Origin of the sequence: Arthrobacter sp. NPDC093125 (assembly GCF_044754225.1) — a bacterium.
Taxonomy (GTDB): Bacteria; Actinomycetota; Actinomycetes; order Actinomycetales; family Micrococcaceae; genus Arthrobacter.
The window spans coordinates 1-55,396 of sequence record NZ_JBIVOQ010000005.1; the positions used below are offsets into that span (position 1 = coordinate 1).

A 55,396-nucleotide genomic window follows, 5' to 3' on the forward strand; every position below is an offset into this window, starting at 1 on the left:
ACTCAACCCACTCGGCAGTCTCTTCCGGATCACGATCAGGCAGCTGGTTAGTCAACCCGCTAAGGATATGGGAGGTATCTTCTCCTGCAGCCACGTCCAACCTCTCTTTGCGCGCATTCATCGGCGCCCTCAGGTCCGGCAGGGTAGCTGCCTGGCATGAACACGACGTGTGCGACATATCGGTTACAACAGCCCGGTCATGTGCGCCGGGCAGGGTTCTATCTCGTCTGTGACTGAACTATGCGTCCAAGGGTCGCCCTGCAGGCATAGCTGTCACCAGCCACTCTAACTGTGACGGCCAGCCGATGCGTAGCCGCGCCTAACGTCCCGGACGTTTTTGCCCGTCATACTGGTTGTGTGACGCACAATATGCCGTGCTGCGGCGGTCGCAGCTTGAAGCCCGCGCCCAAAGGGTGTTGGCTTGGAGTAATCGATATCACTATTCATAGGAGGAACGCGTGAGTGAGGCCGACGCCGCCACTTCGGTAAATGTGGCGGAAAAATTGGGTTTCAAGAGCGGGGATCTGATTCAGGAGTTCGGTTACGACGACGACGTCGACTTCGACTTGCGTGATGACATTGAGGATCTGACCGGTTCAGAACTGCTGGAAGAGGAAGACCATGACGTCGTGGACGCTGTCATCTTCTGGTGGCGGGAAGGCGACGGTGACCTCGTTGACACCCTTGTCGACTCCCTGACGACGCTCACCGAGGGAGGCGTTGTGTGGGTTCTGACTCCCAAATCCGGACGCCCCGGCTACGTTTCCCCCTCCGACATCCAGGACGCCGCACCCACAGCAGGGCTGCACTGCACCACCTCCGCGGGAGTCTCCAAGGACTGGAGCGCCACGCGCCTGGTCACCAGGAAGAACAAGTGACGGCAACGGACACCGTGGACTCCACGGCTGTCTCCGCGGTGCCCCGCGTAGGGCAGCACGCCCCGGACTTCACCTTGGCAAACCAGTACGGCGAACCGGTCCGGCTGTCTGACTTCCGGGGACGCAACGTCGTCGTTGTGTTTTATCCCTTCGCCTTCTCGGGGATCTGCACCGGCGAGCTGTGCGAAATCCGGGACAACCTTTCAGTCTTCGAACACTCAGACGCCGAGGTCCTGGCCATCTCGGTCGACAGCAAGTACGCCCTGCGCGCCTATGCCGAGCAGGAAGGCTACAGCTTCAGCCTCCTGGCGGACTTCTGGCCCCACGGTGCAGTGGCCCGGCAGTACGGGGTTTTTGACAGAAATAGCGGCATGGCCGGCCGTGGGACCTTCATCATCGACGGCGAAGGCACAATACGGTACGTGGTGGTTAATCCCCGCGGCCAGGCGCGAGACCTTGCCGAGTACCGCCGCGTGCTGGCAGGACTGGCACAAGGCTGAACCCGTGGACCAGCGGCGTGCCGGCACCGGCCTGACAGGCTTTGCCAGCCTGCCGCCCGTGCCGGGCACGGCGCCCTCCGAGGCGGAGCTCAGTGTCCTGGCGGACATCCGGGACGTACTGTCCGGGCTGCGACTGGCGCTCCTGACCGGAGCCGGACTCAGCACGGACTCCGGAATACCCGATTATCGCGGGCCTGATTCCCCGCCCCGCTCGCCCATGACCTATCAGGAATTCGTGGGGGACGCACGGAACCGGCAGCGGTATTGGGCGCGGAACCATATCGGCTGGTCACACCTGCGGCGGGCCGACCCGAATGCCGGGCACGCCGCCGTCGTGGTGCTGGAGCGGCGCGGGCTGCTCACCGGACTCATCACCCAGAACGTGGACCGGCTGCACGAGGATGCCGGAAGCGTCAACGTGGTGGACCTGCATGGGCGCTTTGATCAGGTAATTTGCCTCGGCTGTCGCCGCACCTACTCGCGGCAGTTGCTCGCAGGGTTGCTCGAAGAGCTCAACCCAGCGTTCCTTGCTCGCGCAATGGAATCCGGGATGGTGGAGATCGCGCCTGATGCCGATGCCACCGTGGATGATTCCGAGCTCATCGGGAGCTTTGTGGTCGCCCAGTGCCCGGCCTGCGGTGGTGTGCTGAAACCGGACTTTGTCTACTTCGGTGAGAACGTCCCCAAGGAGAGGGTGGAACGCGCCTACTCCATGGTGGACGAGGCGGGCGCTCTGCTCGTCGCAGGCTCCTCGCTCAGTGTCATGAGCGGTCTCCGTTTTGTCCGGCACGCCGCCAAACAGGGCAAGCCGGTGGTGATCATAAACCGGGGCAAAACCCGCGGTGACGATCTAGCCACCATCAAACTGGCGGCCGGCGTAAGTGAAGCGCTGGCATGGCTCGCCGCTGAACTGCCGTCCGTGTCCCCGCCCTGACCAGGATTGGCAATTACCTGCGCTGTTCCGGTAGAGTCTATGTTCGTTGGTTCGCGTGCTTCACAGCGGGAACGAGCGATTGGGTCTTTAGCTCAGCTGGTAGAGCGCCACGTTTACACCGTGGATGTCATCGGTTCGATCCCGGTAGGACCCACAGAGAATGAACCCCGTCGTCCAGGCAACATGCCAGGGCGGCGGGGTTTTTGTTTGGCGCTGCTGACTGTTTGGCGCCGTTGCTTGTTTGGCCCTGAGCGCCGCTGAAGCCGGCTTGACTCCGCGCATAGGTGGGCCTCAAGTGCATTAACGAGGCCGGCGGCAGGGGAGCAACCGCGCCGACGGCAAAAGTGTCAGTGCCCGTTCGTAGTCTTCCCGCATGGAACATGTACTGGTGAAGACTGCAGCAGACGGGCAGCCTGCCGCTGTCATCCGCGGCGGACGCGAATGGATGGTCAGCGCAGAGCCGGTCAGGTGGTTCGAACGCGTCAACTGGTGGGAAGCCGGGCGGCGGATGCCTCTGGGCCGCAGCCGGGTGGATGTGGAGGTCTGGCGCCTTCAGGCGAGGCTGGGCAGGAACGCCGACTCGGCGCTGACCACGATGGAAGTTTTGCGGGACGGGCTGGGTGGCGGCTGGAGGCTGCGGGATGCTGTCCCGGATGCCGCGTAGGTGTAGAGCCCCGGGAGCGGAGCAGCCGCCTGAAAAGTCCGAAGATTGGAAAAGCCCTCCACCGCGACTATTGGGGGATGCCGCGGTGGAAGGCTCGCGTTCGAATATACCGTGAACGCTTGGCAAACATGAAACAAAGAGGCTGTGGAGTGAAGCACATTTCCGCGCCCTGGCCTGATGCGCTTTCCGTTGCCCCTCCGGTACGGCTGTGCGTACCCCGACGCCAGCGGCTTCAGCCATTATGATGGGAAGGGTTCAGCCAAATGAACGCCACCCATTGGATGAAGGGTGAGCATTCTGGTTGCCCATTCAATCCAGCCGCGACGTCTGCGCCCCAATCAAAGGAGAATCATGGCCGATTCCCGCGCCTCCCGCGCTAACGAAGGACTGGGCAGCACGTCGCCGGCCCCCGCCGTCACCAGGGCTGCCGCCGTGATGGAGGCCCTGGCTTCCTCGGCTACAGGACGGCTTACCCTCAGTGACCTCGCCCGGGAGCTGGGCATCCCCAAGTCCTCGACATCCAACCTGCTGCTCGCCCTGGAGGAGGCCCGGCTCATCAGCAGGCAGGGGGCGGAATACACGCTGGGCCGAAAGCTCGTTGAACTTGGTGCTGCCTACCTGAGCAGGCTGGATGAGGTGCAGGAGTTCTACCGCTTCTGCGAACAGGCTCCAACGCTTTCGGGTGAGACGGTCCGGATCGCCATGCTCGATGGCACGAACGTCATCTACCTTGCCCGCTATGAGGGGCACCCGGCCGTCAGGCTCACCTCGAACATCGGTGACAAGATGCCGGTTTCTCTCTGTGCTGTCGGCAAGGTCCTGATCGCCCGGCTGCACGACCATGACATCGACGCCATGTTCCCGGACGACGCCGAACTCCCCGTGCTCACGCCGAAGTCGCTGCGCACCGGCGCTGAACTCAAGGCCGAGCTGAAGGACATCCGCCAACAGGGCTATGCCTTTGAGGACGAGGAGTCCACTACCGGAGTAGTCTGCCTGGCCGTTTCGGTTCCCACCCACGGTGCCCATGGTCCCAGCCTCGGACTGTCTGTCACAGCCCTGAAGGCTACCTACTCCGAGGAGCAGGGCGCTCAGATGGTGAAGGAACTGAAGGAGCTGGCGAGGTCCCTCGGCAATCCCATGGGCTAGGCCGGAGAGCCCTCAATTACCGAGCTCCCTGCACGTAACACTCGGAACCCGTTGGCGAGCCGTTCAACTTACTGTACGCTGTTCAGCATAGTGATCGACGCCATAGGCGTTGCTGCTATCCCACCAAGGCCAACGGGGGCCTGAGTGTTTTTGAGGGAGTGCTTGTGACAACTCGTACTGATACACCGCTGGCTGATGCGGACGGCGCCGTCGTCGAACCGGAACAGCTGCGAAGGGCAACTCTTGCCAGCTCCGTAGGCTCCGCTCTGGAGTACTACGACTTTTACATCTACGGTCTTGCTTCGGCGCTGATCTTTGGACCATTGTTCTTCAAGCCGCTGGGCGAAGAGGGGGCGCTCATCGCCTCGTTCGCCACCTACGGCGTCGGCTTCGCCGCCCGGCCCTTCGGCGGGATCGTCTTTGGCTATATTGGGGACCGTTTCGGCCGGAAGATGGTCCTGATCCTGACTATCGGCCTGATGGGCACTGCCAGCTTCGCCATCGGCCTGCTGCCCACATTCGAACAGGCGGGAATGCTCGGAGCTGTCCTTTTGGTGGTGCTGCGCATCGTCCAGGGCCTGGGTGCGGGAGCTGAGCAGGCCGGCGCAACGACGCTGATCTCCGAAGTCGCTCCGCGCCGCCGTCGTGGTTTCTTTGCTTCCCTTCCCTTCGTGGGGATTCAACTTGGCACCCTCCTCGGGGCGGGCACCTTCGCACTGATTGCCATGGCCGACAAGGCCGTCCTGGAGGGTTGGCTGTGGCGGGTACCGTTCCTCGCGAGCGTCGTCCTGATTGCCGTGGCGGTCTTCATCCGCCTCAAGCTCAAGGAAACTCCGGTGTTCCAGGAGCTCGAGAAGCACAAGAACGTGGTGAAGAACCCGGTGGGCCAGCTCTGGAAGCACTCCAAGAAGAACGTCCTCGTGGGCATCGGCCTGCGCATGGGTGAAAACGGCAACTCCTCCATCTACTCCGCCCTGCTGGTTGCCTTCCTGGCAGCGCCGGCCGGGGTGTTCCCGGGGGACAAGTTCATCGGTCCGGTGGGTCTCCTCATCGCCGCAGGCTTCGCCGCCGTCATGGTTGTCACCTTCGGCGTGCTCTCCGACCGCTTCGGGCGCGTTCCCGTTTACCGGTACGGGGCGCTGTTCCAGGCTGTCATTGCCTTCCCGGCGTTCTACCTCGTCACCCTGGGCAATGTGACCCTGGTGTGGGCGGTCATGGTGGTGGGCATCGCCCTTGGCGTGCAGTCCATGCTGGGCCCGCAGTGCCCCCTGCTGCCTGAACTGTTCGGTTCCCAGTACCGCTTCACGGGCGTCGCCCTGAGCCGCGAGCTTTCGGCGGTGCTTGCCGGCGGTCTGGTGCCGCTGGTCGGTGCTGCGCTGCTGGCGGCGACCGGGTACTCCTGGATCGTACTGGCGGTGTACTCCCTGGTGCTGGCGCTGATATCCTTCGCCGCCACCTTCTTCACCCCTGAAACCAGAGGCCGCGACCTCCTCCTGATCGAGGACGCCGCCTAACCCACAAAGCGCGAACGTACACTTGTGGCCCTAACCGCCCCGGCGGTTGGGGCCAGAAGTGTACGTTCGCGCCAGGGGTGGGGCGCAAAAGGAAAGAGCCGGGCAACCCTGGGGCTGCCCGGCTCTCCGGTGTTCCGCTGCAGGGTGTCCTGCGGCAGGCGGTTTAGTAGAAGTGCACGGTGTCCACGAGGTGGGGGAGTTCGCCGCCGTCGAGGAACGTGCGCAGGTTGCTGCAGAAGCGTTCGGCGATGAGGCGGTTCTCGGCAGCGCTGAGGGCGGAGGTGTGGGGCGAAACCATCACGCGCGGATGGTTCCAGAGCGGGCTGTCCCGGGGGAGCGGCTCAACAGCGAACACGTCCAGGCAGGCGTAGGACACCTGCCCGTTCCCGAGGGCCTCCAGCAGCGCGTCTTCGTCCACCACGGTGCCGCGGCCCACGTTGACGAAGACGGTCCCGGGCTTCATGGCCGAAAAGGTCTCCCGGTTGAAGAGCTTTTCTGTGTACGGCGTGCCGGGCAGCGTGTTCACCACGGCGTCAGCGGAAGCCAGCAGCCCGGCGAGGCCGTCGTTGCCGGCCACCTGCTCGATGCCTTCGATGGGTTCCACATTCCGTTTGGTGCCGCTGACCTTCATGCCCAGCGCCCGTGCGATGCGGGCCGTTTCCAGGCCGATCTCGCCGAGCCCGGTCACCACAAGGGTTGAGCCGTTGACCAGCCGCGTAGGGGTGCGGAGCTCCGGCCACACCTTGGCGGCCTGGTCCTGGGCGAGCTCCGCGGTGCGCTTGAAGCCATTGAGGATTCCCAGGGCCGCGAACTCCGCCAGCGGCAGGGCGTGCACGCCTGCGGAGGTGGTCACCTTGAACTTGCCCAAGGTTTCGGCATCCAGACCGGAGGCCTTGACCGCTCCGCCTGCGCCCGCGGCCATGGCATGAATCCACTGGAGGCGGGGATTGTCACGGGCGATGCGGGCCAGGCCCGCCGGGCTTTCATTGGGAAAGCCGTACAGGACCTCGGCCCTGGCCAACATGTCCCAGTAGCGCTCTTCCTGTTCGGGCGTGCGCTTGAAGTCGGGGTCGCCCGCATGGTCGGCCGGGAAGCGCTCCGGCGGCAACAGCTGCGGGTCGTAGAGGACGGTTATGGATGGGTCAACGGCGCGGATGCGCTCCACCAGCTCTGCTTCGAGCGGGACGGCGATTGCGACGGTAGTAGGAGTCGTCATGTTGTTCATCATACTGAATGATGGCTAGAATACTGAACAGATCGCCGAAATAGAGAACTGTTCGACCACAGTGAAGTGAGGCAGCGCTGCAGATGAATATACAGAACGCAGGCTTTGTGGGCCTGGGCCTGATGGGTGAGCCCATGGCGGCCAACCTCGTCAGGAAGGGCTGGGCCGTCACCGCCTGGAACCGCTCGGCCCCCGCGCTGGACCGCTTTGAGCAGCTCGGCGGAGCACGGGCGAATGATGTTGCAGCCCTCCGCGGGCAACCCGTCATTGTGTTCATGCTGCCCGACCTCGACGCGATCGAAGAAGCGGCGGCCGGGCTCCTGGCCAGCTGGGCCGCTGCTCCTCCCGTTCCCGGCACCGTGCTGGCCGTCATGAGCAGCGTTTCACCCGCCCGCGTCCGGGCGTTCGGGGCCCGGGTCCGGGAAGCCAGTGGCGGGAACGCTGCCGTGGTGGATGCTCCGGTAAGCGGCGGCACCAAGGGCGCCGTCGAAGGGACGCTCGCCATCATGGCCGGGGCAGAGGATGCAGCAGACTTCATCCGTGTGCGCCCGCTGCTGGAGGCGATGGGCACCACGGTCCGGTTGCTTGGCCCGCTGGGCGCTGGATCGCTGGCAAAGGCCTGCAACCAGCTCATTGTGGGAACCACGACGGCGGCGCTCGCCGAGGCGGCCGAACTCGCCGAACGCTCGGGGATGGATGCGGCGGCGCTTTATGAGGTCCTGGCCGGGGGACTGGCCGGCAGCCGGGTGCTGGACATCGTCGGTCCGCGGCTCCTGCAGAAGGACTATGCTCCCACCGGGCCCGCCAAGTTCATGCACAAGGACCTGTGCTTCGTCCTCGAAGCAGCCGAGGCGGCCGGTGCGGCCGTCCCCATGGCGACGGCCGGCGTCGAGCTTTACGCCGAACTGAAGCGGCAGGGGCTCGGCGATCGGGACCTCGCCGTTGTGCGCCAAACAATTTCCAATCTCAGCAGCAGGGCCGCAGCTGATGCGGCCGGAGGGACAACACAGCATGACATCACTCTTTGACCTGACCGGGCGGACCGCCCTCGTCACCGGCTCCAGCAGGGGAATCGGCAACGCCCTGGCCCGGGCTCTGGCGGACGCCGATGCCACCGTGGTGCTCAACGGCCTCAATGCCGAACGGCTCAAGGATGCCGAGGCGGCGATGGCCCCGGACTATGCCCCGGGGCGCGTGCACAGCTGCGCGTTCGATGTCACCAGCGATGCCGAGGCCGCGCGGGGCATTGCATGGGTCGAGGAGAACGTCGGTCCGCTGGAGATCCTGGTGAACAACGCAGGTATCCAGCACCGCGTGCCGATGCTGGAGCTGGACGTGAAGGACTGGGAGCGCGTGCTCTCGACCGATCTGACCAGCGCGTTCCTCGTGGGCCGGGAGGCGGCCCGGTACATGATTCCCCGGGGCAGGGGCAAGATCATCAACATCTGCTCGGTGCAGACGGATCTCGCCCGGCCCACCATCGCCCCGTACATCGCCGCCAAGGGCGGCCTGCGGAACCTGACCCGGGCCATGACGGCGGAGTGGGCCGGTTCGGGCCTGCAGATCAACGGCATCGCGCCGGGTTACATCCATACCGAGATGACGCAGAACCTCGTGGATGACGAGCAGTTCAACTCCTGGATCCTGGGCCGGACGCCGGCTCACCGGTGGGGCACTGTCCAGGACCTGGCCGGCCCTGCAGTCTGGCTGGCATCCAGCGGCTCGGACTTCGTGAACGGCCAGACGATCTTCATCGACGGCGGAATGACGGTGGTGGTCTGATGGTGCCCGTAACAGTCCAGACAGAACTCCCGACTGCCACGTTGGCCGTGGTCGCCCACGCCAAAGGCGACCTGCGGCTGGAGGACGTGCCGCTCGGGTCGCCGGCCCCCGACGAAGCGGTGGTTGAAGTGGCCTATGGCGGCATCTGCGGTTCGGACCTGCACTACTGGCTGCACGGCGCCGCAGGGGAGTCGGTCCTCAAAGCGCCGCTGGTGCTGGGCCACGAGATCGTGGGCTCCGTGGTTCACGCTGCGGCGGACGGCAGCGGACCTCCTCCCGGGACTCCGGTGGCGGTGCACCCGGCCAGCCCGGCGGCCGGCGCCGCACGGTACCCGGAAGCCAGGCCAAACCTGTCGCCTGGCTGCACCTACCTCGGCAGCGCGGCCCGGTTCCCGCACATCGACGGCGCCTTCAGCCGCTATGTGCACCTTCCCGCGCGCATGCTGCGGTCTCTCCCGGTGAACCTCGACCTCCGGACCGGGGCGCTGATCGAACCGGCCAGCGTCGCCTGGCACGCTGTGTCCCGCGCTGGAGACGTCAGGGGCAAAACTGCGCTGGTGATCGGCTGCGGCCCCATCGGAGCCCTCGCGGTTGCGGTCCTGAAACGGGCAGGCGCCGAGCGGATCGTCGCCGTCGACATGCATGCCAAACCGCTGGAAATAGCGGCGGCCTTGGGGGCGGATGAAGTCCTCACCGGCGCTGACGCCGAGGCGATCGCCGCCGTCGAAGCGGATGTTGTCATTGAGTCCTCCGGCAACCACCATGGCCTGGCCTCAGCGATCCAGGGAGCGGTGCGCGGCGGCACGGTCGTCATGGTGGGACTGCTGCCCGCCGGGCCCCAACCGGTGCTGATTTCGCTGGCCATCACCCGCGAACTCGAGCTCCGGGGCTCCTTCCGGTTCAACAACGAGATCGACGAAGTGATCGAGGCCCTGGCCGACGGTTCCCTGCAGATCGCGCCGGTGATCACCCACGAGTTCCCTGTGCAACGTGCACTCGACGCCTTCGGTGTGGCGCGGAATGCCGCAGAATCCGGGAAGGTGCTGCTCGACTTCCGGGCGGGCTAAGTTTCCCCTGGGCTTCCGGCGCGGCGTCGCCGGAAGCATTGTGGGAAGGACTTTCTAGGCCGAGTGCTGGCGCCGCTGCACCGGCACGAAAACCCGCGGCTGTTCCACCCAGACCGGCTCCATTTCGGAGATGGTCCGGCGCATGATCCTGTTCGACGCCTCGCGGGCCTCCGCGGCATTGCCGTCAAAGATGGCTTCGGCCACGTCCAGATGCCACTGCAGTGTGAGGTCCCGGGGCCGGTCGGGCATCAGGCCGTGCACGGTCCGGCCGGTCAGCGTCTCAGCCACCTGCCCCACCAGGTTGGCGAACATCTCGTTGCCGGACCCGCTCAGCAGGAGGGAGTGGAAGTGGATGTCCAGCTCCAGGAAGCGTGGCACGTCACCGGCCTTGCCGGCGTCGCGCATTGCAAGGGCCACGTCGAGCAGCTCCTGCCGGAGCTCGGCGGGGGCATTGACCGCCGCCAGCTCGGCGGCCACGGGTTCGACGGCGGCCCGCAGCTCGGCGAGTGAACGCAGCTGGGCGCCCCGGCCGTCACCGGCAAGCCGCCAGCGGATCACCAGCGGATCGAACGGATTCCAGCGGTGCGGCGGGAGGACCCTGATCCCCACGCGCTTAGTGGTCTCCACGAGTCCCAGCGACTGCAGCACCCGTACCGCTTCCCGGACCACCGACCGGGAGACCTGAAGCTCATCCTCCAGCTGCTCGGCGAGCATGATGTGGCCCGCAGGCAGGTTGCCGCTGACGATCCTGGTGCCCAGGTTCTCGACGGCGCGGTGATGGAGGCTGGTCGACATATGGGTAAGCATAGTGGGGCACGGCGGCTCTCCCGTCAGCAAGCCTGTCCGGCAAGCGTGACCGGCAATCGTGGCTGGCAGGCCCCCACGGGTGGGCGCCCTCGTCTTAGACTCTTTGTGACGGCATTGCCTTCCACGAAGTGGACCCCCGCTTTTCCCGGTGGCCGCGAATATATATGCTTTATTCAGAGTCACCTCCCCAACGCGTGTTCCGCCGGGCGTGCGGGACTCCCACTGCACTTGTTGCACAACAATGAATTGGAGTATTGATGTCTGCTCACATCGGTGTCACCGGCCTTGCGGTCATGGGTGCCAACCTTGCACGCAACCTGGCCCGTAACGGCTTCACCGTTGCACTGCATAACCGCTCGGTCGAAAAGACCGACACGCTGCTGGAGAAGTACGGTTCCGAGGGCGATTTCGTCCGCACCGAATCCCTTGAGGAACTGGTGAACTCCCTCGAGAAGCCGCGCCGCGTCCTCATCATGGTCAAGGCCGGCAAACCGGTTGACTCCGTGATCGAGCAGCTTGAACCCCTGCTGGAGGCAGGGGACATCATTATCGACGCCGGCAACTCCCACTACGAGGACACCCGCCGCCGCGAAGCCGCCCTGGCCAAGAAGGACCTGCACTTCGTGGGCATCGGTGTTTCCGGCGGTGAAGAAGGCGCCCTGAACGGGCCCTCCATCATGCCCGGCGGTTCCAAGGAGTCCTACGACGCCCTCGGCCCGCTGCTGGAAAAGATCGCCGCGAACGTCGACGGCCAGCCCTGCTGCGCCTGGATCGGCACCGACGGCGCCGGCCACTTCGTCAAGATGGTCCACAACGGCATCGAATACGCCGACATGCAGGTTATCGGCGAAGCCTTCGACCTGCTGCGCTCCGGTGCAGGTATCGAACCGGCCGAGCAGTCCAAGATCTTTGCGGAGTGGAACAAGGGCGAGCTTGCCTCCTTCCTGATCGAAATCTCCGCCGAGGTCCTCGGCCACGTGGACAGCCGCACGGGCAAGCCCTTCGTGGACGTCGTCGTTGACGCCGCAGGTCAGAAGGGAACCGGCCGCTGGACGGTCATCTCCGCCCTTGAGCTGGGATCCCCGACGTCGGGCATCGCCGAATCAGTCTTCGCCCGCGCCCTGTCCTCGCAGGCCGACCAGCGCAAGCTGGGCCAGGAGCTCCTCGCCGGTGAAGAAGCCAACGCCGACATCCCCGAGACGTTTGTCGAGGACGTCCGCCAGGCGCTCTACGCGTCCAAGCTCGTCTCCTACGCCCAGGGCCTGGACATGCTGACCTCGGCAGCCACGGAATACGGCTGGGACCTGAAGCTCGACGAGATCGCCTCCCTGTGGCGCGGCGGCTGCATCATCCGCGCAGAGCTGCTGAAGGAAATCACCAAGGCCTACGCTGCCGAGGAAAAGCCGGCCAACCTGCTGTTCGCACCGGCCTTCACCAAGGCCATCGCCGAGGTCCTGCCGGCTTGGCGCCGCGTGGTGTCCACCGCTGTCCAGCTGGGCATCCCGGTGCCGGTGTTCTCCTCCTCGCTCGCCTACTACGACGGCCTGCGCCGCAAGCGGCTGCCGGCTGCCCTCATCCAGGGCCAGCGGGACCTCTTCGGGGCGCACACCTACGGCCGGATCGACGCCGAGGGAACCTTCCACACGCTGTGGGGCGAGGACAAGTCCGAAATCGAAGCTGTGGACACCCACTAGCCACACCCGGGTCTGACGCAGAAACGGCCCGCCTTTCCCGTAAGTTCGGGGAAGGCGGGCCGCTTCGTGTTTGGGTAGATGTTTCGGGCGAGGCCGGTACTCAGCCGTTAAAAGCCGTACGGTGCAGGGTTTCCCTGCGCCGTACGGCAGATGCTCAGATCCGGTATTCGATGTAGTACTCGGCGGGATCCACGGCCGGCGTGGTTTCCCGCTGGGCGTCGCGGTGGCGCCAGGTTGCCGGGACCCCGGTAACGATGGATTCCGGCGGGGCGTCCTTGACGACGACGGCGTTCGCCCCCACTGCGCTGTCCCGTCCGATGGTGATGGGGCCGAGGACCTTGGCGCCGGCACCGATGGTGACGCGGTCGCCGATGGTGGGGTGCCGCTTGACCTTCGCGAGGGACCGGCCGCCGAGCGTGACGCCGTGGTAGATCATCACGTCCTCACCGATTTCGGCCGTCTCTCCGATGACCACGCCCATGCCGTGGTCAATGAAGAAACGCCGGCCGATGGTCGCGCCCGGGTGGATCTCGATGCCGGTCAGGAACCGCGCCAGCTGTGAAATCAGGCGTGCGGGAAAGCGCAGGGACGGGTTTTGCCAGAGCCTGTGCGTCAGCCGGTGTGCCCAGATGGCGTGAAGCCCGGAATAGGCGAAAAAGTTCTCGAAAGAACCTCGAGCCGCCGGGTCATGGGACCGGGCGGCGTCGAGGTCTTCCTTAAGTCTTGCGAAGAAGGCCACAAATCTCTTTCTACAGGAAACGGGGCCGGGCAGGCTAAGGTCTAGCCCCGGATGTCGTCATAGAGGACGGTGGAGATGTAACGCTCACCGAAGTCACAAACGACTGCCACGATCAGTTTCCCGGCGTTCTCCGGGCGCTTTGCCAGTTCCAGCGCACCCCAAACGATGGCTCCGGAGGAGATGCCGCCGAGGATGCCTTCCTTGACGCCCAGCTCGCGGGCCACGGCCACGGAGTCTTCCAGCGTGGCGTCCAGGACCTCGTCGTAGACGTTGGTGTCCAGCAGCTCCGGAATGAAGTTGGCGCCGAGGCCCTGGATCTTGTGTGGGCCGGGGGCGCCGCCGTTGAGGATGGCAGAGTCCTTGGGCTCAACCGCCACGATCTGCACGTCCGGCTTGCGCTCCTTCAGGACCTGGCCGACGCCCGTGATGGTGCCGCCGGTGCCGATGCCGGAGACGAAAATGTCCACCTTGCCCTCGGTGTCCTCCCAGACTTCCTCTGCCGTGGTCTTGCGGTGGATTTCCGGGTTGGCCTCGTTGGCGAACTGCTGGGCCCAGATAGAGTTCTCGGTGCTGGCCACAATTTCCTTGGCCTTCTCCACTGCGCCGCGCATGCCCTCGGAGCCCGGGGTCAGCACGATCTCGGCGCCGAAGGCGCGCAGCATGACGCGGCGTTCGGTGGACATGGTTTCCGGCATGGTCAGGATCACCTTGTAGCCGCGCGCAGCACCCACCATGGCCAGAGCGATACCGGTGTTGCCGGAGGTGCCTTCGACGATGGTTCCGCCGGGCTTGAGGGCGCCGGACTTTTCCGCTGCGTCGATGATGGCGACGCCGATGCGGTCCTTGACGCTGTTGGCCGGGTTGTAGAACTCGAGCTTGACGGCAACCTGGGCCTCCAGGCCCTCGGTCAGGCGGTTGAGCCTGACGAGCGGGGTGCCGCCTACCAGCTGCGTTACATCGTCGTAGATCCGTGCCATGTACTTACGCCTATCTCTCAGGAGGGAATACTTTGGTCAGCCTAACGAGGGCGTCAGCACGTAGCTAAGCATTAAGCCATGCAGAGTAATATTTCCGGGCCTTGGCCAGTTTCGGGTTGATGATCACCTGGCAGTAGCCCTGCTCAGGGAACTTTGCGTAGTAGTTCTGGTGGATCTGTTCGGCGGGATAAAACACGGGAAGCCGGCTGACTTCTGTGACTATCGGATGCGACCAGAGCGCCTGGTTCCGTTCAATCGCTTCCTCGAAGAGAATCTTTTCCTCCGTGGTCTCGTAGAACATGGACGAACGGTACTGCGTTCCGACGTCGTACCCCTGGCGGTTGAGCGTGGTGGGGTCGTGCAGGGCGAAGAACATGTCCAGGATGACGTCAGGCGGAATGACGTCTTCGTCGAAGCTCACCGCGACGACTTCGGCGTGGCCGGTGGTTCCGGAGCAGACGGAGTAGTAGTCCGGGTGGCGTTCGTGGCCGCCGGTGTAACCCGAAACCACAGAGGTTACGCCTCTGGTCTTCTGATAGACGGCGTCCAGGCACCAGAAGCAGCCTCCGCCAAGCACAAAAGTTTTCATGTCCTCTTCAATGGTTGAGGGCCGCGGATGATTCCCCGGCTACGTTACGTCCCGGACACCGAAGGGGGCCAGCGGCGCCTATAGGGTAAAAATATGAGTATGGAACCTGTGAACAGCGGCGTTGCAGAAGAGCCAGCGGAGTCCGCGGACTTTCCCGAGGCCGGAGAGGCGCCGACCCTCGGGCAGCTCATGCTCGCCGTCGAAGAGCTCTGGCCGGAGTCACTGGCGGAGGAGTGGGATGAGGTGGGCCTTGTTGCCGGCCACCCGTCGGCGCCGGTCAGCCGGGTCATGTTTGCCGTTGATCCTACGCTTGAGGTCATCGACGAGGCGATCGAGTGGGGAGCCGGACTGCTCATCACACACCACCCGCTGCTGCTCAGAGGCGTGACCTCTGTCGCCGCCAACACGCCGAAGGGCAAGGCGGTCCACCGTCTCATCGAATCCGGTACCGCACTCCTGACGGTGCACACGAACGGTGATTCCGCCGTCGGAGGCGTTTCCGACGTCCTGGCCGATGCCCTGGGGCTCCAAAACGTCGCTCCTTTGACTCCTGCCGCCAACGGGCTTCCGGAGGAGGGCATCGGCCGGGTCGGTGACCTCGCCGAGGCAATGACCCTGGGCGACTTCGCCGCCCGCGTGTACGGGATCCTGCCCTCCGTCGCCGGCGGAGTGAGGGTTTCGGGCGACAGGGATGGACTGGTCCGCCGGATTGCTGTCTGCGGAGGCGCCGGTGATTCCCTGTTTGATGAAGTGCGGGCCAGCAACGCCGATCTCTATGTCACCGCCGACCTAAGGCACCATCCGGCGTCCGAGGCACGCGAGGCCGCCGTCAACGGCCGTCCCTACCTCATCGATGTCTCTCACTTTGCGAGTGAATGGCTGTGGCTTCCGGCTGCTGCGGACGCGCTGGGCAATGTCCTCACCGACCAGGGGCTGGATGTCGAGATCCGTGTCAGCAGCACCAACAGCGATCCGTGGGACTTCATTCTCACTCCCGGCGGGGACTAGAGTTCATAAAGCCCCTGCAGGGGTGCCCGGCGCAGGCCGGATGGGATCAAGCGGAGGTAATCGTGGCCAAGGCAGCACCGGCGGAACAGTTTAAGTTGCTCGAACTCCAGGGGCTGGACGCCAAGCTCAGGTCCCTCGCCAACCGCCGCCGCAGCCTGGAAGCAGATCCCCGGATCACCGATCTGGAGGCCGCCCTCTCCGTGGCGAACGGTGAGTTGGGGGCCGCCAAGCTCGCCGTCCACGACGCCGAAGCGGAGCTGAAGCGCGCCGAGGCGGACGTCGAGCAGGTGGCGGGGCGCATTGAGCGCGACGAAGCCAGGCTGAACAGCGGAACCGGCCTGTCCAAGGACCTGGTGGCGCTGCAGAAAGACATCGCATCACTCAATAAGCGGCGGTCCGACCTCGAGGACGTGGAGCTCGAAGTGCTGGAGCGGCTGGACTCCCTGCGCGAGCGCCAGGCGGCACAGCAGAAAATCGTCGATGACATCCAGGGTTCATTCGCCGGGATCCGCGCGGAACTGGACGAGCAGCTGGCAGAGATTACCGCTGAGGAGACCGTTGTGCGCGGCCGCAGGGCGGAGTTTGCCGCAGGGCTGGATGACAGTTTGGTGGCGGTCTACGAAAAGACTCTCGCCCGCCGCGGAGTGGGCGCCGCCAGGCTTTTCCACGGGACTTCCGAGGGCTCGGGCATGCAGCTGAGCCCGGGCGACCTGGCAGAGATCAAGGCCGCCGCCGAAGACGACATCGTCTTCTGCCCCGACTCCGGATGCATCCTGGTGCGCTCCGCAGAGTGGGTCTGACCCGCCGGTTTAGCCCGGCAGGATGACGTTCAGGGCGTGCGCCTTGCGCGCCGTGCCGGGGACAAGTTCGGCGTTCCACTTCTCGCGGGCGGCCTTGTGCAGCTGCGCGGGCGTTTCCGGTGCCTTTCCGCGCCGGGTCAGCAGGTGCCGTGCCAGTTCACCGCGGGTGTGCTTCGCGAAGTGGCTGACCACCTTGCGCACGCCGTGCACCTCGGTGAACACGTTCACCGCCACCGTCGACGCCGGCGGGGGAGTCCACGCCGCGGCATAGGTGCTGGAGCGGCAGTCCACCAGCAGCTGCCCGGCCGTGGCGGCGGCGAGGGCGTCCGTCAGCTGCGGCTTCCAGAAGGAGGCAAGGCGTCCGACGTCGGGCAGAGACGCGGACATCGACAGCCGGTATGCGGGCACGGAGTCCCCGAAACGGATGGCGCCCCAGAGGGCGGATATCACCAGGACCGATTCATCCGCCTTGCGCCGCTGCGGCGCCGTCATGGACTTGTAGCCGAGGGCGTCGTACAGCACGCCGGAATACACCTGATGCGCCGGCGCCGCCGGTTCGGCGTGCAGCCGGGTGTTGCGTTCGACGTCGGACTGCAGTGACGCTCCCACGCCCAGCAGTGCGAGGGCGTCCTCGTGCGCGCTCACCGATCCGAGTGCGTCGAGGACCTTGGCGCGGCAGGGGTTCAGGTCCGGAAAGCTCAGGGAGGTCCAGTCCATGGCGTTGCCACGGGTCGCAGGAGTCTTGCCTTCAGACGGGGGAAGCAGGATCAGCACCGTACGATCTTACCGGTGCCCCGCAGGCCGGACCTGTTTCAGGGGTCAGCCCAGGTTGCGGCCCAGGAAGGACAGCACTTCGGGCAGGACGGAGCGCCAGTAGACGGAGTCGTGCCCGCCGGGCTGGAACCCGCCTTCCACCCGGCCGGGGAGTGCGCTGACGTAGTCCCGGACCGTTGCCGCAAGTTCGTCGTCCGTGCCGCAGTCGATGCGTTTGGGAATGGCCGCCAGCCGGGGCCGGAGTGCGAAAACGTCGTTCACGGCGAAATCCGCGGGGCTGTCGAAGGCGCTTTCCATCCGTGCGTCATAGTCGGCCCAGACGGCCGGGCTCATCGCGGCGACGGCCCTAATGCCGGGGAGCCGGGCCTGCGAGGCCAGCAGCAGGGCGCCGAAGCCGCCCATGGACAGACCGAAGAGCCCGATCCGCCCCAGATCGAAGCCCTCGCCGCCGAGGAAAGGAATGAATTCCCGTACCAGCATCGACTGCGTGTCGCTGCCGTCCCTGCGCGCGTGCCACCAGGTGTCGCCCCCGTCCACGGCCGCAATTGCGAAGGGAGTTCCGCCTCCGTCCATGTGTCCCTGCAGCACCTCGTGAGCGGCAAGGCCCTCGAGGAGGAAGCCGTGGCTGCTGCCAAGGCCGTGCAGGAACACTGCCAGGGGCACGAGCGGCAGCTGCGCCCCGTCCCGCTGATGGGGGGCTGCCAGGGACCAGTGGGTGGTGACGCCGGGCCGGTAGGCGGAATCGAACTGTCCGGTACGGACCACGACCCTGGGCGGGCCGCCCGGTCCGGGAGCCGCCGTCGGACGCGTATAACCGGGAAGGGGAACGGGAGCCGGAAACGGAGGGAACGGCGTGCAGGCCGTGGCCGCGGACATGCCGGCGGCGGCCCCCGCCAGCTGAAGCAGACGGCGCCGGGTCAATGCGGACTCGTCCATCCCCTGATGATAGGCCTGTGCCCTGACGATAGGCCCCGGGCCGCCAGCCTCTGCGCTGCCCGTAGAATGGACAGCGGATGGGTTGATCAGGCGGCCGCGCGTCACGCAAGTGGCTCGAGGAACGTCCGGGCTCCGCAGAGCAGGGTGGTGGGTAACGCCCACTCGGGGTAACCCGCAGGCCAGTGCCACAGAAAACAGACCGCCTGCCTCGCGCCGATTTGAAAGCGGCACGATGCAGGTAAGGGTGAAACGGTGGTGTAAGAGACCACCAGCTTCCCGGGTGACCGGGAAGGCTAGGTAAACCCCACCCGGAGCAAGGCCAGACAGGGCACGTTTGAGGGCTGCTCGCCCGAGTGCCCGGGTAGGCCGCTGGAGGGCGCCGGCAACGGCGTTCGTAGATGGATGGCCGCTACTCCCGCCCCGGCAACGGTGCGGGAACACAGAACCCGGCGTATCGGTCAACCCATCCACTCACCCCGCTCCGGACCGGTGTGAGTGATTTCACGGCACCCGTGGCCATCCGGACGCGCTGCGAGCCCTAGAATAGACCCTGAACGTAGAAGTTCTTCCGCCGGGATCTGCGTTCGCAGCCGGCGGTTTTTCTTTGCCGCGTCAATCAGGCACCCGGGGAGGACCGAAACCCTGCCGGTGCCAGTGCCCCTGGAGAACTTCGGGTGGCCGACTTCCGGTTACGAGGACGTAGCCGGTTGAACCAAGGAAGGTAGTTCTGTGAGCCAGACGTCAGATTCTTGTCTTGATACGTGGATGGGCCGGGAGGCACTCGCCGAGGCCATGATCCCCGTGATCGGCCGGCTGTACCGGGAAAACAACGTGGTTACCTCGATCCACGGCCGCAGCCTGATCAACAAGTCCACCATGAACATCCTCAAGGCGCACCGCTTCGCGCGCCGGATGAGCAAGGATGAGCTGCTCCTGGAGGAGACGGCCCCGCTGCTGAACACCCTGGCCACCCTGGACCTGGGTGCCGCTGCGATCGACATCGCGCGCCTGAACCAGAAGTACAAGTCCGACGGCGGCGACCTCACTCTCGAGGAATTCCTCCGCGCCGAACTGGCTGAGATTGTCGGCAAGCGCGGGGCAGACGACCGCACCAGCACCGACGTCGTGCTGTACGGTTTTGGCCGCATCGGCCGCCTGCTCGCTCGCCTCCTCATCGAAAAGGCCGGCGGCGGGCACGGCCTGCGCCTGCGCGCCATCGTAGTGCGCCGCGGCTCTGACAACGACCTGGCCAAGCGTGCCAGCCTCCTGCGCCGCGACTCCGTCCACGGCTCCTTCGAAGGCACCATCAAGGTGGACACCGAGGCCAACACCATCACGGCCAACGGCGTCCGGATCCAGGTAATCTACTCGGACAACCCCGCCACCATCGACTACACCGCCTACGGCATCAACGATGCCCTCGTGGTCGACAACACCGGCCGCTGGCGCGACGCCGAAGGCCTTGGCCAGCACCTGCTGAGCAAGGGCGTGGCCAAGGTCCTCCTGACGGCGCCGGGCAAGGGCGACCTGAAGAACATCGTCCACGGCATCAACCACCGCGACATCACCGACTCGGACAAGATCGTGACGGCGGCCTCCTGCACCACGAACGCGATCACTCCGGTGCTGAAGGCCCTCAACGACAAGTACGGTGTGATCCACGGCCACGTGGAGACCGTCCACTCGTTCACGAACGACCAGAACCTGATCGACAACTTCCACAAGGGCGACCGCCGCGGACGTTCCGCCGCCCTGAACATGGTGATCACCGAAACCGGCGCCGCCAAGGCCGTGGCCAAGGCACTGCCGGAACTCCAGGGCAAGCTCACCGGCAGCTCCATCCGCGTGCCCACCCCGGACGTGTCCCTGGCTGTCCTGAACCTGAACCTGGAACGCGGCACCACCAAGGACGAGGTCAACGACTTCCTGCGCGAGATGTCGCTGCACTCGGACCTGCGCAAGCAGATCGACTACATCGATTCCCCTGAAGTGGTCTCCACCGACTTCGTGGGCTCGCGCCGTGCCGGCATTGTTGACGGCCTGGCCACCATCGCCAACGACAAGAACCTGGTTGTTTACGTCTGGTACGACAACGAGTTCGGCTACAGCTGCCAGGTAGTCCGCGTCATGGAGGAAATGGCTGGGGTCAACCCGCCGACCTTCCCGGCCAAGGACTCCGTGAAGGACGCCGCTCCGGTACTGGCTGCCGCAGCCTCCGTCTAACAGCGGCGTTTCCGCTGGTCCGCCGCGTACCAGCGGAAACATGGCTCCCTAAATTCCCGGCTGGTTCTCTGGAATCAGCCGGGAAAGGGGGCCAAACTTGTCCCATGGAACAAGACCGGACACTCCAGCACGAGACAACACTGGAACACGCCCTCGATGTGGCGCGGGCTAACCAAAAAGAGGCACAGCGCCTGCTCGACGAGGCAAAAACAGCACATGCCGCCGGCGAGATCGGTCAAGAGCGGGTCTCCCAGCTGGAGCGCCTTCTCGAACTGGCCAATGAAGATCTGCGGCGGGTCATGAGAGAGCAGTAACACTGCTCCTGCACAGGGCACCTGTCCTCAACATTGTGGGTATCGTCCCGGATGTCGGAGGCCTGCCCTAGGCTTCGAGGGTGCAACCTCCACATGCCCTTGAGAGCTGGCCCGGATGACCGTCAGCTGGAGCGGTTACCGGCGGGCCCGCAGACGATCGCGTCAGGCGTGGGCCCTGCTGGCCATTACCGGCGTTTTTCTTGTTGCCGGCATCATCTGGTTCTTCACGGCCGGCCAGTTCCTCGCCGTCGAACCGCAGATATCAGGTCCCAGCGCGGCGCCGGTCCTCAACCCCGCCTGGATGAAACCTGTGGAGCCGCCCAGGGCGGTGCCCTCCGGCAGTGCCGCCGCGGCGCTGGAGTCCCTGCCCGTTAAGGGGCGGGCGCCCAAAAACGACTACGACAGGTCAGCCTTCGGCCAGGCCTGGTTCGACGCTGACCGCAACGGGTGCGACACCCGTAACGACATTCTGCGCCGTGACCTCAACGACGTTGTTTTCTCCAAAGGCTCGCGGTGCAAAGTCGCGTCGGGGACGTTCCACGAACCCTACACCGGCGCGCGCCTCACGTTCACGCGCGGCGCCGACTCCAGCAAGGCGGTCCAGATTGACCATGTGGTGGCGCTGGGGGACGCGTGGCAGAAGGGCGCCGGGCAGCTGACACTCCAGGAACGTCAAAGCCTGGCCAACGATCCGATCAACCTCATCGCCGCCGACGGGCCGGCAAACCAGGAAAAGAGCGCTTCGGACGCGGCCAGCTGGCTGCCCGGCAACAAAGCACTCCGCTGCCACTACGTAGCCCGGCAGATCTCCGTCAAAGCCGCGTACAGGCTCTGGGTGACGCAGGCCGAAAAGGATGCCATGGACCGTGTCCTTGACACCTGTCCAAGCCAGCAGACCATCATCGCCCGGTAGGGCATTGATCCAAGTAAGCCGCGGCTCCCGCCCGTGCAGCTTCTTAGAGCCGGGGGAGGGCCACCGGGTATCAGTGACCGAAAGGGTCCGGATCTACGCCCGGCATCCAGGTCAGACCGGGAACACCCCAGCCGCTCTTCTTGGCCTGCTTCATGGCCTTGCGTGCATAGCGGTCGATGAGCCGGTTGACGTACAGTTTCCCGTCGAGGTGGTCGTATTCGTGCTGCATCACCCGCGCGAACCATCCGGTGGCCTCGAACTCCACCGGTTCCCCGTACCCGTCGAACCCCTTGACCCGCGCCCATTCGGCCCGCTTCAGGGGGTACTGGCCGCCGGGGAAGGAGAGGCAGCCCTCAACTTCCTCGTCCGGATCCGGCAGGGCCCCGGAAACCTTGGACAGGGTGAGGACGGGGTTGACCAGCACGCCGCTCGGTGGGGCGCCATCCTCGTTTTCGTATTTGTAGACGAAAATCCGCTTGCCCACTCCGATTTGAGGCGCTGCCAGGCCGACGCCGTTTGCCTTGTCGTTGGTTTCGAACATGTCGGCGATCAGCTGGCGGAGCTCGTCGTCGAAGACTTCGACTTCGGCGGCCCGGCGGTGCAGAACTGGCTCGCCCCAGATGGTGATCGGCAGAACAGTCATGGCGGAGGGTTCCTTTGGTACTTCGCCGGACGCAGACCGGCGTGGTGTGGAAACAAACAAAGGCTGCACCGGATATCCGGTGCAGCCTTTGTGATGGGACGGCATCACATGCCATCCTTCGTGAGGGTGAGCGACGGGGGTTGAACCCGCGACCTCCTGGACCACAACCAGGCGCTCTGCCAACTGAGCTACGCCCACCATGTGCCTGACAGTCCCTGCGGTTTTCACCGCCGGCTGCAAAGGCAACGTCAAATAGTTTACCTGCTGTTTGGGGGTGCTTTTGCCACTTTTGCCTGTTTTGGCAAAAATTCCTCCAAACGTGGTGCAGATTACGTCTCAGGCGCCCTAGGAAGCCGGTTCCGCTTCGGCCGGCAGCGCTCCGCCGGAAGCCTCCTGCTTTCCTGCGGCGCCCTGCGTCAGTTGGTCGATGACTGCGGGCTGGCCGGCGATCCGCCGGGAAATCTCCTGGGCGGTGGCACTGTCAGGGCCCGGAGCGGGAACGAAGACCGCCTCCCGGTAGTAGCGGAGCTCATCGATGGAGTCCTTGATGTCGCCCAATGCGCGGTGCCCGCCGAGTTTGGCCGGTGCCTGGAAGTAGGCGCGGGCGAACCAGCGCCGGGCCAGTTCCTTGATGGTGCTTACGTCGATGACCCTGTAGTGCAGGTGCTCCACGACGGCGGGCATGTCCCGGGCCAGGAAGACCCGGTCCGTGCCGACCGAGTTCCCGGCCAGCGGTGCCTTGCGCACATCCGGAACCCACTTCCGGATGTAAGCCATGACTGCTTCCTCGGCCTCGGCGAGCGTCTTGCCGGCCGGAAGCTCGTTCAGGAGACCGGAGCGGGTGTGCATGTCCCGGACGAAGTCATTCATCTGGGCCAGGGCCGCGTCGTCGGGCTTGATGACAACGTCCACCCCGTCCCCGAGGATGTTCAGTTCGGAATCCGTCACCAGGGCGGCGACTTCGATCAGGGCGTCGTTGACACTGTCGAGACCGGTCATTTCGCAGTCGATCCAGACGATGCGTTCGTTAGATATAGGCACCCGTTCAGCCTACCGTTTCGTGGTCGGGGAGCGGTCCGGTGCTAAGATTTCCGGGTACGTGGCGCCGCCTGGAGCGGCCGCCGCACTCCATTCTGGCCGGGCATATCCGGCAGCAGATAGAGGCTGCACGCCCACAAGAGATTGGACAAGCCTGAGATGACGGCGCCTGTGCCCGAGACGGAGGAGAGGGCCACCGGCACTTCCACGGACCCGGACCTGGCGGAAGTGGACAATCCCTGGTCTCCCCTCCTTTCCGGTTTCGTTGGTTCGCTTTTCCTTGTGATCGGTTCGCTCGGCGTCGGCTGGCTCGCCCCGGCATCCGAGCTGCGGCGGCTGCCGCTGTTCATCTGGATGCGCACCGAGGCCGTTGGGGTTGCCCTTTCCATCGTGCTCATCGCAGTCGGCGGCATGCTGCTGGTGCGGGCGTGGCTGCGGCTCGGGCAGCGCGTCCGCGTCTGGGGCCCGGCTGCCCGCAAGGCCACCCTCCAGGCAGTAGCTGCCTGGGGCCTGCCCATGATGTTCACGGTTCCGCTCTTCAGCCGCGATGTGTATGCCTACATCGGGCAGGGCCGTCTGATGGTGGAGGGATTCAACCCCTACGAGAACGGCATCTCGGCGCTCTCCAACTACTTCCAGCTCGGCGCGGACAAGATGTGGACCGAGGCGCCCGTGCCTTACGGGCAGCTCTTTCTGTGGATCGAACAGCTCGTTGTCTGGTCCACGAACGTCCACCCCGAGGCGAGCATCATGCTCTTCCGGCTGGCCGCCCTGGTGGGCGTGGTCCTCTGCATCATCTACGTGCCCAAGCTCGCGGAGCTTCACGGCGTCAACCCGCACCGGGCGCTGTGGCTCACCGCCGCCAACCCGCTCTTCCTGACGAACTTCATCGCGAGTGTCCACAACGACGCACTCATGATCGGACTCGCCCTCGCCGGGCTCTACTACAGCGCCACGCGCCGCGTGCTCCTGGGAATAGTGCTCGTTACCCTGTCCATCTCCGTCAAGCCCATCACCGTGGTGTTCCTGCCGTTTATCGGGCTGCTGTGGGCCGGCAAGGATGCGGGGTGGATGCGAAAGTTCGTTTTCTGGGGCATGACCGCCGGACTTAGCTTTGCCCTGCTGTACGCCATGAGCCTGGTGAACGGCTTTGGCTTCGGCTGGATCAACGGGCTCTCGGCTCCCGGCAGCGTCTGGATCTGGTACGCGCCGGTGGGGCTGCTCGGGCTGGTGGTTGCCTCCATCGCCAATGCCTTCAGCCTGGACGGCTGGGGCCTGGCCAAATGGGTTTATGACGCCGGCAAGCTGCTCGCCGTCGGGATCGTGGCGTGGCAGATCTTCAAGGGTGACCACGACCGGATCATGCGCCGGCTGACGCTGGCTTTTGCCGCCGTCGTGGTGCTCGCTCCGATGATCCAGTCCTGGTACGTCGTGTGGCTGATCCCGCTGTTTGCGGTGACCGGCATCCGGGACGACTGGCAGGTCAAGGCGCTCTACTTCATCGTGTCCTTCTTCATGGTGTACGCCATTTCCGACCAGCTGGAGGTGTTCCCCTACCTCCAGTCCGAGGACCTCGGGCTCGCCCTTGCACTGGCTCGGAACGCGGCCGCCATCATCGCCCTGCTGTTCGCCCTATACCTGATCTTTCTGGATCCCAGGACCAAGATGCTGTTCAGCAAGTCAGACCAGCCGGTCACCACCCGTCCCGTCATCTGACCGGAGGTTCTTGAGGGCTTCCCTGCGGGACAGCGGGCTGAGGGACCGGTCGTGGTGCTTGACGAAATCCCTCACCCAGTCAGGATCCGTCTTGGCGTATTCCCGCAGGGACCAGCCAATGGCCTTCCTGATGAAAAACTCCTTGTCGCCCATGTTCGTTTCGATGACCCGCGCGAGCAGGGCTGTGTCGGTGCTGGACTTCGCCGCCAATTGGGCAGTGATAGACGCCCGCCTGAACCAGAAGTCCTCGTGGCTGCTCCACGTGAGCAGCACAGGCGTGAGTTCCTGCCGGTGCTCCTGAAGCAAGGCGCAGATGCGGTGGGCCACCCCGTCCACCAGGTCCCAGGACGCGCCGGTGCGGATGATCTCCTCATAGAGCGGCAGCATCCGGAGGTCCCCGGCCGCCATCCGCAGCCCGGTGAGGTCGATGGCCGCATAGCGTTCTTCGCGGAACTCGGCCCCGCGCCAGAGGTCGAGCACCGTGGCCCGCAGTTCGGCGGCGGAACCAAAAGGATGATTCGCCGCAGCGGTCCTGGCGATCCGGCGCACCTCAGGCACGCGCACGCCCAGGGAAGGCATGGACGACTTCAGGTAGGCCTGCGCCGCTGCGCCCCGGACAGGGTCCCGCAAAGAACGGAGGGACGCGCGGATCGCGGCCAGGACCTCCTCATTCGCCATGCAGCCAACATAGCCGCCGGAACCGATGGCCGCGCCGGACGCACCGCTCCGGGCGTTCGTGCCGTTCCCGGGAGTCTTCTGCGCCAGCGTGAATGACGCGGTTGTCCACGGCATCCCCGGCGGGTACCGGCTGCAGGACGGGGCTTCCCCAGCGGGCTACGCCGCAGCCTCCGTCACGGCCTCGGTGCTGCGGCGAAGCATGACCTTGCCCGTGACCGGAACTGAACTGCCGCCGTCGGACTGCCGGTTTTCGCCCGTACCGCCAGCCTGGGACGGCACCGCCAGCCGACCCATCTCCTCCAGCGGGAGCCAAACGGTGGACAGGGCAGGCCGGAAGTCGCGCAGAGTTTCGATGTCGTCGAATCCCGCGATGGAAGCATCCCTGGGAATCCGCAGGCCGTTCGAACGGACTGCTGCCGCGGCACCGATCGCCATCACGTCATTGACGGCGAAGATGCAGAGCCGCCGGGCTCCGGAGCCTGCAGCACGGCCGGAGGAGATGCGGCCGGCAAGCTCAAGTCCTGCCTCGTAGCCGCCGGAGCGGTTGAACCCCGCGCGGAGGACTTCCGCCTGCGGCAGCCCGGCTTCCTCCAGGCCGCGCTGAAAGCCCCGCACCCGGTCATCCGACGTGAGCAGCCCCTCCGGGCCGCCGATAATCACAAAGTCGCCCGAGTGGGACCGGGCAAGGTTGCGGGCCAGGTCCGCGGCAAGGTCCCCGTTGGGTACGCGGACCACGTGGTATCCCTCGGGCTCTGAAGCGCCGACGATGGGGTGCCCTACGACGCCCACGCGGCCGCCGTTGCGGCAATACCGGTCAAGCTCGGCGGCAAGCCCCGCATTGCCTTCCTGGTCCTGGACCCGGGTGGAGCGGGAACCCGCGATGACGATCGAGTCGGTCCGGCGCGCTGCGAAGGCCGAGACGGCGGCACGCTCTTCTTCCGGCGTCCCGCCGGTGGTGGCCAGCAGGAGCATCTTGTGCTGCTCCCGCGCAGCCGCCTGGACGCCCCGGGCGATGGCCGAAAAGTAGGGGTCAGCAATATCGTGGACGATCAGCCCGATCAGGCCGGAGCTCGATTTCGCCAAGCCCTGGGCCTGGGCGTTCGGGATGTAGCCCAGCGATTCAGCGGCCTTTCTGACGCGCTCAGCAATGTCCGGGCCGGGGGTCCGGGCGGAGCCGTTGAGGACGCGGGATGCGGTAGCGGGGGATACCCCAGCCAGCCGGGCCACTTCGGTCAGCGTGCTTGCAGCCACTAATTTCTCCTGTTCAACGGCCCCAGATGCGGCAACTTCGCCGATGTAGACATTATTGCAGTTCAAACGATGAGGGGAAAGCGCTTGCCAACTCGTGCTTCTGCTGTGCATGATGGGTGCAGCGGGAATGCGCTTTCCCGAGATTGCTTTCCCGATCAGCGTTTCCCGATTACTCGGGCTTCACCACTATCCGAAGAGGACACATGGGTTTCGAAACAAAGACGATCCGCATCGCCATGAACGGCATCACCGGACGAATGGGTTACCGCCAGCACCTGCTCCGTTCCATCCTCCCCATCCGCGACAACGGCGGCTTTACACTCGAAGACGGCACGAAAGTTCAGGTCGAGCCGATCCTGGTCGGACGCAACGAGGCGAAGATCCGGGAACTGGCTGAGATGCACAAGGTTTCCGAGTGGACCACCGACCTGGACGCGGTGATCAACGACCCGACGGTCGACGTCGTGTTTGATGCGTCCATGACCAGCCTGCGCGCTGCGACGCTTAAGAAGGCCATGTCGGCGGGCAAGCACATCTTCACGGAAAAGCCCACGGCCGAGACGCTGGAGGAAGCGATCGAGCTGGCGCGCATCGGCAAGGAAGCCGGCGTGACGGCGGGTGTGGTCCACGACAAGCTGTACCTGCCCGGCCTCGTCAAGCTGCGCCGGCTCGTTGACGAAGGATTCTTCGGCCGCATCCTCTCCATCCGCGGCGAATTCGGCTACTGGGTATTCGAAGGCGATGTCCAGGCAGCCCAGCGGCCCTCCTGGAACTACCGCAAGGAAGACGGCGGCGGCATGACCACCGACATGTTCTGCCACTGGAACTACGTTCTGGAAGGGATCATCGGCAAGGTCACCAGCGTCAACGCCAAGACCGTCACCCACATCCCTACCCGGTGGGACGAGATCGGCAAGGCGTACGAGGCCACGGCCGATGACGCGTCCTACGGCATCTTCGAACTGGAGACCCCGGCGGGGGATCCCGTAATCGGCCAGATCAACTCCTCCTGGGCGGTCCGCGTCTACCGGGACGAACTCGTGGAGTTCCAGATCGACGGAACCCACGGTTCCGCCGTCGCCGGCCTGAACAAGTGCGTGGCACAGCAGCGCGCCCACACGCCGAAGCCCGTCTGGAACCCTGACCTTCCGGTTACGGAGTCCTTCCGCAGCCAGTGGCAGGAGGTTCCTGCCAACGCGGAGCTGGACAACGGCTTCAAGCTGCAGTGGGAGGAATTCCTGCGCGACGTCGTAGCCGGCCGCGAGCACCGCTTCGGCCTGCTGTCCGCCGCCCGCGGGGTCCAGCTTGCCGAGCTCGGCCTGCAGTCGAATGACGAGCGGCGCACCATCGACATTCCGGAGATTACGCTCTGATGACGTCCCTGATCCTTCCCACTTTCGACGGCGGCACCCGCGAGTACCGCCTGCAGGCGGCACCCTCCTGGGCCAGACCTGCCGCTCCCATCACGTCACGGCGTGCCTACGCCGCAGCCCATGTCGTTCCCGAGGTCACTGCCGAAAACACCCCCGGGGCCCCGGCCAGGCTGGACTGGGAAGCAACCCTCGCCTACCGCCATGAGCTGTGGTCCTACGGTCTTGGGGTTGCAGACGCCATGGACACTGCACAGCGCGGCATGGGCCTGGACTGGGATGCCACTCAGCAGCTCATTAAGCGCACCGGCGCGGAGGCCGCATCCGTTGTTTCCGCCGGCGGCACCGCCACGGCCGGGAAATCGGTCCGTGACCTTGTGTCGTGCGGCGCGGGAACGGACCAGCTCGATCTTGCTGCGCTTCCCTCCGGCGGTGCGGGGATCGAAGCTGTTCTGAACGCCTACCGCGAGCAGGCCGCCGTCGTGAGCGAAGCAGGGCCGAAGGTCATCCTGATGGCGTCCCGCGCCCTCGCAAAGGTGGCCGCCGGAGCCGATGACTACCTGCACGTCTACTCGACCCTGCTGCGGGAAGCGGACCAGCCTGTCATCCTGCACTGGCTCGGCACCATGTTCGATCCGGCCCTGGCCGGGTACTGGGGTTCCCACGATGTCTCCGTTGCCACCGAGACGTTCCTGTCGCTTATCCGTGAGCATGCGGACATAGTCGACGGGGTCAAGGTATCGCTGCTGGATGCAGACCACGAGGTTGCCCTGCGCGCGGCGCTTCCGGCAGGTGTCCGCCTCTACACCGGGGACGACTTCAACTACCCGGAACTGATCGACGGCGACGGCACCAGGCATTCGGACGCCCTCCTGGGCATCTTCGCCGCCATCTATCCGGCAGCGTCGGCTGCCCTTCAAAGCTACGACGCCGGCGACGCCGCCAAGGGGCGGGCCATCCTGGACTCCACCCGGGAACTCGGCAGGCACATCTTCAGTGCCCCGACGTTCTACTACAAGACAGGCATCGCGTTCCTGTCCTGGCTCAACGGCAAGCAGCCGGGGCTCCAGATGGTCGGCGGCCTGCACTCCGGCCGCTCGGTGGTGCATCTCGCCAGGACCTTCGAACTCGCAGACCAGGCCGGCCTCCTGAAGGATCCCGCCCTGGCGGCCTTCCGGATGTCCGACTACCTGCGGATCAACGGGGTGGGAGTATGAGCGACTACTCACGGCTGTCACTGAACAGCGCCACCACCAAGAAATGGACACTGGCCGAAGCCGTCGGAGGATGTGTACAGGCGGGGATCCCGGCCATCGGCCCATGGCGGGACATTGTGGCCGATGCCGGTCTTGACAAGGCTGCGCGGCTCATCAAGGACGCAGGACTGCGAGTGTCCTCGCTGTGCCGCGGCGGCTTCCTCACCGCTCCCTATCCCGAGGGCCAGTCAGCGGCGCTCGCGGACAACCGGGCCGCTGTCCTCGAGGCGGTGGCCCTCGAAACCTCGGAACTGTTCCTCGTGGTGGGCGGCCTGGCGCCGGGGGAGAAGGACGTGGTGGCCGCCCGCCGGCGCGTGGCCGACCGGCTGGAGGACCTGGTGCCGTTCGCCGTCGAGCACGGTGTCCGGCTGGTGCTCGAACCGCTGCACCCCATGTACGCGGCGGACCGCGCCCTGATCTCCACGCTCGGGCAGGCCCTCGACCTGGCATCGCCGTACGATTCCACGGCGGTGGGCGTCGCCGTCGACACCTTCCACGTGTGGTGGGATCCGGAGCTGAGGGCGCAGATTGAACGGGCCGGACGCGAAAACCGCATTGCCTCCTACCAGGTGTGCGACTTCAATCTGCCGATCGCCGCGGACGCGCTGCTGTCCCGCGGCATGATGGGCGACGGCGTCATCGACTTCGCGACGATCGGCACCTGGGTCCGGGACGCCGGCTACACCGGCGACATTGAGGTTGAGATCTTCAACCAGCAGATCTGGGAAACCGACGGTAACGCCGTCCTCGAAACTGTGAAGGAGCGGTACGCGGAACTCGTGCTGCCCTTCGCCTGAGCGGTGCTTCACTGAGGCGGTGTCGGCCGGGGGGCCCTGGATACCGCGTCGGTTGTATGCGCCGCAACCAAAGAACAGCGCCGGCACCGGATCATCCGGTGCCGGCGCTGTACTGCTATCTCAGCGCCTGCGCGTCTCGGCAACACGACGCCGGTGATCTGCCGCACGGAGCTGGATGATCCGCGCCGCCCCGGCCATGGCCACCAGCACGCCGCCTGCGACTGCCGCGATGAACAGGGCGAGGCCGAGGGCCACGACGCCTTCCAAGCCGAAGAACTTGACCTGCACCAGTACCTGGTTCTGCAGGATGAAGATGATCAGCAGCACGAGCACGACCAGGGCGGACGCGACTGCCGCCCAGATCATGCCCGCCCGCGTGACAGGGCGCCGTGTCTCTCCGGCGGGTGGGCGGGAGGTGGCGTCGTAGTCCGGCAGCGCCGCCGTGCCGGGCCTTGGCTGCCCTTCACTGCCGGCCGAACGGGGGCCATTAGCGGGCGGGGGATGGCCAGGGGTTGAATCCGGAGCCGGCCGTCCCGGCCGGTCCTGCTCCAACGGGTCCCGCTCGGATCCACTCTGCGCCATGTCGGTGACTCCTTACCACTTGTTGTTTCCGCGGGTGCGGGCGTCCAAGGCCCGGTGAACGTGGGCATCAGTCTGCCGGGTCCTACATATCGATCCTATGCAAATTTCCGCAAGTTAGTAAGCATGCTTTGCATTAGTCCGGTGCGCGGCGTCCTGCGGCAGCGGCTGGACGTAACAGTGTGGCGGTCCCGTGCGCGCTGACCGGAACCGGAATGTCCTGTGATCGTCCCGGGGTTGTTCTAGACTCGGAAGTAGACATAAGGGAGTACCCCGAATTTGCCCGCAGTAGTGCACATCGGCCCCACGAAGGGAGGCGAACCCCATGCGCCGCAATCGTGTTATCGCTGGAACGTCCGCTCTCCTCTTGGGCGTCGCTGGCCTTTTGGCCGCGTCACTTGCTATCGGCGGCGGGAATACTCCTCAGGGAGTGCCGCAGCCAACTACGACTCTCGCGACGGGTACGCCACCGTCCCCCAGCAAGCCCGCGGCCGCTGCGGGCGATGTCCGGATCGCTGCTGTCGGTGACATGAACGGGCCCAAGACCTATGAGCCTGATAGCCCGTCCGGTCGGAACGGTGCGGCGATCACCCGTCTCGTGAAGAACAACGAAATTGACGCGTTCCTGGGGCTCGGGGACTTCCAGTACGACACCGCGTACTGTGCTGACTACGTGAAGTACTGGACGCCGCTGTGGGGTGGCACGAAGCCCAAGTTGTACTGGGTGTCCGCCCCCAACCACGACTGGCAACCCGGCCGCAACGAAGACCTCGACAACTTCATGAATGGCCAATGCAAGGGGGCCCCGGCGAAGGCTGCAATCAACCAGCAGCGAGGGTTTATCGGGAACGGGAAACCGTATTCGAAGGACTTCGGCAACTGGCACTTCGCGTTCCTGTCGTCCGCGCACTGGCGGTACAACCCCTCGGAGGCTCGGGCGTTGACGACGTGGCTGGACAACGACCTCGCTGCCGCCAAGGCGGCGGGCAAGCACCTGGCAGTCGTGCACCACGAACCGTACTTCACGTCAAACACGAAGGAACATAAGCGGGCCACTAACCACAAGCCGTGGATCGACGTGATGTGGAAGCACCGGGTCCGCCTGACCCTGTCAGGGTCGCAACACAACTACGAACGGTCATGTCCGGTGAACAACGCTGACCAGTGCGTCAGTGACGGGATGACCGCCTTCCAGGTTTCCACGGGCGGTATCGGTCTCCGCTCCTTCACCAGCAGTCCGTCGTACATCGTGAAGCGGTTCAGCAACACTCACGGGTTCCTTCGGCTGACCCTCCGAGGCAACGGGTCCTTCGACTGGAAGTTCGTTGCAACGTCGGGACCGGGCACGGACGCAGGTACGCGTTCCGCGCCGTAATTGAAGCCACCGCCAAGCCCTCCCAGCCCCCTGGGTAAGAGCGGTGGATGCAGCGCTTCCCTTACAACACGGCAGCGGCCCTGACCAGCGTTTGTGCAGGTCAGAGCCGCTTTTGGCCGTGCCCCAGGAGGGAATCGAACCCCCGACCGGCGGATTAGAAGGCCGCTGCTCTATCCCCTGAGCTACTGAGGCAACTGGTTTCCCGGCTTTCCGGGTGCCTCAAAAAGTCTACATTGCCTGCTGGCCCGACGGCGGCACCAAACGGAAGGTTTCGGTTATCCACATACAGCACTGCGTACCTCCCGGTGGCCGCGTCGGCGGTTGATGCTGGAAGTGCCTGCTAGGGCAAGACACTTCGAGACAGGACACCAAGATGAGTGACAACATTACGGTCCGGGGCTTCGTGGCCACGGAGATCAAGAGCTCCACCACACCCGGCGGCGTCGCCACCGCCTCCTTCCGCCTCGGGTCCACCCAGCGCCGCTACGACCGCGCCAGTAACACGTGGGCGGACGGCCACACCAACTGGTTCACCGTCCAGGGTTACCGGCAGCTGGCCGGAAACATGGGTTGCAGCGTCAAGAAGGGACAGCGCGTCATCATCGTCGGACGGCTGAAGCTGCGCAGCTGGGAAAAGGAGGGCAGGATTTACCACGCTGTAGAGATCGACGCCGAATCAATTGGGCACGACCTGATGTGGGGTTCCGCGAATTTCACGCGGAACGCCGGCAACGGGAGCCAGCCGGTTCTTGCGGCGGGCGCGGCCGAGGAGGGCAACGGAGGCCACAATTTCGAGCCGGGCCCGCCGGACGGCGATGACCCGCCGGATAACGACGAAGGGGCCGACGACGACTCTGCGGCCAGCGTCTTCGTTGACGACACAACCGGTGAAACCCTCCAGCTCGACTCCGACACGGGGGAGCTCACCGGAGCTGCAGTCTGACCGCCGGGACGTGCGGCACCGTACCCCCTGCGGTGCCGCATGGCAGAATGGCAGCGTGACCCCACCCGAGGCATCCCCTACGTCCAAGGCCGTTCCCGACGCCGGCAGTTCCCGGGGCTCAGCCCGTTTCCGTACCGGCAGGATCTCCCTCGGCGTTGTAGCCGCAGGGCTGCTGCTCGCGGGCTTGGCAGCATGCAGTTCCGGAGCTTCCCCCGAGCCAGGAGCGGGTGCTAGTGCGAATGCCGGACAGGAGCGGTCCACGGGGGCAGTTTCGTCCGCAGCAGCAGTTCAGTCCGGTACGCCCCCGGGCGCGGCAGCCTTAACAGCAGGGGCAACCCCGTCTGCGGCAGCGGGAGGGCCGCTGGCCACGGCCCAAAGGAAGATGACCGACGCGCTGGGAGCTGTCGTCTCGGGTACCCCGAAGCCTGGAACCGAGCAGATCACGCAGGCACTGACTGCGGCCGGATTCCCTGCCGCCACCCTTGAGGTCTCTGCCAGCCGGACCCCGACAGGGCTGGACGTCGATTCCGTCGAAGCCGCAGCAGTCCAGGGCAGGGAATGCGTCATAGGCCAGATCCGTGATGGCAAGGTAACCGTGACCGTTCTGCCCGTCCTCGCGAGCGGGAAGTGCTTCGTGGGAGCCGCCGGCTGAGCCCGGAATGTGAGATATCACCGCCAACCCACTAGATTTGGAACCATGGCGGAATTTATCTACACAATGACCAAGGCCCGTAAGGCTGTTGGCGAAAAACTTATTCTTGACGACGTCAGCATGTCGTTCTTCCCGGGTGCCAAGATCGGCGTGGTTGGCCCCAACGGTGCCGGTAAGTCCACCATCCTCAAGATCATGGCCGGGCTGGACACCCCCTCAAACGGTGAGGCGCGCCTGAGCCCGGGCTACACCGTCGGCATCCTGCTCCAGGAGCCGCCGCTGAACGAGGAAAAGACCGTCCTGGGCAACGTCCAGGAAGGCGTCGGCGAGATCTACGGCAAGATCCAGCGGTTCAACGAAATCTCCGAGGAGATGGCCAGCCCGGACGCCGACTACGACGCCCTGCTGGAGGAGATGGGTCACCTCCAGGAAGCCATTGACGCCGCCGACGCCTGGGACCTTGATTCCCAGCTCGAGCAGGCCATGGACGCCCTCCGCTGCCCGCCTGCCGATGCCGATGTCACGCTGCTGTCCGGCGGTGAGCGCCGCCGTGTGGCGCTCTGCAAACTGCTCCTGCAGAAGCCGGACCTCCTGCTCCTCGACGAACCCACCAACCACCTCGACGCCGAGAGCGTGCTGTGGCTGGAACAGCACCTGTCCACCTACGCCGGAGCAGTCCTGGCCGTCACCCACGACCGGTACTTCCTTGACCACGTGGCCGAGTGGATTGCAGAAGTCGACCGCGGACACCTGTACCCGTATGAGGGCAACTACTCCACCTACCTGGAGAAGAAGCGCGCCCGCCTCGAGATCCAGGGCAAGAAGGACGCCAAGCAGGCCAAGCGTCTCTCCGAGGAACTGGAATGGGTGCGCTCCAACGCCAAGGGCCGCCAGACCAAGTCAAAGGCCCGTCTGGCCCGCTACGAGGAGATGGCCGCAGAGGCCGACCGCACCAGGAAGCTGGACTTCGAGGAAATCCAGATCCCGCCGGGACCGCGCCTGGGCGGGCTGGTCCTGGAAGCCAAGAACCTGCAGAAGGGCTTCGATGACCGTGTCCTGATCGACGGGCTGTCCTTCTCCCTGCCCCGCAACGGCATTGTCGGCGTCATCGGCCCGAACGGTGTGGGTAAGTCCACCCTGTTCAAGACCATCGTCGGCCTCGAGCCGCTCGACGGCGGCGAGCTGAAGATCGGCGACTCCGTCAAGATCTCCTACGCGGACCAGAGCCGCGGCGGCATCGACCCCAACAAGACCCTGTGGGAGGTCGTGTCCGACGGGCTGGACTTCATCCAGGTCGGCCACGTGGAAATGCCGTCCCGCGCCTACGTCGCCGCCTTCGGCTTCAAGGGCCCGGACCAGCAGAAGAAGGCGGGTGTCCTCTCCGGCGGTGAGCGCAACCGCCTGAACCTCGCGCTGACCCTCAAGCAGGGCGGAAACCTGCTGCTCCTCGACGAACCGACCAACGACCTCGACGTCGAGACCCTCAGCAGCCTCGAAAACGCCCTGCTCGAATTCCCGGGCTGCGCCGTGGTGGTTTCGCACGACCGCTGGTTCCTGGACCGGGTCGCCACCCACATCCTGGCCTACGAAGGCGACGACGAGAACCCGTCGAAGTGGTACTGGTTCGAGGGCAACTTTGAATCCTACGAGGAGAACAAGGTGGAGCGCCTCGGCCCCGACGCCGCGAAACCGCACCGAGTCACGCACCGCCGCCTGACCCGCGACTAGGTCATGAGCCTGCACCACTAGGCTCCAACGGCAAAGGCCGGTTCCGAACGGAACCGGCCTTTCGCGTGCCCGGGCCAACACGGGGCGCCGGGCCCGGGGATGCCGGGGCTGCTCAGCCCCTGCGCATCTGATGCTGCAGGACCTTGGACTGGAAAGCCCCGGCCACCTTGCTCTTCAGGTCGGTCGGCACGCGGACCATGCCTTCCTGGGCCACGGAAGCGACGTGCTGTCCGTCGCGGTTGAAAATCTTGCCGGTGGCCAGCCCCCGCGCTCCCTGGGCGCTGGGCGATTCCTGGACATAGAGCAGCCACTCATCCACCCGCACCGGCCGGTGCCACCACATGGCGTGGTCCAGGCTGGCCACGCTCATCCCGGGCGTGATCCAGCTCAGCCCGTGCTTGCGCAGAATTGATTCGAGCAGCGTGTAGTCGCTGGCGTAGGCCAGGGCTGCACGGTGGAGGTTGGCGTCGTCCGGCAGGGGGCCAAAGGTCTTCATCCACACAGCGTTGCGGGCTTCCTTTTTGCCGGTGGCCGCGACGTACAGGGCCGGGTCCACGTGGCGGATGTCAAAGGGCCGCTCGTAGGCCCAGTGCCGCGCCACAGGATGGTCGAACTTCCCCAGCAGGTCGGCGGTGCTGGGCAGCGATTCAGGATCCGGAATCCCCGGCGGCATGTCCGACTGGTGTTCGACGCCTTCGTCCTCCGCCTGGAACGAGGCAATCATGGACAGGATCGGCGTCCCTTCCTGGTAGGCGTGCACCCGCCGTGCCGAAAAGGACCGGCCGTCGCGCAGCCGCTGCACGCCGAAGGTGATGGGCTTGTCGGCGTCGCCGGGACGGAGGAAGTAGCCGTGCATCGAATGCACCGGACGGTCCGGATCGACGGTGCGCATTCCCGCAATGAGGGACTGGGCCAGCACCTGGCCGCCGAACACCCGCTGGTGCGGCTGCCGCTGGGACGGGCCCATGAAGATGTCTTCGTCCGTGCGGGCGCCCTCAAGCTCACCAAGATTAAGCAGTTCGATCAGTGAAGTAGTGGGGTCATTCGTGGGAAGTTCCTGCAATCCGGCGTCCGCTTCAGTCATGGTTTGACTCTAGACGTCGCCCCGGCAGCGCTCAACCGGACCCACCCGGTAGTGTTCTAGATGTGTCTGATCTCCTCACCCAGTCCTTCCGCTTCGCAGACCCCCGCGATCTGGCCGACCTGCGCACCTTCGCCACGCGCGCCAAATCCATCGACGACGGCGCCATCCGGCTCCAGGCCGCAGGGCCGGTCCTGGCCGCCTACGTCTGCGTCCTTCGACCCCGGATCCTGGGGGAGTCCACGCCCACCATCCTCGGCCTGCGGACCATGGGCCTTGCCGAACCGTCATCGGTCGACGTCACGGTGCCTCTGGCGGCCGTCCTGGACCGGCTCGCCCGGGCTGGCGAGAACGACGCCGAGCTGCCGGTTCCGCCGTCGACCGTCACCGAATCATGGGCGGGCGTTGGAGCGCCGCGGGGCGGCTGGGAGCTGATCGGCTCCGTTCCCGATGACGAGCTGCGGCAGGCCGCCGAGGCCGGCATTTCGGAGGTGGCGGGCATTGTGCCGGACAAGCCGGGCGCATTGATCGTGAACAACGCCCGCGCCGCAGTATGGGGACGGGAACTTGAAGGCCGCTCCGGGCTGCCCGCCGGTGCCGCCTTCGCAGCCCTCGCGCTCGGCTTCCTGGGCGATGACGAGCAGCGGCTGTACCGGGCCGGCCGGTGGTTCCGCCTCAGCGGCAGCCGCGGGCACGTCCTGGCCAGGACAGGCGCCGGCCTGCCTTAGCGAAACTGGTCCGGGCTACCCCGGACTCAGGAATCCGTCGGGCTGTTGACCATGGAAAGTGCAGCGCGTTCCATGTAATCCCACAGAGTGCCTTCGTACAGCGGCGGCAGCTCCAGCGAGTCCACAGCAGTACGCATGTGGTGCAGCCAGCGGTCCTTCGCCGCGGGCGTCACGCGGAACGGCATGTGGCGCATCCGCAGCCGCGGATGTCCGCGCTCTTCGCCGTAGGTGGTGGGCCCGCCCCAGTATTGCTCCAGGAACATCAGGAACCGCCGCTTCGCCGGGCCCAGATCCTCTTCGGGATACATCGGCCGCAGCAGCGGGTCGGTCGCCACGCCGTCGTAAAACACGTCGATGAGCTTCACGAAGGTTTCGTGGCCGCCCACGGCGTCGTAGAAGTTGTCCGTGTACCCGGGCTGGCTGAACGGATCGTTGCGCATCAGCTGCCGCGGCGCGTTGGGTTCGGATGGTGTGGGAAGGGTCATGGCTATTCTCCGGCCTTTTGCTGCGGTCCGTGCTGAGCTTCCGCTTCGAGCGGCCCGGCGCCCGGCTCCTCGGCGGGAGCCACATAATTGCCCTGCGAGCGGTTGCCCACCCGGAGGATTTCGCCGTTGCGGAGGTACCAGATGGCTCCGTTTTCATCCCGGACCCGGGTGATTCGCAGGCCGATGGACTCCACCACGCCCACCACTTCACTGGTCTCGATGATGTCGCCGATGCCGTACTGGTCCTCGATGGTGATGAAGATGCCGGCCAGGAAGTCACGGATCAGCTGCTGGGCACCGAAACCGATGGCGATACCGAAGATACCCACGCTGGTCAGCAGCGGCGCGACGTCGACGTCGAGGTTCTTCAGCACGTAGATGCTGGTAATGACGGCGAGGACCACGCCCACGACGCTGTTCAGCAGCGACCCGATTGTCCTGGCCCGCTGGGCGCGGCGCTCATGGTCCAAGGCGCGCAGCGCGGGAGCGACCCACCGGAAGTGGGGCTTTTTGAACAGCGTTGTTCCGCTGGCGACGCGCTTGGTGATCCTGGAGATCACGTAGGTTGCCAGCAGCCACAGGAGAATGCCTGCGCCGAGGCTGATCGCGATTCCGGCGACGTTGAAGCCCGCGGGCTCCAGCGAGGCCGAAGGCGTTGTAAACATGCTGTACATCAGTAGGGATGCTCCTTGTTGCTTACCGGGTGGCCTTGTAGCGCAGCCGCCTTTCCGACGGTGCAGCCGCATATTCCGACTGCGAAGCAGCGGCGGCGGGTCTCTGTTCCCTCTTAAGCCTAGCCGGACTGAGCGGGCGGCTGGTCTGCCGCGGATGTGGTAATGGGAACGTGCAACACCGGGAAATTTACGCTGCGGGCGATGAAACACACCGCGTTGGCCTGCCGGTGCATTTCCTCGGCAAGCGCGACATGCGCGGGGTCAGCCAACACCACGTGCGGCCGGAGTGTCACGGTCTCGAACTGGCCGCTGCCGTCCCTGTTGAGCCTCATCATCCCGCCGGCATTGTCCTCGTAGGACACAACCACAACTCCGTGCTTCACGGCCACATGCAGGAAGGACAGCATGTGGCACTGCGCGAGCGCCGTGAGAAGCAGCTGCTCCGGGTTGAACCGCGAACGGTCGCCGTGGAACGTGGGGTCAGCTGAACCTTTGAGGACCGGCAGCCCCGCGATTTCGATGTCGTGGTCCCGGGAATAGTCCCGGTAGGACGACGTGCCCGTCCCAAGGTTGCCGGTCCAGCGAACAGTCAGGGAATAGTGATGCTCGTCAAAGGCCATACCGCCAGCTTAGACATCGGCCGCGCGGGCGCGCAGCGCCCTGGCAACGGCGTCGCGGTTTTCGAGCATCATGCGGCGCAGCGCCGCGCTCTCCTCCGGGAGCGCCGCCAGGAACGCGTCGGTGCGGTCAATGGTCGCCTGGGCGGTCAGCTGGGCCGGGTAGAGCCCGACGACGATCTGCTGGGCAAGCGCGTGGGTCCGCTCCGCGACGATCCCGGGTACCGCCTGGAAGTACTTTTCCGAGTACGGCTCCAGCAGTGCGGTGTCCAGCACGCGCGTGAACCCGGCGACGGCCGAAGCCTGGATGGCGTTGGAGAGGTCGCCCTTGACAACAATCGAGTCCCAGGCCGCTGCCTTCGCCTCGGGCGTGGGAATGGCTGCCGTGGCCAGCGCCGCAGCATTCTGCCCGTTGGAGGTGTTGTCCTTTTCCAGTTCGGCGTCGATCTGTTCCTGTCCGATCCGCCCGCCCACCACGAGGGACGCCACGAGCTCCCAGCGCAGGTCCTGGTCCACCGTCAGGCCGGGGAGTGTGGCGGAACCGTCCAGCAGCCCGGCGATGGTGTCCAGCTGCTGCTCGCTCCGTGCCAGCAGGGCGTACGACTTCACGAACTGCAGCTGCGCGTCGGAACCGCCCGGCACGGCAGCAGCCAGGTCCCAGAGCCGGTCCGCGGCCGACACGTTCGTGGCTTCGCGGTGCTCCTCCGCAACATAGAAGGTCAATGTGGTGGCCAGCTGGCGCAGCTGGACCAGGATGACCGACGAATCGCTTTCAGCGGCGATGTTGGCAAGGATCAGGTCCACGTAGCCGCGGGCCGGCGTCTCGCCGTCGCGGGCTGCGTCCCAGGCGGAACCCCAGACGAGCGTGCGGGGCAGGCTTTCCCTGAAGTCCTTAAGGTGTGCCGTGGCGGTGGCCAGGGACTTCCCGTCGAGCCGGACCTTGGCGTAGGCGAGGTCGTCGTCGTTGAGCAGGATCAGGTCCGGCTGCCGCAGGCCGGCGAGGGCAGGCACCGCGGTGCGTTCGCCGTCGACGTCGAGCTCCTCACGGTGCGTGCGCTCCAGCCTTCCTTCGTCAGTGACGTCGTAGAACCCGACGGCGAGGCGGTGCGGGCGCAGGGTGGGCTGTTCGGCGATGGCGGACTGCAGGATGGCAAAGTCCGTGATGGTGCCGTCGGCATCCACCGCCAGCTCCGGCTGCAGCGTGTTGACTCCGGCCGTTTCGAGCCAAAGCCGGCCCCACTGGTCCAGATCGCGGCCGCTGGCTTTCTCCAGTTCCGCCATGAGGTCCGCCAGTTCCGTGTTGCCCCAGGCATGCTTGCCGAAGTATTCCCGGACCCCGGCCATGAACTCCTCGGAACCAACCCACGCCACAAGCTGGCGCAGTACCGATGCGCCCTTGGCGTAGGTGATGCCGTCGAAGTTGACCTCCACGTCGTGGAGATCGTCGATGTCGGCAAAGATCGGGTGCGTGGTGGGGAGCTGGTCCTGGCGGTAGGCCCAGGATTTCTCGACGGAGGCGAAGGTGGTCCAGGCGCTCTGGAACTTGGTGTTTTCCACGGCGGCGAGGTGGGACATGTACTCGGCGAAGGACTCGTTGAGCCACAGGTCATTCCACCAGCGCATGGTCACCAGGTCGCCGAACCACATGTGCGCCAGTTCGTGCAGGACGGTAATGGCCCGGCGTTCCACCTGGGCTTCCGGGACCTTGCCGCGGAAGACATAGCCCTCCAGGATGGTCACCGCGCCAGCGTTTTCCATCGCGCCGGCGTTGAATTCCGGCACGAAGAGCTGGTCGTACTTCTCGAACGGGTAGGGGCAGCCGAACTGCGCTTCGAAAAACTCGAACCCCTGGCGGGTGAGCTCGAAGATGTTGTCTGCGTCCAGGTACTGCATCAGCGATTTGCGGGCAAACACGCCGAGCGGGATGACGCGGCCGTCGGCGCTGGTGACATCGCTGCGCACCGACTGGTAGGGGCCGGCGATCAGTGCGGTCACGTAGGAGGAGAGCCTCGGGGTGGGCGGGAACTCCCAGACGGAGCGGGCACCGCCGTCGGCCCCGGGGGAAGTCTGCACCGGAACCGGGGTGGGGGAGTTGGAGACGACATCCCAGTGTGACGGGGCCGTCACCCGGAAGGTGAAGGTGGCCTTGAGGTCCGGCTGTTCGAACACGGCGAACATGCGGCGTGCGTCCGGCACCTCGAACTGGGTGTACAGGTACACCTCGCCATCCACCGGATCAACGAAGCGGTGCAGCCCCTCGCCCGTGTTCATATAGGGCGTGTCTGCCACCACGGTGAGTTCGTTCTGCGCGGCAAGGTCCGGCAGCTGGATGCGGATGCCGTCGGAAACCTCCGCCGGATCAAGCTCGCGCCCGTTCAGCGTCACGCTGTGCACCGTCTCGGTGACGGCGTCGATGAAGGTGGAGGAACCCGGCGCGGCGCTGAACCTGACGGTGGTAGTGGCGCCGAAGACGTTTTCTCCCCTCGTGAGGTCCAGGCTGACGTCATAGGAATCGACGGCGATCAGGTCGGCGCGTTCGCGCGCTTCAGTGCGCGTCAGGTTCATGCCTGGCAAGGGTATGCCTCCAAAGGGTGAGGGTCGTTACTGTGAAGCCATTGTTTCAGTTGGCCGGTCTTTGGCAAGCAGCAGGGACCGCGTTTCCAGTCCCGGCGGCGCCCCGGCGGGAGTAGTTTTAAAGCATGGGAAAGTTCCTCGATTCGGTGGACGTCAAGGCCCTGCGCTTCGCGATCGGGTTTCCCGTGCTGCTCGCCGCAGCCTTCGCACTCAGTGCCGTGCTGCTGCGCCCTGACCTCCCGGACCCGCTGGCGGTCCAATGGAACGACGGCGGCGGCATCAATTTCGCCCCCTTCGCGGCTTATGTGGGGGTTGGCGCCGCCATGATCATTGCGGCAGGCTGGCTGGTGCTCCTGCAGGCCGTGCCGGTCTCGCGGCCCACCGTCATGCGGCGGATCATGATGGGCGCCGGGCTCACTCTAAGCCTCTTTGTCACCACAGTCCTCGCGGCAGGCCTGGTGGGGCAGGCGGGCGAGGCTGACGCCCGGGAATCGCATGTCGACTTCATCGTGCTGTCCACCGGCAGCGGCGCGGCCCTCGCGCTCGGCGTCATCATGGGATTCGTTTTCAAGGCCGACCAGCAGTGGACACCCGAGGACGACCGGGCGCTGCAGCAGGCCCTGGAGCTGGAGCTTGATCCCGAACTCGCCACCGATTCGATCAGGCTGTGGGTGCACGCCCGCAGCTCCGTCTTCGTCATGATCGGAATCGCCAGTCTTTTCCCGGCTTCCCTCATCGCGATTGCCGTCCCCTGGCTGGGTGCCCTGCTGGTGGCAGCTGCCATCCTCGGCGCGGCCTTCCTGTTCGCCCGCGTCACGGCCGACCGCAGCGGCCTGCGGGTTTTCGTTGCCGGCATACTGCGCGTCGTGGATGTTCCCGCGGAGGCGATCTCGGCAGCAGCCCCCGCAGACGTCCGCGCAGCCGACTACGGCGGCTGGGGCTACCGCAATCACGGCGGAACCGCCGCCGTACTGGTGAGCAGCGGGCCCGCCGTCGTCGTCCGCAAAACCGACGGCCACCGCCTCGCCGTAAGCGGCGGCAATACCGACTCGGCCGCCCGCCTCGCCGAAGTCCTCACACGCATTGCCGCGCGCGCCAGGAAGGACGGGCGTTCTCCCTCCGAGGGCGAGGGCGACGCGTAAACACAGCGTCATGACCGTACCCGCACCTAGTACGCTGGGAGCTGTCGATTTTGATCTGTACAGCCCGGCCGCGCCCCGGAGCTCATGACTGAACGGAAGCCACCGTGACCACAACCCCTGCGTTCCCGCGGGTCCACATCGCCACTGACCACGCCGGGATGGAACTGAGCGCCCACCTGGTCAGCCATCTGTCCGCCAAGGGCTACGACGTGGTGGACCACGGACCCAGGGAATACGACGCCCTGGATGACTACCCGTCGTTCTGCATCAATGCGGCGCTCGCCGTTGTGGCCGACCAGCAGGCAGGCCTGCATGCCCTGGGCATCGTGCTTGGCGGCTCCGGGAACGGCGAACAAATCGCCGCGAACAAGGTCAAGGGGGCCCGCGCGGCGCTTGCCTGGAACCACTCCACCGCGGTCCTGGCCCGGCAGCACAACGACGCCAACGTGGTGGCTGTCGGAGGCAGGCAGCACAGCGTCGAGGAAGCGACGGAACTCATCGAGGCCTTCCTTCAGGAACCGTTCAGCAACGACGAGCGCCACATCCGCCGCATCGGCAAGATTGCCACCTACGAGACCACCGGCGAGGTCGTCGAGTAGTGCCCGAGGGGCATTCCATCCACCGGCTCGCCCGCCAGTTCCGTGACGTGTTCGCGGGCCGGCGGCTTGCCGTCACGAGCCCGCAGGGCCGCTTCTCCGCCGGTGCGGCCTTGCTGGACGGCCACACGCTGGTGCGCTCGGACGCTCACGGCAAGCACCTGTTCCTGCGCTTCGAGCACAGCCTTGTGCTCCACGTCCACCTCGGCCTGTACGGGGCATGGGACTTCGGCGGCGACCGTGAATTCAACGGGGCATCCAGCATCGGGGCGCCGCGCCGCGTGGGGGAGCGGGAAGTACCCCGCGAGACGCCCGCCTCCGCTGTGTCCCCTGAGGCTGCCTCCGCGGATGCGCCTGCCTCTGCAGATGCTCCTGTCTATACGGGCCCGCCGGAACCGGTGGGAGCGGTGCGGGTGCGCCTGGCCAGCAACCACGGTTGGGCAGACCTGCGCGGCGCCACCACCTGCGCCGCGATTACGGAAGCGGAAGCTGCGGCTGTACTGCGGAGGCTGGGACCGGATCCGCTGCACAGTTCAGCGCCGCTCGCCATTTCGGTCTCCGGTTCGGGTTTTGCCCCCATCACGGGTCCTGCCCAGGATGGCCACGGCGGCCGCGAGGACTTCGTCAACCGGGTCATCACACGAAGAACCCCCGTCGCGACGCTGCTGATGGACCAGAAGGTGATTGCCGGCGTCGGAAATGTCTACCGCGCTGAAGTGCTGTTCCGGCAGCGGATCGATCCGCTGCTGCCCGGCCGGGCGCTCTCCGCGGACGATGCCGCACGCCTCTGGGACGACACCGCTGCGGTGATGGCCGACGGCGTCCGCGACGGCCGGATCATCACCACGACGCCGGGCTACTGGAGTGATCAGGGCTCGCTGCCGCCGAATGAGGAAGCGCATTTTGTGTACCGGCGCCATGGACAGCCCTGCCGCGTCTGCGGCACACCCGTGGAATTGGCCGGGCACTCCGGCCGCAAGCTGTACTGGTGCCCGGCATGCCAGCAGTCCTGATCCCGTAACAATTTCGGTGCTTGCCCAACCTGGATTGCCGCAGATGTTGGATTGCTGCAGATGCGCAGGCAGAAAAGCAGGAACGAAAAAGGGCCCCTCACCGAGGGGCCCTTGCGCAGAGGGGACGACGGGAATCGAACCCGCGTAATCAGTTTGGAAGACTGAGGCTTTACCATTAAGCTACGTCCCCGAGGGAAGTCAGCGTTTCCGCTGCACATCTTCAGGCTGGCTGTTCAAGCCGGATACAACTAAACCTAATTCATCCCCCCGGTGTCAAATGTGCAAAGCCGGCAGGTATGAACGTAGACTGTCCTGTGCGTTACGGGGTGTAGCTCAGCTTGGCTAGAGCACCTGCTTTGGGAGCAGGAAGTCGCAGGTTCAAATCCTGTCACCCCGACTCTGCGGCCTAGGCCGATGGCTTGGGCAGAAAATCGCGTTTGCAGAACATCATCCAACCAAACCAGGAGTACTTAGACCGTGAAGAGCGCTGTCGAGAACCTCACCCCCACGCGGGTCAAGCTCAATGTTGAGGTCCCCTTTGAGGAATTGAAGCCCAGCATCGATGAGGCATACAAGACTGTTGCTTCTCAGATCCAGGTCCCTGGCTTCCGTAAGGGCAAGGTTCCCGCCAAGCTGATCGACCAGCGTGTTGGCCGCGGCTACGTTCTGGAGACCGCCATCAACGAGGGCCTCAACGGCTGGTACCAGGCTGCCGTGCAGGAATCCGGCATCCGTCCGCTGAGCCGTCCCGAGGTTGAAATCACCGAGGTTCCGGACCCCACCGCCACTGACGGCGAACTGAAGTTCCACGCCGAGGTCGACGTCCGTCCCGAGATCGAACTCCCGGACTATGCGGGCATCAAGGTCGAGGTGGCTGCCGCCGCATCCTCTGAAGCTGACGTCGACAAGGCCCTGGATGAACTGCGCGGCCGCTTCGGCACGCTGAAGTCCGTGGACCGCCCGGCAGCCGACGGTGACTTCCTGACCATCGACATCACCGCCTCCATCGACGGCGCCGAGGTCGATTCCGCATCGGGCCTGTCCTACCAGGTCGGATCCGGCACCATGCTTGAGGGCCTGGACGAGGCAGTCACCGGCCTGAGCGCCGAGGAAGACGCCATCTTCGACACCACCCTCGTCGGCGGTGACCACGCCGGTCAGGGCGCCCAGGTCAAGGTAGCGGTGAAGGCCGTCAAGGAGCGCGAACTCCCTGAAGCCAACGACGACTTCGCCCAGCTGGCCTCCGAATTCGACACCCTCGCCGAACTGCGCGAGGACCTCGCCAAGCAGGCAGCCGACTCCAAGGTCGTCGAGCAGGGCGTCGAAGCCCGCGACAAGGTCCTGGACAAGCTCGTGGAGCTCGTCGAGGTTCCTGTTCCGGAATCGGTCGTCGAGGAGCAGCTTGAGCAGCACTTTACGGCTGAGAACTCGCACGGCGAGGGAGAGCACGACACCGAGGAGCACCGCGCCGAGGTCAAGGCCAACACGGAGCGTGCCTTCCAGAACGAGATCATCCTCGACGCCATCGCCGAGAAGGAAGAAGTGGGCGTCAGCCAGAACGAGCTGATCGACTACATCGTCACCACCGCCAGCCAGTACGGCATGGACCCGAACCAGTTCGCCCAGATCATCGATCAGAGCGGCCAGGTCCCCATGATGGTTTCCGAGGTCCGCCGCCGCAAGGCGCTGGCCGTCGTCCTCGGCCAGGCCGAGGTCACTGACACCGAGGGCAACAAGGTTGACCTGAGCGACTTCGTCCGCCCCGCCGGCCAGGAAGAAGCTCCTGCCGAAGCCGAAGAGGCTGAAGAGGCCGCCGAGATCGCTCCTAGCGACGATCCCGCAGCCGCAAAGTTCTAACGGCTGACGGCGCCTGACGCCAGCGTCGCAACAGCCGAAAAGCGGCCCCCGGATCACTGATCCGGGGGCCGCTCCGCTTAACCCGGGCGCATCGGAAAAGAGGGCTTCGCAGCACGCACGGGTCATCGTGCGCCGACAGCGAACAGCGCGATTTCGACGAACAAATCGTCGGTGAAAGCGGTTAGTGTCCAAGTAGTGAAGTTCAGTGATGTCACCGTCACCAGCGAGAGGTAAGTACATATGTCACAGCAAGCAGGGGCACCCCGCATGGCAACTGTCGATCCGGCAGCCCAGGACAACTACATCTACAACCGACTGCTGAAAGAGCGCATCATCTGGCTTGGCTCCGAGGTCCGCGATGAGAACGCAAACGCTATTTGCTCGCAGCTGCTGCTCCTGTCCGCTGAGGACCCAAACAAGGACATCTACCTGTACATCAACTCGCCCGGCGGTTCCGTAACGGCAGGCATGGCCATCTACGACACCATGCAGTTCATCCCCAACGACGTCGTCACCGTCGCCACCGGACTTGCTGCCTCCATGGGCCAGTTCCTGCTGTCCTCCGGAACGAAGGGGAAGCGCTACGCCACCCCGAACGCGCGTATCCTGATGCACCAGCCCTCGGGCGGCATCGGCGGCACCGCCTCCGACATCAAGATCCAGGCGGAACTGATCCTGCACATGAAGAAGGTCATGGCCGAACTGACCGCCGAGCAGACCGGCCAGACGGTGGACACCATCCTGAAGGACAATGACCGTGACAAGTGGTTCACGGCAACTGAAGCGCTGGAATACGGCTTCTTCGACAAGATCTCCGCACACGCCGGCTCAGTTTCCGGCGGCGGCGGCACGGCCCAGAACTAACCGGCACGCACAGCGAACTGAATCCAGGAGTAAACATCATGAACTACAATTTCGGCTCGACTGCCGGCAACCTGCCGACCAGCCGCTATGTGCTGCCGCAGTTCGAAGAGCGCACGCCATACGGCTTCAAGCGCCAGGATCCCTACACGAAGCTTTTCGAGGACCGCATCATCTTCCTCGGCGTCCAGGTGGATGACGCTTCCGCCGATGACGTCATGGCCCAGCTGCTGGTCCTGGAATCCACGGACCCGGACCGTGACATCACCCTGTACATCAACTCCCCGGGCGGTTCGTTCACCGCCATGACGGCGATCTACGACACCATGACGTACATCCGCCCGGAGATCCAGACCGTCTGCCTCGGCCAGGCTGCCAGCGCCGCGGCTGTCCTGCTCGCGGCAGGAACGCCCGGAAAGCGGCTTGCGCTGCCCAACGCCCGCGTGCTGATCCACCAGCCGTCGCTGTCCGGTGGCCAGGGAGGCCAGGCATCCGACCTGGAAATCCAGGCCGCCGAGGTCATGCGGATGCGCTCCTGGCTGGAGGACACGCTGGCCAAGCACTCCGGCCGGACGCCGGAGCAGGTCAACAACGACATCGAGCGAGACAAGATCCTCACCGCGGCAGAGGCCCAGAGCTACGGCCTCATTGACCAGGTGCTGGATTCGCGGAAGATCAAGCCTCAGGCGATTGCCAGGTAGCAGCTGAGGTCCCCGGCGCCGGGTGCGGTTTGGAGTTTTTAAAGCGCACCGGCGGCCGGTTTCCACCTCTCAGGCCGAATGTGACCTAGAGTGGATGTAATCACGGCCGGATGACGATTCGATGGCCGTGATTCAAACAACCGGTGCAGAGCTGCACTCGCAGCAAGATACTAAGGGGTTCACATATGGCTCGGATTGGCGAGAGCACGGATCTGCTCAAGTGCTCTTTCTGCGGCAAGAGCCAGAAGCAGGTGCGCAAGCTCATTGCCGGGCCCGGCGTCTATATCTGCGACGAGTGCATTGAACTCTGCAACGAGATCATCGAAGAAGAACTCGCGGAAGTAGCCGATCTGGGCAGTTTTGAGCTGCCCAAGCCCCGCGAGATCTTTGACTTCCTGCAGGAATACGTCATCGGCCAGGAGCCCGCCAAGCGGTCCCTCGCCGTCGCTGTGTACAACCACTACAAGCGGATCCAGGCAGGCCACGCACCCAAGAGCGGCAGCCTGGCTGACGGCGTCCACCACGACGACGTCGAAATCTCGAAGTCCAACATCCTCTTGATCGGCCCGACCGGATGCGGCAAGACCTACCTGGCACAGACTCTCGCGCGCCGGCTCAACGTCCCTTTCGCCGTCGCCGACGCGACCGCCCTCACAGAAGCCGGCTACGTTGGCGAGGACGTCGAAAACATCCTGCTCAAGCTCATCCAGGCGGCGGATTACGACGTCAAGAAGGCCGAGCAGGGCATCATCTACATTGATGAGATCGACAAGATCTCCCGCAAGAGCGAAAACCCCTCCATCACCCGTGACGTTTCCGGTGAAGGCGTGCAGCAGGCGCTGCTGAAGATCCTTGAGGGCACCGTGGCGTCCGTGCCGCCGCAGGGCGGGCGCAAGCACCCGCACCAGGAATTCATCCAGATCGATACCACCAACGTGCTGTTCATCGTGGCTGGAGCATTCGCCGGCCTCGAGGAGATTATCGGTTCCCGGTCAGGACGCAAGGGCATCGGCTTCGGTGCGCCGCTGAACGAAGTCAAGAACAACACAGACTCCTACGGCGAGGTCATGCCTGAGGACCTGCTCAAGTTCGGCCTCATCCCCGAGTTCATCGGGCGTCTCCCGGTAATCACCACGGTTTCCAACCTTGACCGGTCGGCACTGATCCAGATTCTGTCGACCCCCAAGAACGCCCTGGTGAAGCAGTACCAGAAGATGTTCCAGCTCGACGGCGTGGAACTTGTGTTCGACGACGCCGCACTGAACCTGATTGCCGACCAGGCGCTCGAACGCGGCACCGGCGCCCGCGGCCTCCGCGCCATCATGGAGGAAGTCCTCCTTCCGGTGATGTTCGACCTGCCCAGCCGTGACGACATCGCGAGCGTGGTGATCACGGCAGACGTCGTGGCCAAGAAGGCGCAGCCCACGATGATCGCGCACGACGTCGTGGCCAAGCGGCGGAATAAATCCGCCTAGTACTCCGCTGTGCCTCTGGAGTGCCCCGGCACTACAGGTGTGCCGAGCACGCCACGCCCTGACGACTATTTCGAGGAGATTCGCTGTGTCTGAAACCGTCGCCAACAAGGCAGATTTCTGGTTCGACCCCCTGTGCCCCTTCGCCTGGATTACCTCGCGCTGGATCGGAGAAGTGGAAGGTGTCCGCGACATCTCCACAGAGTGGCATGTCATGAGCCTTTCCGTGCTGAACGAGGGCCGGGAACTCGAACCCGCATACCGCGAAGCTATGGATAAGGCATGGGGCCCGGTCCGCGTCATCATCGCGGCCCAGGAACAGCACGGCGACCACGTGGTCAAGCCCCTGTACGACGCCATGGGCACCCAGATCCACGACGGCGGCGAAATGGACTTCTCGATCGTCATCAACAAGGCACTCGCCGAGTGCGGCCTTCCCGCGGAGCTGGCCCAGGTGGCGCAGTCCGACGAGTTCGACGCCCAGCTCCGTGCGAGCCACGAGCAGGGGATCTCCCTGGTGGGCCAGGACGTCGGAACCCCCGTGGTGGCCTTCAACGGCACTGCCTTCTTCGGCCCCGTGCTTACCCGGATCCCGCGCGGCGAGGAAGCCGGCCGGCTGTGGGATGCGTCCGTGACGCTGGCGTCCTACCCGCACTTCTTCGAGATCAAGCGCAGCCGCACCGAAAGCCCCGCCTTCGACTGATTCGGGCCCTGTGTCCAAGGGCGTTACCAAGGCCCATATGAGCCCCGGCAAACTACAACACAGTAGTTCGTCCGGGGCTCTTGCGCATCCCCAGGGGGAGGACAACAATAGTTCTTACCCACTTCGAAAGAAGAGGGACGCAAGAACCAAAGATTCAGTGACATGCATCTAACGCAGCCTTCGGCAAAGTTAGAAGCAGGCTACCTGTGACAAGGTAGGAAGACCTGAAATTTCCGAGGATCTTGCCAGACTGTCAAAGATGTCACCAGACAGCCGAAAAGTCGAAGCCCCACCAACGGCAAAACGCTGATGGGGCTTCCCCTTTGCCCAAAAACCTGCCCAAAAACAGACGTGGAACGTCAGGCCTGGGCAGGCTCCTCTGCGGGAACCAGCACCACGTCGCTGACCGCCAGTTCGCCGGCGCTGCTCTCGAGCGTGATCTCCCGGGCGTTCGCCGCAGCCTTGAGGTCGTTGAGACCGGCCTGCAGCTGGGCAACCAGCGCCTCGGGCGCAGCGATCGTCGCCGACAGGACCTCGGTGCGCTGCTTGACCTTGGCTTCCGACTTTGCCTTGCGGATGCCGCTGAGTGCGGTGCCCACGGTGCCCAGCATGGCGGTGTCGCCGTCGGTGATCTCCAGCGGCGCCGGCCATGCGGCGCGGTGCACGGAACCCGTGCGCCACCAGCTCCAGACTTCCTCGGTGGCGAACGGCAGGAACGGTGCGAAGAGCCGCAGCAGCGCATCCAGGGTGGTGGCGAGAGCAGCCAGCACGGAGGCCTGCTCGGAGGCGCCGGCAGCGCCGTACGCGCGGTCCTTGATGAGTTCCACGTAGTCGTCGGTGAACTGCCAGAAGAAGGACTCGCTGATCTGCAGCGCCCGGGCGTAGTCGTAGTTGTCGAACGCCTTGGTGGCCTGGGCCACGACGTCGGACAGCTGGGCCAGGAGGGCGCGGTCCAGGGGGTTGGTCACGGCTGCGAGGTCGGCCGTGACCACCGAGTTCTCCGTGGCTCCCAGGTTCAGGACGAACTTCGAGGCGTTCAGCAGTTTGATGGCCAGACGCCGGCCGATCTTCATCTGCGCGATCTCGTACGCGGTGTCTGCACCGAGCTTGGCGGAAGCCGCCCAGTAGCGGACGGCGTCGGAGCCATACTCGTTCAGGACGTCGGTGGGGACCACCACGTTGCCCTTGGACTTGGACATCTTCTTGCGGTCCGGGTCCAGGATCCAGCCGGAGATGGCCGCGTGCTTCCACGGCGCGGTCTCCTGCAGGGCATCGGCCCGTACTGCGGAGGAGAAGAGCCAGGTCCGGATGATGTCGTGGCCCTGCGGGCGGAGGTCAAACGGAAAGACCTTGCTGAACAGGTCCTCGTCACGGCTCCAGCCGCCCACGATCTGCGGCGTCAGGGAGGACGTGGCCCACGTGTCGAGCACGTCCGCGTCACCGGTGAACCCGTTGGGCTGGTCACGCTGCGCCTCGTCGAAGCCCGGTGCCGCGTCAGCGGCCGGGTCCACCGGCAGCTGCTCGTCGGAGGGCAGGATGGGGGAGTCGTAGTCGGGGTTGCCCTGGGCGTCCAGCGGGTACCAGACCGGGATCGGGACACCGAAGAACCGCTGGCGGGAAACCAGCCAGTCACCGTTCAGGCCCGCGATCCAGTTCTCGTAACGGGAGCGCATGAAGGACGGGTGGAAATCGATCTCGTGGCCGCGGCCGATCAGGCGTTCGCGGCGGTCCTCGTCGCGCCCACCGTTGCGGATGTACCACTGGCGGGAGGTGACAACCTCGAGCGGCTTGTCGCCTTTTTCGAAGAAGTTCACGGGGTGGGTGATCTTCTTGGGCTCGCCGTCCAGCAGGTCGGCCGCCGTCAGCAGCTCCACCACTGCCTCCTTGGCGGAAAAGACCGTCTTGCCGGCGATGGCGGCGTACGCCTCGCGGCCTGCCTCGGTGGTGATCCACTCCGGGGTGTCGGCGAGGATCCTGCCGTCGCGTCCCACGATGGCCCGGGTGGGCAGCTGAAGCTCGCGCCACCAGGTGACGTCGGTCAGGTCGCCGAAGGTGCAGACCATGGCGATGCCGGAGCCCTTGTCCGCCTTGGCCAGCGGGTGGGCCTTGACCTCCAGCTCGACGTCGAACAGGGGGGACTTGACGGTCTTGCCGAACAGCGGCTGGTAGCGCTCGTCGTCGGGGTTTGCCACCAGCGCAGCGCACGCGGCGAGCAGTTCGGGACGGGTGGTCTCGATGAAGATCTTCTCGCCCTCGGCGGTGAAGAACGGGTAGCGGTAGTACGCGCCGGGCACTTCCCGGTCCTCGAGTTCGGCCTGCGCAACGGCGGTGCGGAACGTGACGTCCCACAGCGTGGGGGCTTCAGCCATGTAGGCGTCGCCGGCGGCGAGGTTGGCGAGGAAGGCGCGCTGGGATACGGCGCGGGAGGTGTCGTCGATGGTGCGGTAGGTCAGGTTCCAGTCCACGGACAGGCCGAGCGTCTGGAAGAGGTTCTCGAAGACCTTTTCGTCCTCGACGGCGAGCTCCTCGCACAGTTCGATGAAGTTCTGGCGGGAGACGACGTCGAAATCGCGCTGGTTCTTCGCGGGCTGTGCCGGCGGCTGGTAGTCAGGGTTGTAGGGGATGGCCGGATCGCAGCGGACACCGTAGTAGTTCTGGACGCGGCGCTCGGTGGGCAGCCCGTTGTCGTCCCAGCCCATGGGGTAGAAGACGTTCTTTCCGGTCATCCGCATGTAGCGGGCCTGCACGTCCGTGTGGGTGAACGAGAACATGTGGCCCACGTGCAGCGAACCGGATGCAGTCGGCGGGGGAGTGTCGATCGAGTAGACCTGCTCCCGCGTAGTCTCCCGGTTGAACCTGTAGGTCCCTTCTTCGAGCCAGCGCTGCGTCAGGGCAGCTTCGAGCCCTTCGAGGGCGGGCTTGTCCGGAACGTTGATAGGGGCGGTGGTGGGCGTGTCTGTACCCTGATTTGCTTCAGCCATGGAGCAATTGTTTCATGACCCACTGGTGCGGTTTTGCAGCGGCTGCTGTGCAGTAGCATGCGCCTATGAAGAAAGCAGGCGCTTCCTTTGTGGTCAAGCGCATCTATGACGAGCCCGCGGACGACGACGGCTGCCGGGTTTTGGTGGACAGGCTCTGGCCGCGCGGCGTCAGCAAAGAACGCGCGAGCCTCGAACTGTGGCTCAAGGAAGTTGCGCCGTCGCCGCCCCTGAGGCAGGAATTCGCCCATATGCAGGAGCGGTTTGCCGACTTCCGTGCGCAGTATGAAGCGGAGCTGGAGCAGAACCCGGCGGTGGGGCAGCTGCTGGAGCTGGCGGCCAAGCATCCGAGGGTGACGCTGCTGTACGGCGCCAAGGACCCCGAGGTCAACCACGCCCGGGTCCTGCAGGACTACCTCCAGAAGATGACGTCCTAGGGACGCCCTAGGCAGGGCGCCGCTACCGAGCCGCTAGGGTGGTGCCATGACTGAGGCATCGAACACAGGGGCATCGAACGCAGAAGCACCGAACACTAAGGCGGCTGTAGTTACCGGCGCGAGCACCGGCATCGGGGAAGCGACTGTCCGTGCCCTGAGGGGCGAAGGCTGGACGGTCTACGCCGTGGCCCGGCGGCAGGAACGGCTGGCCGCGCTGGAAGCCGAGACGGGCGCCGTCAGTATTCCGGGCGACATCGCCGAGGACGGGGACGTCGCGCGGATCCTGGCCGAGGTGACCGCCGGCGGCGGGATCGACACTCTCATCAACATCGCCGGCGGCGCCCGCGGGGCGGATCCCGTGGCGCAGGCCCAGACGGACGACTGGGAATGGATGTACCGCGTGAACGTCCTCGGCACCATGAAACTTACGCGCGCGTTCCTGCCCATGCTGCGCGAACACGGCGAGGGGACCGTGCTGAACCTGACCTCCACGGCCGGGCTCGTGGCCTACGAGGGCGGCGCCGGTTACAACGCCGCGAAGTTCGCCCAGCACGCCATAACAAATGCGCTCCGGCTCGAGGAAGTCGAAAACAACGTCCGCGTGATCGAGGTTGCGCCCGGGCTGGTGCAGACCGAGGAATTCGCCCTGAGACGCCTCGGCGACGCGCAGGCCGCCGAGAAGGTCTACCAGGGAGTGGAAAAGCCGCTCACCGCCGAGGACGTGGCCGATGTGGTGCGCTATGCGGTCTGTGCCCCGCACCATGTGAACCTGGACCAGATCGTCATCCGGCCCGTCGCGCAGGCGGCAAACCACAAGCTCATCCGCAAGCAGGGCTGACGGAGGGTACTGCCTAACCTCTGGCCGGGATTTCCAAGGTGGCCATGACGGCGGCACGGTCGGTGCCCGGAACCCGGTGCACGGCATAACCGGAGCTCGCGATCCGGGGGCTCGTGACGAGGTGGTCGATGGCGATTCCCGGCAGCGGCAGGCCGTCCATCGGCCAGGTGGGGAGCAGCCGCCGGCCCGCGGCGGTTCCCACATCCACCAGCTTCCGGTCCGCAACGCCGTCGAGCACCGCGCGGAACTCGGCGTGGTCGAAGGTGGCGTTGAAGTCGCCGATCAGCAGGCGGTGTGCGCCGGCGGTTCCCGCCGCAGCCAGCCGCCCCAGTGCTGCAAGGTCGCTTCGCCACTGAGCCGCGCGGCCGGCCACCGGAGGAAACACATGGACATTGGTGACCTCGAGGACGCTGGCGGCCTCCCCCTTTCCAATGGTGAGCCGGACGGTCGGCATCCCGAAGGGCGTGTCCGGCAGGATTCCCGTGGCCTCCATCGGGTGGGCCGAAAAGAGCGCGCTGCCCGACGCGTCGTCCCTGGGGTTGCTGAGTTTGTGAGGGAGCAGGCGCTCGAGCCCCTCAGCCAGAAGCCGGTCTTCAAAGCCCTGGGTGTGCTCCTGCACGGCCAGCAGTTCCACGCCATGTTCCCGGACCAGCCGGACAATTTCCGCCGCGTCGGCTTCACCAAAGTAGGAATTGATATTCAGGACCTTGATCGGGGTGCCAGGGACAGAGGAATCCGGCACCGGCCGCCCGGCGTCGAGCGGAAACAGCCAGAACAGGTGGGCGGCCAGCACCACGGCGGCCAGGGCAATGAGCCAGAGCCGCCTTCCTGCCAGCGCCAGGCCGAGTGCCAGCACGGCCGGCACCACCAGCCACGGGGTGAAAGCCAGAAGCTGGACCACCGGGGTGGGCCAGGTTTCAGGAACCGCTCGAAGAATCGAAAGGGAGACAACGGGCAGTAGGACGGCGATCGCCAACAGCCGCCACGCGATCGTGCCACCGTGTTTCCGAGCACCATGCTTCCGGGCTCCGCGCTGCGGGATCCCGTGCTGCGAGACCCCGTGTTTTGACGACACGTGTTCCGAGGCGGCCGGACCCGCGGAAGCATGCCCTCCTGGGGCCGGTCC

The 55,396-nt window shown here is 65.4% G+C and carries 53 protein-coding genes, 5 tRNA genes and 1 other RNA gene (1 of these 59 cut by a window edge); 37 read left to right on the forward strand and 22 right to left on the reverse strand.

What is annotated here, in order from left to right:
• Window positions 1-458: 458 nt before the first annotated feature.
• The 7 genes from ACIP9X_RS11600 (at window position 459) to ACIP9X_RS11630 (ending at window position 5,639) form a co-directional block, all read left to right on the forward strand.
• Window positions 459-878: a DUF3052 domain-containing protein gene (locus ACIP9X_RS11600; RefSeq protein WP_400479900.1), complete on the forward strand. Its 420-nt coding sequence runs from the start codon at window positions 459-461 to the stop codon at window positions 876-878.
• Window positions 875-1,378, forward strand: a complete 504-nt coding sequence (locus ACIP9X_RS11605; protein WP_400479901.1) for a peroxiredoxin — start codon at window positions 875-877, stop codon at window positions 1,376-1,378. Before ACIP9X_RS11600 ends, ACIP9X_RS11605 begins: the two co-directional genes overlap by 4 nt.
• 4 nt (window positions 1,379-1,382) lie before the next feature.
• Window positions 1,383-2,312 (forward strand): NAD-dependent protein deacetylase, encoded by a 930-nt coding sequence (locus ACIP9X_RS11610; protein WP_400480147.1) that lies wholly within the window; start codon window positions 1,383-1,385, stop codon window positions 2,310-2,312.
• 81 nt (window positions 2,313-2,393) lie between these two features.
• A tRNA-Val gene (locus ACIP9X_RS11615) sits at window positions 2,394-2,466 on the forward strand.
• Window positions 2,467-2,685: 219 nt separating this feature from the next.
• Window positions 2,686-2,976 (forward strand): hypothetical protein, encoded by a 291-nt coding sequence (locus tag ACIP9X_RS11620; RefSeq protein ID WP_400479902.1) that lies wholly within the window; start codon window positions 2,686-2,688, stop codon window positions 2,974-2,976.
• Window positions 2,977-3,327: 351 nt separating this feature from the next.
• Window positions 3,328-4,125 carry an IclR family transcriptional regulator gene (locus tag ACIP9X_RS11625; RefSeq protein ID WP_400479903.1) on the forward strand — a complete coding sequence of 266 codons (798 nt, stop codon included), beginning with the start codon at window positions 3,328-3,330 and terminating at the stop codon, window positions 4,123-4,125.
• Between the two features lie 164 nt (window positions 4,126-4,289).
• Window positions 4,290-5,639: an MFS transporter gene (locus ACIP9X_RS11630; protein ID WP_400479904.1), complete on the forward strand. Its 1,350-nt coding sequence runs from the start codon at window positions 4,290-4,292 to the stop codon at window positions 5,637-5,639.
• A 163-nt stretch (window positions 5,640-5,802) separates the two neighbouring features.
• On the opposite strand, the gene ACIP9X_RS11635 is transcribed toward ACIP9X_RS11630, so the two are convergent.
• Window positions 5,803-6,867: a D-2-hydroxyacid dehydrogenase gene (locus tag ACIP9X_RS11635; RefSeq protein WP_400479905.1), complete on the reverse strand. Its 1,065-nt coding sequence runs from the start codon at window positions 6,865-6,867 to the stop codon at window positions 5,803-5,805.
• 80 nt (window positions 6,868-6,947) lie between these two features.
• Here ACIP9X_RS11635 and ACIP9X_RS11640 point away from each other — a divergent pair, with 80 nt between their 5' ends.
• The 3 genes from ACIP9X_RS11640 to ACIP9X_RS11650 are packed head-to-tail and all read left to right on the forward strand — an operon-like array spanning window position 6,948 to window position 9,713.
• Window positions 6,948-7,892: an NAD(P)-dependent oxidoreductase gene (locus ACIP9X_RS11640; protein ID WP_400479906.1), complete on the forward strand. Its 945-nt coding sequence runs from the start codon at window positions 6,948-6,950 to the stop codon at window positions 7,890-7,892.
• On the forward strand, window positions 7,876-8,646 hold the full coding sequence (locus tag ACIP9X_RS11645) for an SDR family oxidoreductase (RefSeq protein ID WP_400479907.1): 771 nt from the start codon (window positions 7,876-7,878) through the stop codon (window positions 8,644-8,646). Before ACIP9X_RS11640 ends, ACIP9X_RS11645 begins: the two co-directional genes overlap by 17 nt.
• Window positions 8,646-9,713, forward strand: coding sequence for an L-idonate 5-dehydrogenase (locus tag ACIP9X_RS11650; RefSeq protein ID WP_400479908.1), 1,068 nt, complete (start codon window positions 8,646-8,648; stop codon window positions 9,711-9,713). The genes ACIP9X_RS11645 and ACIP9X_RS11650 overlap by 1 nt, the downstream gene beginning before the upstream one ends.
• A 54-nt stretch (window positions 9,714-9,767) precedes the next feature.
• On the opposite strand, the gene ACIP9X_RS11655 is transcribed toward ACIP9X_RS11650, so the two are convergent.
• Window positions 9,768-10,508, reverse strand: a complete 741-nt coding sequence (locus ACIP9X_RS11655) for a FadR/GntR family transcriptional regulator (protein WP_400479909.1) — start codon at window positions 10,506-10,508, stop codon at window positions 9,768-9,770.
• A 269-nt stretch (window positions 10,509-10,777) separates the two neighbouring features.
• Between ACIP9X_RS11655 and gndA the strand changes: the two genes are divergently transcribed.
• Window positions 10,778-12,214 carry an NADP-dependent phosphogluconate dehydrogenase gene (gene gndA, locus ACIP9X_RS11660; RefSeq protein ID WP_400479910.1) on the forward strand — a complete coding sequence of 479 codons (1,437 nt, stop codon included), beginning with the start codon at window positions 10,778-10,780 and terminating at the stop codon, window positions 12,212-12,214.
• Between the two features lie 154 nt (window positions 12,215-12,368).
• Here gndA and epsC read toward each other — a convergent pair whose 3' ends face one another.
• From epsC to msrA, 3 genes are all read right to left on the reverse strand, one after another.
• On the reverse strand, window positions 12,369-12,953 hold the full coding sequence (epsC, locus tag ACIP9X_RS11665) for a serine O-acetyltransferase EpsC (protein WP_400479911.1): 585 nt from the start codon (window positions 12,951-12,953) through the stop codon (window positions 12,369-12,371).
• A gap of 41 nt (window positions 12,954-12,994) precedes the next feature.
• Window positions 12,995-13,930 (reverse strand): cysteine synthase A, encoded by a 936-nt coding sequence (gene cysK, locus ACIP9X_RS11670; protein WP_400479912.1) that lies wholly within the window; start codon window positions 13,928-13,930, stop codon window positions 12,995-12,997.
• A gap of 64 nt (window positions 13,931-13,994) precedes the next feature.
• Window positions 13,995-14,519, reverse strand: a complete 525-nt coding sequence (gene msrA, locus ACIP9X_RS11675) for a peptide-methionine (S)-S-oxide reductase MsrA (protein ID WP_400479913.1) — start codon at window positions 14,517-14,519, stop codon at window positions 13,995-13,997.
• A 99-nt stretch (window positions 14,520-14,618) separates the two neighbouring features.
• Here msrA and ACIP9X_RS11680 point away from each other — a divergent pair, with 99 nt between their 5' ends.
• Both ACIP9X_RS11680 and ACIP9X_RS11685 read left to right on the forward strand, forming a co-directional pair.
• On the forward strand, window positions 14,619-15,527 hold the full coding sequence (locus ACIP9X_RS11680; protein ID WP_400480148.1) for a Nif3-like dinuclear metal center hexameric protein: 909 nt from the start codon (window positions 14,619-14,621) through the stop codon (window positions 15,525-15,527).
• A gap of 62 nt (window positions 15,528-15,589) precedes the next feature.
• A complete protein-coding gene (locus tag ACIP9X_RS11685) occupies window positions 15,590-16,327 on the forward strand; it encodes a zinc ribbon domain-containing protein (RefSeq protein ID WP_400479914.1) in 738 nt (245 codons plus the stop codon).
• Between the two features lie 9 nt (window positions 16,328-16,336).
• Here the strand turns inward: ACIP9X_RS11685 and ACIP9X_RS11690 are convergent, their stop codons facing one another.
• Both ACIP9X_RS11690 and ACIP9X_RS11695 read right to left on the reverse strand, forming a co-directional pair.
• The gene (locus ACIP9X_RS11690; RefSeq protein ID WP_400479915.1) at window positions 16,337-17,101 is read right to left on the reverse strand and encodes a YaaA family protein; all 765 of its coding nucleotides are present in this window, start codon (window positions 17,099-17,101) and stop codon (window positions 16,337-16,339) included.
• A 45-nt stretch (window positions 17,102-17,146) separates the two neighbouring features.
• The gene (locus ACIP9X_RS11695) at window positions 17,147-18,037 is read right to left on the reverse strand and encodes an alpha/beta hydrolase (protein WP_400479916.1); all 891 of its coding nucleotides are present in this window, start codon (window positions 18,035-18,037) and stop codon (window positions 17,147-17,149) included.
• A 78-nt stretch (window positions 18,038-18,115) separates the two neighbouring features.
• Between ACIP9X_RS11695 and rnpB the strand changes: the two genes are divergently transcribed.
• From rnpB to ACIP9X_RS11715, 4 genes are all read left to right on the forward strand, one after another.
• An RNA gene (gene rnpB, locus ACIP9X_RS11700) (RNase P RNA component class A) lies at window positions 18,116-18,507 on the forward strand.
• A 259-nt stretch (window positions 18,508-18,766) separates the two neighbouring features.
• The gene (locus ACIP9X_RS11705; RefSeq protein ID WP_400479917.1) at window positions 18,767-20,260 is read left to right on the forward strand and encodes a glyceraldehyde-3-phosphate dehydrogenase; all 1,494 of its coding nucleotides are present in this window, start codon (window positions 18,767-18,769) and stop codon (window positions 20,258-20,260) included.
• Between the two features lie 104 nt (window positions 20,261-20,364).
• Entirely contained in the window at window positions 20,365-20,574 is a 210-nt protein-coding gene (locus tag ACIP9X_RS11710) for a hypothetical protein (protein WP_400479918.1), read from the forward strand.
• A 115-nt stretch (window positions 20,575-20,689) separates the two neighbouring features.
• Entirely contained in the window at window positions 20,690-21,487 is a 798-nt protein-coding gene (locus tag ACIP9X_RS11715; RefSeq protein WP_400479919.1) for an HNH endonuclease family protein, read from the forward strand.
• A 70-nt stretch (window positions 21,488-21,557) separates the two neighbouring features.
• Here ACIP9X_RS11715 and def read toward each other — a convergent pair whose 3' ends face one another.
• From def to orn, 3 genes are all read right to left on the reverse strand, one after another.
• Window positions 21,558-22,130, reverse strand: a complete 573-nt coding sequence (def, locus tag ACIP9X_RS11720; protein ID WP_400479920.1) for a peptide deformylase — start codon at window positions 22,128-22,130, stop codon at window positions 21,558-21,560.
• Window positions 22,131-22,255: 125 nt separating this feature from the next.
• Window positions 22,256-22,328 (reverse strand) — tRNA-His (locus ACIP9X_RS11725).
• Window positions 22,329-22,475: 147 nt separating this feature from the next.
• The gene (gene orn, locus ACIP9X_RS11730; RefSeq protein ID WP_400480149.1) at window positions 22,476-23,129 is read right to left on the reverse strand and encodes an oligoribonuclease; all 654 of its coding nucleotides are present in this window, start codon (window positions 23,127-23,129) and stop codon (window positions 22,476-22,478) included.
• Window positions 23,130-23,327: 198 nt separating this feature from the next.
• On the opposite strand from orn, the gene mptB reads away from it, so the two are divergent.
• Window positions 23,328-24,884, forward strand: coding sequence for a polyprenol phosphomannose-dependent alpha 1,6 mannosyltransferase MptB (mptB, locus tag ACIP9X_RS11735; RefSeq protein WP_400479921.1), 1,557 nt, complete (start codon window positions 23,328-23,330; stop codon window positions 24,882-24,884).
• Here the strand turns inward: mptB and ACIP9X_RS11740 are convergent.
• Both ACIP9X_RS11740 and ACIP9X_RS11745 read right to left on the reverse strand, forming a co-directional pair.
• Window positions 24,849-25,562 carry a DNA alkylation repair protein gene (locus ACIP9X_RS11740; protein ID WP_400480150.1) on the reverse strand — a complete coding sequence of 238 codons (714 nt, stop codon included), beginning with the start codon at window positions 25,560-25,562 and terminating at the stop codon, window positions 24,849-24,851. The genes mptB and ACIP9X_RS11740 overlap by 36 nt on opposite strands.
• Before the next feature lie 156 nt (window positions 25,563-25,718).
• Window positions 25,719-26,813, reverse strand: a complete 1,095-nt coding sequence (locus tag ACIP9X_RS11745) for a LacI family DNA-binding transcriptional regulator (protein WP_400479922.1) — start codon at window positions 26,811-26,813, stop codon at window positions 25,719-25,721.
• A gap of 203 nt (window positions 26,814-27,016) precedes the next feature.
• Between ACIP9X_RS11745 and ACIP9X_RS11750 the strand changes: the two genes are divergently transcribed.
• From ACIP9X_RS11750 to ACIP9X_RS11760, 3 genes are read left to right on the forward strand one after another with little or no spacing between them, the layout of a single operon-like run.
• Window positions 27,017-28,186 carry a Gfo/Idh/MocA family protein gene (locus tag ACIP9X_RS11750; protein WP_400479923.1) on the forward strand — a complete coding sequence of 390 codons (1,170 nt, stop codon included), beginning with the start codon at window positions 27,017-27,019 and terminating at the stop codon, window positions 28,184-28,186.
• Window positions 28,186-29,400 carry a dihydrodipicolinate synthase family protein gene (locus ACIP9X_RS11755; RefSeq protein WP_400479924.1) on the forward strand — a complete coding sequence of 405 codons (1,215 nt, stop codon included), beginning with the start codon at window positions 28,186-28,188 and terminating at the stop codon, window positions 29,398-29,400. Before ACIP9X_RS11750 ends, ACIP9X_RS11755 begins: the two co-directional genes overlap by 1 nt.
• Window positions 29,397-30,236: a sugar phosphate isomerase/epimerase family protein gene (locus ACIP9X_RS11760; protein ID WP_400479925.1), complete on the forward strand. Its 840-nt coding sequence runs from the start codon at window positions 29,397-29,399 to the stop codon at window positions 30,234-30,236. Before ACIP9X_RS11755 ends, ACIP9X_RS11760 begins: the two co-directional genes overlap by 4 nt.
• 120 nt (window positions 30,237-30,356) lie before the next feature.
• Here the strand turns inward: ACIP9X_RS11760 and ACIP9X_RS11765 are convergent, their stop codons facing one another.
• The gene (locus tag ACIP9X_RS11765; RefSeq protein WP_400479926.1) at window positions 30,357-30,818 is read right to left on the reverse strand and encodes a DUF1049 domain-containing protein; all 462 of its coding nucleotides are present in this window, start codon (window positions 30,816-30,818) and stop codon (window positions 30,357-30,359) included.
• A gap of 427 nt (window positions 30,819-31,245) precedes the next feature.
• On the opposite strand from ACIP9X_RS11765, the gene ACIP9X_RS11770 reads away from it, so the two are divergent.
• Window positions 31,246-32,190: a metallophosphoesterase family protein gene (locus tag ACIP9X_RS11770; protein WP_400479927.1), complete on the forward strand. Its 945-nt coding sequence runs from the start codon at window positions 31,246-31,248 to the stop codon at window positions 32,188-32,190.
• A gap of 119 nt (window positions 32,191-32,309) precedes the next feature.
• Here the strand turns inward: ACIP9X_RS11770 and ACIP9X_RS11775 are convergent.
• Window positions 32,310-32,382: transfer RNA gene (locus ACIP9X_RS11775), tRNA-Arg, on the reverse strand.
• Window positions 32,383-32,563: 181 nt separating this feature from the next.
• Here ACIP9X_RS11775 and ACIP9X_RS11780 point away from each other — a divergent pair.
• From ACIP9X_RS11780 to ettA, 3 genes are read left to right on the forward strand one after another with little or no spacing between them, the layout of a single operon-like run.
• The gene (locus ACIP9X_RS11780; protein ID WP_400479928.1) at window positions 32,564-33,133 is read left to right on the forward strand and encodes a single-stranded DNA-binding protein; all 570 of its coding nucleotides are present in this window, start codon (window positions 32,564-32,566) and stop codon (window positions 33,131-33,133) included.
• Between the two features lie 55 nt (window positions 33,134-33,188).
• Window positions 33,189-33,785 carry a DUF6993 domain-containing protein gene (locus ACIP9X_RS11785; RefSeq protein ID WP_400479929.1) on the forward strand — a complete coding sequence of 199 codons (597 nt, stop codon included), beginning with the start codon at window positions 33,189-33,191 and terminating at the stop codon, window positions 33,783-33,785.
• A gap of 45 nt (window positions 33,786-33,830) precedes the next feature.
• Entirely contained in the window at window positions 33,831-35,513 is a 1,683-nt protein-coding gene (ettA, locus tag ACIP9X_RS11790) for an energy-dependent translational throttle protein EttA (RefSeq protein ID WP_400479930.1), read from the forward strand.
• Window positions 35,514-35,625: 112 nt separating this feature from the next.
• On the opposite strand, the gene ACIP9X_RS11795 is transcribed toward ettA, so the two are convergent.
• Window positions 35,626-36,597: an acyl-CoA thioesterase gene (locus ACIP9X_RS11795; protein WP_400479931.1), complete on the reverse strand. Its 972-nt coding sequence runs from the start codon at window positions 36,595-36,597 to the stop codon at window positions 35,626-35,628.
• 62 nt (window positions 36,598-36,659) lie between these two features.
• Here ACIP9X_RS11795 and ACIP9X_RS11800 point away from each other — a divergent pair, with 62 nt between their 5' ends.
• Window positions 36,660-37,322 (forward strand): hypothetical protein, encoded by a 663-nt coding sequence (locus ACIP9X_RS11800; RefSeq protein ID WP_400479932.1) that lies wholly within the window; start codon window positions 36,660-36,662, stop codon window positions 37,320-37,322.
• Window positions 37,323-37,348: 26 nt separating this feature from the next.
• On the opposite strand, the gene ACIP9X_RS11805 is transcribed toward ACIP9X_RS11800, so the two are convergent.
• The 4 genes from ACIP9X_RS11805 to pepN all read right to left on the reverse strand — a co-directional run bounded on the left by ACIP9X_RS11805 (window position 37,349) and on the right by pepN (window position 41,663).
• Window positions 37,349-37,807 (reverse strand): globin, encoded by a 459-nt coding sequence (locus ACIP9X_RS11805; RefSeq protein ID WP_400479933.1) that lies wholly within the window; start codon window positions 37,805-37,807, stop codon window positions 37,349-37,351.
• A 2-nt stretch (window positions 37,808-37,809) separates the two neighbouring features.
• Window positions 37,810-38,481, reverse strand: coding sequence for a mechanosensitive ion channel family protein (locus ACIP9X_RS11810; protein WP_400479934.1), 672 nt, complete (start codon window positions 38,479-38,481; stop codon window positions 37,810-37,812).
• A gap of 119 nt (window positions 38,482-38,600) precedes the next feature.
• Complete coding sequence (locus ACIP9X_RS11815; protein ID WP_400479935.1) at window positions 38,601-39,101, reverse strand: OsmC family protein; 501 nt, start codon at window positions 39,099-39,101, stop codon at window positions 38,601-38,603.
• Between the two features lie 9 nt (window positions 39,102-39,110).
• The gene (gene pepN / locus ACIP9X_RS11820) at window positions 39,111-41,663 is read right to left on the reverse strand and encodes an aminopeptidase N (RefSeq protein ID WP_400479936.1); all 2,553 of its coding nucleotides are present in this window, start codon (window positions 41,661-41,663) and stop codon (window positions 39,111-39,113) included.
• A 134-nt stretch (window positions 41,664-41,797) separates the two neighbouring features.
• Between pepN and ACIP9X_RS11825 the strand changes: the two genes are divergently transcribed.
• The 3 genes from ACIP9X_RS11825 (at window position 41,798) to ACIP9X_RS11835 (ending at window position 44,423) form a co-directional block, all read left to right on the forward strand.
• A complete protein-coding gene (locus tag ACIP9X_RS11825) occupies window positions 41,798-42,814 on the forward strand; it encodes a hypothetical protein (RefSeq protein ID WP_400479937.1) in 1,017 nt (338 codons plus the stop codon).
• Between the two features lie 104 nt (window positions 42,815-42,918).
• The gene (locus tag ACIP9X_RS11830; protein WP_400479938.1) at window positions 42,919-43,413 is read left to right on the forward strand and encodes a ribose-5-phosphate isomerase; all 495 of its coding nucleotides are present in this window, start codon (window positions 42,919-42,921) and stop codon (window positions 43,411-43,413) included.
• A complete protein-coding gene (locus tag ACIP9X_RS11835) occupies window positions 43,413-44,423 on the forward strand; it encodes an Fpg/Nei family DNA glycosylase (protein ID WP_400479939.1) in 1,011 nt (336 codons plus the stop codon). Before ACIP9X_RS11830 ends, ACIP9X_RS11835 begins: the two co-directional genes overlap by 1 nt.
• Before the next feature lie 119 nt (window positions 44,424-44,542).
• On the opposite strand, the gene ACIP9X_RS11840 is transcribed toward ACIP9X_RS11835, so the two are convergent.
• Window positions 44,543-44,613: transfer RNA gene (locus ACIP9X_RS11840), tRNA-Gly, on the reverse strand.
• A 132-nt stretch (window positions 44,614-44,745) separates the two neighbouring features.
• Here ACIP9X_RS11840 and ACIP9X_RS11845 point away from each other — a divergent pair.
• The 6 genes from ACIP9X_RS11845 to ACIP9X_RS11870 all read left to right on the forward strand — a co-directional run bounded on the left by ACIP9X_RS11845 (window position 44,746) and on the right by ACIP9X_RS11870 (window position 50,017).
• Window positions 44,746-44,820, forward strand: a tRNA-Pro gene (locus ACIP9X_RS11845).
• A gap of 80 nt (window positions 44,821-44,900) precedes the next feature.
• Window positions 44,901-46,280, forward strand: a complete 1,380-nt coding sequence (tig, locus tag ACIP9X_RS11850; protein WP_400479940.1) for a trigger factor — start codon at window positions 44,901-44,903, stop codon at window positions 46,278-46,280.
• Window positions 46,281-46,547: 267 nt separating this feature from the next.
• Complete coding sequence (locus tag ACIP9X_RS11855) at window positions 46,548-47,144, forward strand: ATP-dependent Clp protease proteolytic subunit (RefSeq protein ID WP_400479941.1); 597 nt, start codon at window positions 46,548-46,550, stop codon at window positions 47,142-47,144.
• Between the two features lie 38 nt (window positions 47,145-47,182).
• Entirely contained in the window at window positions 47,183-47,842 is a 660-nt protein-coding gene (locus ACIP9X_RS11860; protein ID WP_205654046.1) for an ATP-dependent Clp protease proteolytic subunit, read from the forward strand.
• Between the two features lie 185 nt (window positions 47,843-48,027).
• Window positions 48,028-49,317 (forward strand): ATP-dependent Clp protease ATP-binding subunit ClpX, encoded by a 1,290-nt coding sequence (gene clpX, locus ACIP9X_RS11865; protein WP_400479942.1) that lies wholly within the window; start codon window positions 48,028-48,030, stop codon window positions 49,315-49,317.
• A gap of 85 nt (window positions 49,318-49,402) precedes the next feature.
• Entirely contained in the window at window positions 49,403-50,017 is a 615-nt protein-coding gene (locus ACIP9X_RS11870) for a DsbA family protein (RefSeq protein ID WP_400479943.1), read from the forward strand.
• Window positions 50,018-50,376: 359 nt separating this feature from the next.
• On the opposite strand, the gene valS is transcribed toward ACIP9X_RS11870, so the two are convergent.
• A complete protein-coding gene (gene valS / locus ACIP9X_RS11875; protein WP_400479944.1) occupies window positions 50,377-52,998 on the reverse strand; it encodes a valine--tRNA ligase in 2,622 nt (873 codons plus the stop codon).
• 65 nt (window positions 52,999-53,063) lie between these two features.
• Here valS and ACIP9X_RS11880 point away from each other — a divergent pair, with 65 nt between their 5' ends.
• The gene (locus ACIP9X_RS11880) at window positions 53,064-53,432 is read left to right on the forward strand and encodes a DUF488 domain-containing protein (protein ID WP_400479945.1); all 369 of its coding nucleotides are present in this window, start codon (window positions 53,064-53,066) and stop codon (window positions 53,430-53,432) included.
• Between the two features lie 46 nt (window positions 53,433-53,478).
• Window positions 53,479-54,270 (forward strand): SDR family oxidoreductase, encoded by a 792-nt coding sequence (locus tag ACIP9X_RS11885; RefSeq protein ID WP_400479946.1) that lies wholly within the window; start codon window positions 53,479-53,481, stop codon window positions 54,268-54,270.
• Window positions 54,271-54,283: 13 nt separating this feature from the next.
• Here ACIP9X_RS11885 and ACIP9X_RS11890 read toward each other — a convergent pair whose 3' ends face one another.
• On the reverse strand, window positions 54,284-55,396 hold the 3' portion of the coding sequence (locus tag ACIP9X_RS11890) for an endonuclease/exonuclease/phosphatase family protein (protein ID WP_400479947.1). The gene runs 18 nt beyond the window's last position; the window shows 1,113 of its 1,131 coding nt (coding positions 19-1,131); the start codon falls outside the window, past its right edge; it ends in the stop codon at window positions 54,284-54,286.

Coding starts and splice junctions, on each gene's coding strand:
- ACIP9X_RS11640 (WP_400479906.1), top strand. CDS start 6,948: ATGAATATACAGAACGCAGGCTTTGTGGGCCTGGGCCTGATGGGTGAG.
- clpX (WP_400479942.1), top strand. CDS start 48,028: ATGGCTCGGATTGGCGAGAGCACGGATCTGCTCAAGTGCTCTTTCTGC.
- ACIP9X_RS11795 (WP_400479931.1), bottom strand. CDS start 36,597: ATGACTGAAGCGGACGCCGGATTGCAGGAACTTCCCACGAATGACCCC.
- ACIP9X_RS11815 (WP_400479935.1), bottom strand. CDS start 39,101: ATGGCCTTTGACGAGCATCACTATTCCCTGACTGTTCGCTGGACCGGC.
- orn (WP_400480149.1), bottom strand. CDS start 23,129: ATGACCGGTCTCGACAGTGTCAACGACGCCCTGATCGAAGTCGCCGCC.
- mptB (WP_400479921.1), top strand. CDS start 23,328: ATGACGGCGCCTGTGCCCGAGACGGAGGAGAGGGCCACCGGCACTTCC.
- cysK (WP_400479912.1), bottom strand. CDS start 13,930: ATGGCACGGATCTACGACGATGTAACGCAGCTGGTAGGCGGCACCCCG.
- ACIP9X_RS11885 (WP_400479946.1), top strand. CDS start 53,479: ATGACTGAGGCATCGAACACAGGGGCATCGAACGCAGAAGCACCGAAC.
- ACIP9X_RS11715 (WP_400479919.1), top strand. CDS start 20,690: ATGACCGTCAGCTGGAGCGGTTACCGGCGGGCCCGCAGACGATCGCGT.
- ACIP9X_RS11710 (WP_400479918.1), top strand. CDS start 20,365: ATGGAACAAGACCGGACACTCCAGCACGAGACAACACTGGAACACGCC.
- ACIP9X_RS11825 (WP_400479937.1), top strand. CDS start 41,798: ATGGGAAAGTTCCTCGATTCGGTGGACGTCAAGGCCCTGCGCTTCGCG.
- ACIP9X_RS11760 (WP_400479925.1), top strand. CDS start 29,397: ATGAGCGACTACTCACGGCTGTCACTGAACAGCGCCACCACCAAGAAA.
- ACIP9X_RS11855 (WP_400479941.1), top strand. CDS start 46,548: ATGGCAACTGTCGATCCGGCAGCCCAGGACAACTACATCTACAACCGA.
- def (WP_400479920.1), bottom strand. CDS start 22,130: ATGACTGTTCTGCCGATCACCATCTGGGGCGAGCCAGTTCTGCACCGC.
- ACIP9X_RS11650 (WP_400479908.1), top strand. CDS start 8,646: ATGGTGCCCGTAACAGTCCAGACAGAACTCCCGACTGCCACGTTGGCC.
- ettA (WP_400479930.1), top strand. CDS start 33,831: ATGGCGGAATTTATCTACACAATGACCAAGGCCCGTAAGGCTGTTGGC.
- ACIP9X_RS11765 (WP_400479926.1), bottom strand. CDS start 30,818: ATGGCGCAGAGTGGATCCGAGCGGGACCCGTTGGAGCAGGACCGGCCG.
- ACIP9X_RS11625 (WP_400479903.1), top strand. CDS start 3,328: ATGGCCGATTCCCGCGCCTCCCGCGCTAACGAAGGACTGGGCAGCACG.
- valS (WP_400479944.1), bottom strand. CDS start 52,998: ATGGCTGAAGCAAATCAGGGTACAGACACGCCCACCACCGCCCCTATC.
- ACIP9X_RS11655 (WP_400479909.1), bottom strand. CDS start 10,508: ATGTCGACCAGCCTCCATCACCGCGCCGTCGAGAACCTGGGCACCAGG.
- msrA (WP_400479913.1), bottom strand. CDS start 14,519: ATGAAAACTTTTGTGCTTGGCGGAGGCTGCTTCTGGTGCCTGGACGCC.
- ACIP9X_RS11805 (WP_400479933.1), bottom strand. CDS start 37,807: ATGACCCTTCCCACACCATCCGAACCCAACGCGCCGCGGCAGCTGATG.
- ACIP9X_RS11750 (WP_400479923.1), top strand. CDS start 27,017: ATGGGTTTCGAAACAAAGACGATCCGCATCGCCATGAACGGCATCACC.
- ACIP9X_RS11780 (WP_400479928.1), top strand. CDS start 32,564: ATGAGTGACAACATTACGGTCCGGGGCTTCGTGGCCACGGAGATCAAG.
- pepN (WP_400479936.1), bottom strand. CDS start 41,663: ATGAACCTGACGCGCACTGAAGCGCGCGAACGCGCCGACCTGATCGCC.
- ACIP9X_RS11695 (WP_400479916.1), bottom strand. CDS start 18,037: ATGGACGAGTCCGCATTGACCCGGCGCCGTCTGCTTCAGCTGGCGGGG.
- ACIP9X_RS11740 (WP_400480150.1), bottom strand. CDS start 25,562: ATGGCGAATGAGGAGGTCCTGGCCGCGATCCGCGCGTCCCTCCGTTCT.
- ACIP9X_RS11810 (WP_400479934.1), bottom strand. CDS start 38,481: ATGTACAGCATGTTTACAACGCCTTCGGCCTCGCTGGAGCCCGCGGGC.
- ACIP9X_RS11645 (WP_400479907.1), top strand. CDS start 7,876: ATGACATCACTCTTTGACCTGACCGGGCGGACCGCCCTCGTCACCGGC.
- ACIP9X_RS11860 (WP_205654046.1), top strand. CDS start 47,183: ATGAACTACAATTTCGGCTCGACTGCCGGCAACCTGCCGACCAGCCGC.
- ACIP9X_RS11620 (WP_400479902.1), top strand. CDS start 2,686: ATGGAACATGTACTGGTGAAGACTGCAGCAGACGGGCAGCCTGCCGCT.
- ACIP9X_RS11880 (WP_400479945.1), top strand. CDS start 53,064: ATGAAGAAAGCAGGCGCTTCCTTTGTGGTCAAGCGCATCTATGACGAG.
- ACIP9X_RS11680 (WP_400480148.1), top strand. CDS start 14,619: ATGGAACCTGTGAACAGCGGCGTTGCAGAAGAGCCAGCGGAGTCCGCG.
- gndA (WP_400479910.1), top strand. CDS start 10,778: ATGTCTGCTCACATCGGTGTCACCGGCCTTGCGGTCATGGGTGCCAAC.
- ACIP9X_RS11635 (WP_400479905.1), bottom strand. CDS start 6,867: ATGATGAACAACATGACGACTCCTACTACCGTCGCAATCGCCGTCCCG.
- ACIP9X_RS11755 (WP_400479924.1), top strand. CDS start 28,186: ATGACGTCCCTGATCCTTCCCACTTTCGACGGCGGCACCCGCGAGTAC.